General features: G+C 60.9%; 46 protein-coding genes and 10 pseudogenes. 36 read left to right on the forward strand and 20 right to left on the reverse strand.

Going from position 1 to position 48,889, the window contains the following annotated elements:
- Positions 1-697 precede the first annotated feature (697 nt).
- From AU465_RS04265 to panB, 10 genes are all read right to left on the reverse strand, one after another.
- Entirely contained in the window at positions 698-952 is a 255-nt protein-coding gene (locus AU465_RS04265; RefSeq protein ID WP_192244330.1) for a helix-turn-helix domain-containing protein, read from the reverse strand.
- Between the two features lie 376 nt (positions 953-1,328).
- Positions 1,329-1,625, reverse strand: a complete 297-nt coding sequence (locus AU465_RS04270) for a hypothetical protein (protein WP_210324987.1) — start codon at positions 1,623-1,625, stop codon at positions 1,329-1,331.
- A 278-nt stretch (positions 1,626-1,903) separates the two neighbouring features.
- Positions 1,904-3,727, reverse strand: a complete 1,824-nt coding sequence (glmS, locus tag AU465_RS04275; RefSeq protein WP_192244400.1) for a glutamine--fructose-6-phosphate transaminase (isomerizing) — start codon at positions 3,725-3,727, stop codon at positions 1,904-1,906.
- 632 nt (positions 3,728-4,359) lie between these two features.
- Complete coding sequence (locus AU465_RS04280; protein WP_192244332.1) at positions 4,360-5,334, reverse strand: hypothetical protein; 975 nt, start codon at positions 5,332-5,334, stop codon at positions 4,360-4,362.
- 198 nt (positions 5,335-5,532) lie between these two features.
- The gene (locus tag AU465_RS04285) at positions 5,533-6,099 is read right to left on the reverse strand and encodes a DUF2285 domain-containing protein (protein ID WP_246505853.1); all 567 of its coding nucleotides are present in this window, start codon (positions 6,097-6,099) and stop codon (positions 5,533-5,535) included.
- The gene (locus tag AU465_RS37660) at positions 6,002-6,376 is read right to left on the reverse strand and encodes a transcriptional regulator domain-containing protein (RefSeq protein WP_376774812.1); all 375 of its coding nucleotides are present in this window, start codon (positions 6,374-6,376) and stop codon (positions 6,002-6,004) included. The genes AU465_RS04285 and AU465_RS37660 overlap by 98 nt, the downstream gene beginning before the upstream one ends.
- Before the next feature lie 22 nt (positions 6,377-6,398).
- A complete protein-coding gene (locus tag AU465_RS04290; RefSeq protein WP_192244335.1) occupies positions 6,399-7,031 on the reverse strand; it encodes an acyl-homoserine-lactone synthase in 633 nt (210 codons plus the stop codon).
- 93 nt (positions 7,032-7,124) lie between these two features.
- Positions 7,125-7,850, reverse strand: coding sequence for a LuxR family transcriptional regulator (locus AU465_RS04295; protein WP_192244337.1), 726 nt, complete (start codon positions 7,848-7,850; stop codon positions 7,125-7,127).
- A 159-nt stretch (positions 7,851-8,009) separates the two neighbouring features.
- Entirely contained in the window at positions 8,010-8,873 is an 864-nt protein-coding gene (gene panC / locus AU465_RS04300) for a pantoate--beta-alanine ligase (protein ID WP_192244339.1), read from the reverse strand.
- A complete protein-coding gene (gene panB, locus AU465_RS04305) occupies positions 8,870-9,706 on the reverse strand; it encodes a 3-methyl-2-oxobutanoate hydroxymethyltransferase (RefSeq protein ID WP_192244341.1) in 837 nt (278 codons plus the stop codon). The genes panC and panB overlap by 4 nt, the downstream gene beginning before the upstream one ends.
- 173 nt (positions 9,707-9,879) lie before the next feature.
- Here panB and AU465_RS04310 point away from each other — a divergent pair, with 173 nt between their 5' ends.
- The 16 genes from AU465_RS04310 (at position 9,880) to AU465_RS04380 (ending at position 24,661) form a co-directional block, all read left to right on the forward strand.
- Positions 9,880-10,845, forward strand: a complete 966-nt coding sequence (locus tag AU465_RS04310) for an NUDIX hydrolase (protein ID WP_192244343.1) — start codon at positions 9,880-9,882, stop codon at positions 10,843-10,845.
- Positions 10,846-10,909: 64 nt separating this feature from the next.
- A complete protein-coding gene (nadA, locus tag AU465_RS04315) occupies positions 10,910-11,884 on the forward strand; it encodes a quinolinate synthase NadA (RefSeq protein ID WP_192244346.1) in 975 nt (324 codons plus the stop codon).
- Positions 11,881-13,422, forward strand: coding sequence for an L-aspartate oxidase (locus tag AU465_RS04320; RefSeq protein WP_192244348.1), 1,542 nt, complete (start codon positions 11,881-11,883; stop codon positions 13,420-13,422). Before nadA ends, AU465_RS04320 begins: the two co-directional genes overlap by 4 nt.
- Positions 13,422-14,276 carry a carboxylating nicotinate-nucleotide diphosphorylase gene (nadC, locus tag AU465_RS04325; RefSeq protein ID WP_192244350.1) on the forward strand — a complete coding sequence of 285 codons (855 nt, stop codon included), beginning with the start codon at positions 13,422-13,424 and terminating at the stop codon, positions 14,274-14,276. The genes AU465_RS04320 and nadC overlap by 1 nt, the downstream gene beginning before the upstream one ends.
- A 151-nt stretch (positions 14,277-14,427) precedes the next feature.
- The gene (bioB, locus tag AU465_RS04330; RefSeq protein WP_246505865.1) at positions 14,428-15,369 is read left to right on the forward strand and encodes a biotin synthase BioB; all 942 of its coding nucleotides are present in this window, start codon (positions 14,428-14,430) and stop codon (positions 15,367-15,369) included.
- The gene (locus tag AU465_RS04335; protein WP_192244354.1) at positions 15,366-16,502 is read left to right on the forward strand and encodes an 8-amino-7-oxononanoate synthase; all 1,137 of its coding nucleotides are present in this window, start codon (positions 15,366-15,368) and stop codon (positions 16,500-16,502) included. Before bioB ends, AU465_RS04335 begins: the two co-directional genes overlap by 4 nt.
- An 11-nt stretch (positions 16,503-16,513) precedes the next feature.
- Positions 16,514-17,146, forward strand: a complete 633-nt coding sequence (gene bioD, locus AU465_RS04340) for a dethiobiotin synthase (RefSeq protein WP_192244356.1) — start codon at positions 16,514-16,516, stop codon at positions 17,144-17,146.
- Positions 17,146-18,411, forward strand: a complete 1,266-nt coding sequence (locus AU465_RS04345) for an adenosylmethionine--8-amino-7-oxononanoate transaminase (RefSeq protein WP_192244358.1) — start codon at positions 17,146-17,148, stop codon at positions 18,409-18,411. Before bioD ends, AU465_RS04345 begins: the two co-directional genes overlap by 1 nt.
- Positions 18,408-19,391, forward strand: coding sequence for a 3-oxopimeloyl-[acyl-carrier-protein] synthase BioZ (gene bioZ / locus AU465_RS04350; RefSeq protein ID WP_192244360.1), 984 nt, complete (start codon positions 18,408-18,410; stop codon positions 19,389-19,391). The genes AU465_RS04345 and bioZ overlap by 4 nt, the downstream gene beginning before the upstream one ends.
- Positions 19,392-19,556: 165 nt before the next feature.
- Positions 19,557-20,312 (forward strand): carbonic anhydrase, encoded by a 756-nt coding sequence (locus tag AU465_RS04355; RefSeq protein ID WP_192244404.1) that lies wholly within the window; start codon positions 19,557-19,559, stop codon positions 20,310-20,312.
- A gap of 410 nt (positions 20,313-20,722) precedes the next feature.
- Positions 20,723-21,532 carry a site-specific integrase gene (locus AU465_RS04360; RefSeq protein WP_246505854.1) on the forward strand — a complete coding sequence of 270 codons (810 nt, stop codon included), beginning with the start codon at positions 20,723-20,725 and terminating at the stop codon, positions 21,530-21,532.
- Positions 21,499-21,681, forward strand: a complete 183-nt coding sequence (locus tag AU465_RS36165; RefSeq protein ID WP_246505855.1) for a hypothetical protein — start codon at positions 21,499-21,501, stop codon at positions 21,679-21,681. Before AU465_RS04360 ends, AU465_RS36165 begins: the two co-directional genes overlap by 34 nt.
- A gap of 466 nt (positions 21,682-22,147) precedes the next feature.
- Complete coding sequence (locus AU465_RS04365) at positions 22,148-22,537, forward strand: hypothetical protein (protein WP_192244362.1); 390 nt, start codon at positions 22,148-22,150, stop codon at positions 22,535-22,537.
- A 152-nt stretch (positions 22,538-22,689) separates the two neighbouring features.
- Positions 22,690-23,085 (forward strand): hypothetical protein, encoded by a 396-nt coding sequence (locus tag AU465_RS04370; RefSeq protein ID WP_192244364.1) that lies wholly within the window; start codon positions 22,690-22,692, stop codon positions 23,083-23,085.
- 1,046 nt (positions 23,086-24,131) lie between these two features.
- Positions 24,132-24,377 (forward strand): CopG family ribbon-helix-helix protein, encoded by a 246-nt coding sequence (locus AU465_RS04375; protein WP_192244366.1) that lies wholly within the window; start codon positions 24,132-24,134, stop codon positions 24,375-24,377.
- Entirely contained in the window at positions 24,374-24,661 is a 288-nt protein-coding gene (locus AU465_RS04380) for a type II toxin-antitoxin system RelE/ParE family toxin (RefSeq protein ID WP_192244368.1), read from the forward strand. Before AU465_RS04375 ends, AU465_RS04380 begins: the two co-directional genes overlap by 4 nt.
- Before the next feature lie 64 nt (positions 24,662-24,725).
- On the opposite strand, the gene AU465_RS04385 is transcribed toward AU465_RS04380, so the two are convergent.
- Entirely contained in the window at positions 24,726-24,971 is a 246-nt protein-coding gene (locus tag AU465_RS04385) for a DUF2188 domain-containing protein (RefSeq protein ID WP_192244370.1), read from the reverse strand.
- An 850-nt stretch (positions 24,972-25,821) separates the two neighbouring features.
- Here AU465_RS04385 and AU465_RS36175 point away from each other — a divergent pair.
- Both AU465_RS36175 and AU465_RS04395 read left to right on the forward strand, forming a co-directional pair.
- Positions 25,822-27,245: pseudogene (locus tag AU465_RS36175) on the forward strand (T3SS effector XopP-like protein); the annotation flags it as partial.
- A gap of 220 nt (positions 27,246-27,465) precedes the next feature.
- The gene (locus tag AU465_RS04395; protein ID WP_312891193.1) at positions 27,466-30,993 is read left to right on the forward strand and encodes an indolepyruvate ferredoxin oxidoreductase family protein; all 3,528 of its coding nucleotides are present in this window, start codon (positions 27,466-27,468) and stop codon (positions 30,991-30,993) included.
- Positions 30,994-31,024: 31 nt separating this feature from the next.
- On the opposite strand, the pseudogene AU465_RS36180 reads toward AU465_RS04395, so the two are convergent.
- A pseudogene (locus AU465_RS36180) lies at positions 31,025-31,430 on the reverse strand (IS66 family transposase); the annotation flags it as partial.
- 148 nt (positions 31,431-31,578) lie between these two features.
- Between AU465_RS36180 and AU465_RS04405 the strand changes: the two are divergent.
- The 4 genes and pseudogenes from AU465_RS04405 to AU465_RS04420 form a co-directional block, all read left to right on the forward strand.
- A pseudogene (locus AU465_RS04405) lies at positions 31,579-31,701 on the forward strand (integrase); the annotation flags it as partial.
- Positions 31,702-32,122: 421 nt separating this feature from the next.
- Positions 32,123-32,461, forward strand: a pseudogene (locus tag AU465_RS04410) (glutamine--fructose-6-phosphate transaminase (isomerizing)); the annotation flags it as partial.
- A gap of 151 nt (positions 32,462-32,612) precedes the next feature.
- Positions 32,613-32,723 (forward strand): annotated as a pseudogene (locus AU465_RS04415) (trans-aconitate 2-methyltransferase); the annotation flags it as partial.
- 5 nt (positions 32,724-32,728) lie between these two features.
- On the forward strand, positions 32,729-33,850 hold the full coding sequence (locus AU465_RS04420; RefSeq protein ID WP_192244372.1) for a beta-ketoacyl-ACP synthase III: 1,122 nt from the start codon (positions 32,729-32,731) through the stop codon (positions 33,848-33,850).
- Positions 33,851-33,923: 73 nt separating this feature from the next.
- On the opposite strand, the pseudogene AU465_RS04425 reads toward AU465_RS04420, so the two are convergent.
- Positions 33,924-34,063: pseudogene (locus AU465_RS04425) on the reverse strand (DDE-type integrase/transposase/recombinase); the annotation flags it as partial.
- 200 nt (positions 34,064-34,263) lie between these two features.
- Between AU465_RS04425 and AU465_RS04430 the strand changes: the two are divergent.
- The 12 genes and pseudogenes from AU465_RS04430 (at position 34,264) to msuE (ending at position 42,323) form a co-directional block, all read left to right on the forward strand.
- Entirely contained in the window at positions 34,264-34,767 is a 504-nt protein-coding gene (locus AU465_RS04430; RefSeq protein ID WP_376774813.1) for a transposase, read from the forward strand.
- A gap of 690 nt (positions 34,768-35,457) precedes the next feature.
- Positions 35,458-36,033, forward strand: a complete 576-nt coding sequence (locus AU465_RS04435; protein ID WP_246505858.1) for a tyrosine-type recombinase/integrase — start codon at positions 35,458-35,460, stop codon at positions 36,031-36,033.
- A gap of 188 nt (positions 36,034-36,221) precedes the next feature.
- Positions 36,222-36,941 (forward strand): annotated as a pseudogene (locus AU465_RS36185) (tyrosine-type recombinase/integrase).
- Positions 36,938-37,750 (forward strand): tyrosine-type recombinase/integrase, encoded by an 813-nt coding sequence (locus AU465_RS04445; RefSeq protein WP_246505859.1) that lies wholly within the window; start codon positions 36,938-36,940, stop codon positions 37,748-37,750. The pseudogene AU465_RS36185 and the gene AU465_RS04445 overlap by 4 nt, the downstream one beginning before the upstream one ends.
- Positions 37,751-37,841: 91 nt before the next feature.
- Positions 37,842-38,294, forward strand: a complete 453-nt coding sequence (locus tag AU465_RS36190) for a hypothetical protein (protein ID WP_246505860.1) — start codon at positions 37,842-37,844, stop codon at positions 38,292-38,294.
- Complete coding sequence (locus tag AU465_RS37065) at positions 38,203-38,862, forward strand: site-specific integrase (protein ID WP_281396677.1); 660 nt, start codon at positions 38,203-38,205, stop codon at positions 38,860-38,862. Before AU465_RS36190 ends, AU465_RS37065 begins: the two co-directional genes overlap by 92 nt.
- A gap of 11 nt (positions 38,863-38,873) precedes the next feature.
- Positions 38,874-39,068 carry a tyrosine-type recombinase/integrase gene (locus tag AU465_RS37070; protein ID WP_312891196.1) on the forward strand — a complete coding sequence of 65 codons (195 nt, stop codon included), beginning with the start codon at positions 38,874-38,876 and terminating at the stop codon, positions 39,066-39,068.
- A gap of 358 nt (positions 39,069-39,426) precedes the next feature.
- Positions 39,427-40,008 (forward strand): tyrosine-type recombinase/integrase, encoded by a 582-nt coding sequence (locus AU465_RS36200; protein WP_312891194.1) that lies wholly within the window; start codon positions 39,427-39,429, stop codon positions 40,006-40,008.
- Positions 39,980-40,999, forward strand: coding sequence for a site-specific integrase (locus AU465_RS04460; protein ID WP_281396679.1), 1,020 nt, complete (start codon positions 39,980-39,982; stop codon positions 40,997-40,999). Before AU465_RS36200 ends, AU465_RS04460 begins: the two co-directional genes overlap by 29 nt.
- Positions 41,000-41,021: 22 nt before the next feature.
- A pseudogene (locus AU465_RS36205) lies at positions 41,022-41,141 on the forward strand (IS6 family transposase); the annotation flags it as partial.
- Positions 41,114-41,676, forward strand: a pseudogene (locus AU465_RS04465) (acyl-CoA dehydrogenase family protein); the annotation flags it as partial. The pseudogenes AU465_RS36205 and AU465_RS04465, both read left to right, overlap by 28 nt.
- Before the next feature lie 98 nt (positions 41,677-41,774).
- The gene (gene msuE, locus AU465_RS04470) at positions 41,775-42,323 is read left to right on the forward strand and encodes an FMN reductase (protein ID WP_192244376.1); all 549 of its coding nucleotides are present in this window, start codon (positions 41,775-41,777) and stop codon (positions 42,321-42,323) included.
- 329 nt (positions 42,324-42,652) lie between these two features.
- On the opposite strand, the gene AU465_RS04475 is transcribed toward msuE, so the two are convergent.
- A complete protein-coding gene (locus AU465_RS04475; RefSeq protein ID WP_192244378.1) occupies positions 42,653-42,952 on the reverse strand; it encodes a type II toxin-antitoxin system RelE/ParE family toxin in 300 nt (99 codons plus the stop codon).
- A complete protein-coding gene (locus AU465_RS04480) occupies positions 42,949-43,212 on the reverse strand; it encodes a type II toxin-antitoxin system ParD family antitoxin (protein WP_192244380.1) in 264 nt (87 codons plus the stop codon). Before AU465_RS04480 ends, AU465_RS04475 begins: the two co-directional genes overlap by 4 nt.
- A 902-nt stretch (positions 43,213-44,114) precedes the next feature.
- On the opposite strand from AU465_RS04480, the gene AU465_RS04485 reads away from it, so the two are divergent.
- A complete protein-coding gene (locus AU465_RS04485; protein WP_192244382.1) occupies positions 44,115-44,321 on the forward strand; it encodes a hypothetical protein in 207 nt (68 codons plus the stop codon).
- A gap of 70 nt (positions 44,322-44,391) precedes the next feature.
- On the opposite strand, the gene AU465_RS04490 is transcribed toward AU465_RS04485, so the two are convergent.
- The 3 genes from AU465_RS04490 to AU465_RS04500 all read right to left on the reverse strand — a co-directional run bounded on the left by AU465_RS04490 (position 44,392) and on the right by AU465_RS04500 (position 45,558).
- Positions 44,392-44,589 (reverse strand): hypothetical protein, encoded by a 198-nt coding sequence (locus tag AU465_RS04490; protein ID WP_192244384.1) that lies wholly within the window; start codon positions 44,587-44,589, stop codon positions 44,392-44,394.
- 196 nt (positions 44,590-44,785) lie between these two features.
- On the reverse strand, positions 44,786-45,238 hold the full coding sequence (locus tag AU465_RS04495; RefSeq protein ID WP_246505861.1) for a site-specific integrase: 453 nt from the start codon (positions 45,236-45,238) through the stop codon (positions 44,786-44,788).
- Positions 45,226-45,558: a hypothetical protein gene (locus AU465_RS04500; protein ID WP_192244387.1), complete on the reverse strand. Its 333-nt coding sequence runs from the start codon at positions 45,556-45,558 to the stop codon at positions 45,226-45,228. Before AU465_RS04500 ends, AU465_RS04495 begins: the two co-directional genes overlap by 13 nt.
- On the opposite strand from AU465_RS04500, the pseudogene AU465_RS37665 reads away from it, so the two are divergent.
- Positions 45,469-45,999, forward strand: a pseudogene (locus tag AU465_RS37665) (DUF3800 domain-containing protein); the annotation flags it as partial. The gene AU465_RS04500 and the pseudogene AU465_RS37665 overlap by 90 nt on opposite strands.
- 89 nt (positions 46,000-46,088) lie before the next feature.
- Here AU465_RS37665 and AU465_RS04505 read toward each other — a convergent pair.
- Together AU465_RS04505 and AU465_RS04510 are read right to left on the reverse strand one after the other, a co-directional pair.
- Positions 46,089-47,048 carry an efflux RND transporter periplasmic adaptor subunit gene (locus tag AU465_RS04505; protein ID WP_312891195.1) on the reverse strand — a complete coding sequence of 320 codons (960 nt, stop codon included), beginning with the start codon at positions 47,046-47,048 and terminating at the stop codon, positions 46,089-46,091.
- Between the two features lie 696 nt (positions 47,049-47,744).
- On the reverse strand, positions 47,745-48,889 hold a 1,145-nt coding region (locus AU465_RS04510), incomplete at its 5' end, for a porin (RefSeq protein ID WP_192244389.1).

Consider the following 48,889-nt stretch of genomic DNA (forward strand, 5'->3'; position numbering starts at 1 on the left):
GCCCCCCTCATGCAAATGGAGCCCGCCGCGGCCGCTGTCGTCCGATCGTGCCGCCGAACTCGAGGGCGCCGATCGACCACGCTGGAGGAAGCGCAAGGCCTCGCGCTAAGGCAGAGGCGCAAGCGAAGGCCGAACACTGGCTGGCTGCTCGGGATCTGATCGATGCGTGTCGGACAAGGAGGCGTTGGATTGCAGCCCTACCTCGACGTTCCCAGAAGCGCGCCGGCAGCCTGGGCGGGGGGCTTGGGGTTAGACTGCCGGCGCACGCCACTCACGAAGAGCGGCCCCTTTTCGCGGTTCCGACACCCATAGTCAACCCAGTAGCGTCTGGGGCCCGTTGTGCTCTTGTCAGAGCGGCGCGCGATGCCGCCATGTCGGCCGATCCTGCTCAACGTAGGTGGGCCGCTCTCGTCGGCCAACTTGATGCTCCAGCCAGTATCGCCTTGCCGACCAGCATGAGTTCGCCGTTAGCAATCCTTCGTCGCGAGCCGATGCTATCGTGCACGTGTCGCAGTTCCAACTTCCTGTTCGGCGAGCCCGTGTGCAATTTCCTCACTCGGACAGTGGACGAGAATTCTATTGGCGGTACTGCGTCAGAAGGCATTCGCGTCCAACGGAATTAAGCGTCGACTATCAGTTGCAAACTACACATCACAAGGTAGCGGATCTTCCACTCATTTGCAGATTATCCGACGGATCACGCGGCGTCTGATATGTCCGACTCTGCCTCAAGAATTCCCACAGGTATGGACAGCGATCTCGCTATCCGATCCCGATAGCCCTTGTTGTACCTCAGACCCGACTCGATGTTTTGGATTTCCTCAGCGGCAAGCCCGCACGCCACCGCGAGGTCCTCGATCGAATATCCAAGGTGCTCACGATAAGCGCGGATGATGTGGGTTCCCTCTGACATAGCCATCAAGACTGGCTCGGGAATGCGCGAATCCTTCATAGATACCTCCAAGAAGAGAGGAGCGCCTGATAAATCGGGAGATTTCCTCCCCGACCTGGCGCACCCAGCAAATCAAAAAAATGGACGTCGATTCGGCCGGACCGGCCTCATCCAATCCCGGGAATGGGCCACCTGAAATTGGCAGCCGGGTCGGGATATGGTGGCTCACCTGGTTCTGATCAAGTTCCAACAAGCGGCCAGCCCTGAGATCGCCTGATCGACTATACGGCATTCGTCCTGCGATCCCGACTCGTTCTCGCCGATGACTTACTTGAGCAGCAACTCGCCCCCCTGCCGCCGCCTCCGTCCAGGAGTCCCCACACTTTTGGGCTCCGGAACCCCGCGTCTTTATGATCCAACCGCTTGCATACCGCGCTTAGGGCGAGTCGCCGGCTACCGGAACCGACCCCAGTAACGCAACGATTTGTTGCACCCGTTTTTGCGAAGCCACTGCCTCAGCAGAGGCGATTTGCAGCTCTTGCAGCAGGGCGGCACGATCGTTCGCCTCCAGCTCCAGTGGACCGGCGCCTATTCCCGACAATAGCCATGAGGGACTCACGGCCAAGATGCCCGCCATCATCGCAAGGCGATTGGATTGCGGCGCGGCGCGGTCGCATTCCCATGCTTTCCAGCATGCCGCCTGGACACCAAGCCGGCGTGCGGCCTGCGCCATTGTAAGTTTGGTGACCTCGCGAGCGAACGAAATACGTCCCCCCAGAGTATCGGATGGCGCGAAATCACTAGGGTCGGTTTGAGTAAGAATTAGCTCGGTCCTCCTATGGCTTGGTTCAATTCGTTTCGGGCATGACCTGCTGCGAACTCCGACCATGCCGGCCATCGTTCCGATTCGAAGCCGGCCAGTCTAGACAGGATTCGGCCCCATCATTAAAGGGCACGTTAAGGTGTTGGCGCTTTCGGATGGAGGAGCATCGCCACCTAAAAGCGTCACAATCATTCGACTGTGACCGATTTCGCGAGATTGCGCGGCTGGTCGACATCTGTGCCCATGAAGAGCGCCGTATGGTAGGCAAGAAGCTGTATCGGCAGCGAGAAGATCATTGGCGCGATAATGTCGTCGACGGCCGGCAGCACGATCGTATGCATGGTGTCGAGTTTCGATGCGGCGGCCCCTTTTTCATCGGTGATGAGGATAATCCGCCCTCCACGGGCAGCCACTTCCTGCATGTTGGAGACGGTCTTGTCGAAAAAGCGATCATGTGGCGCGATGACGATCACTGGCATGTTCTCGTCTATCAATGCGATCGGACCGTGCTTCAATTCACCTGCCGCATAGCCCTCGGCGTGGATGTAGGAAATCTCCTTGAGCTTCAGCGCACCTTCCATCGCCAGCGGGAAACTGGTGCCACGGCCGAGATACAGGACGTGACGACACTTCGACAATTCGCGCGACAGGAGCTCGATCTCGGGCTGGATGCTGTCGAGTACCCGGCCCATGACGCGCGGCACTTCGGCGAGGCTTCTGACAAGCGCCTGCGCCTCGTCTTCGGTTACGGTTCCGCGGGCCCTGGAGGCGCCGATGGCGAGTGCGGCAAGAACGGCAAGCTGGCAGGTGAAAGCCTTGGTGGAGGCGACGCCGATCTCCGGTCCGGCAAGGATCGGGAAGACCGCATCGGCCTCCCGAGCGATGGTCGATTCGCAGGCATTGACGATGGCGCCAATTTTCAGCCCAAGCTCCTTGCAGTACCTCAGCGATGCGAGCGTATCGGCGGTTTCGCCAGATTGCGAAATGAAAAGGGCCGCCGACTGCGGCGACAACGGGATCTCGCGGTAACGGAATTCGGACGCGACGTCGATTTCAACCGTCAGGCGCGCATAGCGCTCGAACCAGTATTTTCCGATCAGTCCGGCAAGATAGGCGGTTCCGCAGGCAGAGATCGCCAGGCTCGGGATCCTGGCGAAATCGACGCCAGAAACCATGTCGGCGCGATTCTCTATGATGTTGATATAGTGGCCGAGCGCATGGGCGATGACCTCGGGCTGCTCGTGAATTTCTTTTTCCATGAAGTGGCGATGGTTGCCCTTGTTGGCCAGAGCGGCTGCGGCGGTGGAGGTCTGGCGCGGACGCTCGACAGGATGGCCGTCGAAATCGAAGATATGGGCGCCCGTCTTGCCGATCACAGCCCAGTCGCCGTCGATGAGATAGGTAACTTCATTGGTGAAGGGAGCAAGCGCGATCGCGTCGGAGCCCAGGAACATCTCGCCGTCGCCGTGACCGATCGCCAGCGGTGGTCCGTTGCGCGCCGCCATGATGGTCGACGGATCATCCTCAAAGAGGATGGCGAGCGCGTAGGCACCCCTGACGCGTTTCAGCATGGCAGCCATTGCTTCTCGCCGCCTCATGCCCTCCCGGCGGTGTCTTGCCAAGAGATGCGCGACCACCTCAGTGTCGGTGTCGGTCTGGAACTCGGCTCCGGCCGCCGCCAATTCGTCCTTCAGCTCGGTGAAATTCTCGATGATGCCGTTATGGACGACGGCGACACCGTCGGTAAAGTGCGGGTGCGCATTGCGTTCGGTTGATGCTCCATGGGTTGCCCAACGCGTGTGGCCGATTCCGATGTTGCCGCTCAGCGGCTCTTCCTTGAGTCTCGTCTCCAGATTGACGAGCTTGCCTTCGGCGCGTCGGCGGTGCAAGGCGCCCTCGGTGATCGTCGCAACGCCGGCCGAATCATAACCGCGATATTCCAGACGCTTCAAGGCGTCGACCAACCGGTCCGACACCGGCTGTTGCCCAACGATGCCAACAATCCCGCACATGTTTGTCTCCGCATTCTTCCCGGGCAGCTTCAGCCCGCGCATAATCACGAGCACGGACACCCACCCGGCTCGCTTAGATTCAGGATCTTGTAGAAGCATTCCGTAATATTGGTACAATCGATTGTAAGGATGAGTACCATCCACCCAATGGATAGACCAAGACGCGCCTAGATCATGATCCTCGTCGCCGCCGATCAAGATCCCGATTGCCCACCGCCCTTTGACACGCTGGCTTGCGCCGGCAGAGCTTAGCCCGCGGAGGCATCTCCCAGTGCGCTGTTCGTCGGCGTGGCCGAAACCGAGGTCAACGGGGTTCGTTGGCGCAGGCAACAGAGCGCGTCTAGTGACGGTTACCGCTTAATTTTCCCAATAGGGCGCAGCGCATAAACCTACTAAGCCTGCAACACAAATCTAAGGACCGGTCGATTCATTCAAGTTTGGCAGCTCAATCGGTGCCATCCCGCCTTGATTCGAACAGGTACTTATGCGCTGGCTGGCGCCATGGCGAGACCCACAGCGCCAGCAAATCCAACTGTGCAGACAACCGCTCGGGGCCGAAGAGACTGGAATGGCGGCATAGCCTCATCTTGCCTTACTCACGGTCGGGGAAGGCTATTTCGGGACTTTCGCAATCAGCGGATCACAGGCTCTCCATGGAAGCGGCGGCGCGATGGAGGAGAAACCCCGAAGCCGACTTCCATCATCAGCCTTGGCCTGTGCGCCGGCACGGTACCCATATGGAAGCCGAACGGATCCTCGATGAAACCAAGACCGGCCTCTCCGGTCAGCGTGACCGGGCTCTGCTCGCCGTAGACCTCCAGAACCTCTTGCGCGGGATGGCCGACGAGAAGGGTAAGCTGGTGCTTGAGGGCGCGGCGGTTATGGCTGCCGCGGACATAGACATGTGGGCCGGTGCCCTCGTCGACCGGCACAAGGTAGAAGAAGAACTTCAGCATCCGCCAGTCATCGAGGTCGAAGTGGTATTTGCCAAGCGAAGCCATGTTCTTGTCGGCCTCGGAGGCTTGGCCGGTCGGGAAACTCCACCAGACACGCGTGGTGATCAGCTTCGCCTGGCCGCCGAGATAGTGCGCGGCGATATCCACGAGCAGCGGATCGTTTTGGATGGCGAGTGCCGCATTGCAGCCGAGAATGCGCTCGAAATAGTGGCCGCTGAGCAAGGGACGGCCGAACCGGGCCTCAGCCTCCGCATGCTCCGTCGGCATGAATTCGAGGCGGCGGTCGAAATTGCCGAAGCAAGGTGTGCACGTGGCGAACGCGGCAACATCTTCAGAGACCGTTGTTGGCAGGACGAGGCCGGAAAACAGCCCATCCGAGCGTAGCGCGTCGACAATGTCTTTGCGATTGACGCCAGCGAACATCGTGTCCTGGGCTCTTTGCGACCTTCGGACCGGCTTTGCCCCACGCCAGTGCATTCTCCGTGCCGGCATGGTGCGCGCCAACATGAACATCGGCAGCCATGCCGGATTCTCGCGAATATCCGAGAGATAGGTCGGGATGCGTACAGCGATGCGATGAAGCATGCTGCCGTTTCGCGCGATCGCCTCAAGGCTTGCAGCGCCGGCTTTGTCGGAGTTCATATCGGTCATCAGAGTCCTCGGGGTATGTAATGCACTATCGACGAAGCATAGGCTCAGTGCTTCGTCCGTTTACCCAAACCTCGATTCCCGCCGCGAATGGACTAACCGCGCGTCACGTTTTGTGCAATGCACAATGACCCGATCATGGCCAACCTAGTCAGATCCCGGCGCCTTTTCGAATAGGCCATTTACTAGCTCTCACCACAATCACATCAGGAACTGTCTGTAGCCGCCGCCCATCAGGTAGCGGCCACGTTGGATGGCGCGACGCACCTGGTCGCGTAGATGGTTGCCTGGATGAGACCAATCTTCTTCGACACGCCGTCTCCCGAACAGGGCAATGGCGATCTCCTGATGGGATGCGCCAGCAAGCGAGCCATCCAAAGCCTGGAGCACGATACGAAGACGCCCTCCGCGAGGTTCTGGCGGAAGGCAAGCAGCTGCCAGGCGGCCGCAACCATTGATGTCATTCAGGAACTGAAGGGCGGCGACATGGAACTTCAGGTGCCGCGGCGGCACGATTGCGTCGACATATAACCGCAACGGGCAGAGAACGGAGGCACCGGAAACGGCGATCTGCAGAGTCCGACAGTCCTCCCTAAGCAGCACGTGCTGCATGCCGGCAGGTGTCAGCAGGACGTCCTTGCCGCATGAGAGCGAAGAAAGATCAAGCGGTTCAAAATTGTGGTCGAGCCCAACCGGCTCCGCGGCCGCTCGCAGGACGCGGGCGCAATCGCGAGGATCCCAAAAGACCTTTGCCGACGTGGCGTCCAATTGTGGCGCATCCGCGAAAAAGGAGGCTCCATTCCCTGAGGCAAGATGATCTTGTCGTCAGCTCGATTATCTTCGTATCGGCGTGTCCTGGGACGATGCACGCTGCCGGCGCCATTTCGGCGTGGTCGCGCTGGAATTGGGGATTGCGCCGAAGAAATTCCCAGGCCCAGGCAGTGCGCGGCAATCGTCTGGCGTAGTGGTAAGCTTCGTGGCGACGCCAGTCCGGCCAGCATACAAGACCGACCGTCGCATCCTTGGGCAGACCAGCATCCGTCACGGCTCAGTTGTCCACAAAAGCGCTATGCCGAAGGGCCTAAAACCGGTTGCCACAGTACCGGTCCGCTCAGCCGCCCCCTGCTGCGGACGCGCAAAAGGCTCACGTGGGAAATCTCGAGGAACCCGGCCACCGCCTCCGTTTTGCCGACGGGCATCGCCTGTCCGATGCGCGACAATGGCCACGTTGCGAGGCGAAGGATCCGTTCCATGCGCGTATCGGTCACCGTTACTATCCGGGTGAGATCATTGGCCAAGCCGAACTCGATCATACCGGCGAACAGCTCGTAGGTAGCCTGCGCCAGCCCGCCCGCCGCCTTGGGCGCTGACGGAGGGAGATCGAGCGCGAAACGACTGCTCTCCCATATGTCGGCGGTCGAGGGCACAACGTCAGCACCCAGCAGCACCGGGAACGTGTCGCGCAACATTGTGGGCCCGGTGCTGGGCAAAAGACGCACGCAACCGCGAATTCGCCAATCGGATCCCTTGAGAAGCAGATAGACAGGCTTGAAGCCATCAAATGTGTCGGTTTCCATTTCGTCTTTGGTCTGAACTTCCCAATCGAGCCTTGCCTTGAACACCCGATATCTGAGCCCGTGCATCTCTTTGAGCTCGCTTGCGAACTCGCCGTAAAGGTCCGGTGTTATCAGCTGCATCATGGTCGCCTCCGTGCGGGATGTGTTCCCGCCATCGAAGGGCAAAGCTGACGGTGATGCAGCCTGTAGACGTTTACAGCTATCTTGGCGGAAGGATCACGATCTCGCCTGACCGGACGCAGCCAGGCGCGCGACGGCCTGGTTGACCGTCCGCACGCCAAGCTTTGCCTTGGCGTTTTCCAGATGGAAGGTCACCGTGCGCTTCGAGACGCCGAGGATCTGGCTGACGTCCCAGGCCGACTTGCCGCGCGCCGTCCATTTCAGGCATTCGAACTCTCGCGGAGTGAGCGTTACACCATCCACCACGCGATCGTCGGCGAGCCTGCGCCGGACATGGATGTGAAAGTTGATCGCCACCAGCTGCAACGCTTTTTCATAACGTGTCAGTGACCGCAAAAGGCGCGGATGGGATTCGTCGGAAGCAAAGGTCAGCGCAGCAAACCGGCCGCGATGATCATGCATGGACATCGTCAATCCGCCGCGGATGCCATACTCAGCTGCATTATCCAGAATTTGTTGCTGTGCCGTCGGCAGGCACTGCCGAGCGCGATCCACGCCCCAATCAAAAGTATCCCAGCCTTGCAACCCGCGCAGGATCACCGGATCAAGGCTGTGGTACCGCTGTTGCAGATAACGTGATGTCCAGGATGAAGGATAGTTGGAGATCAGGCGCGGCGCATCGCCGGGGACCGACGGGTAAGTAAAATAGGCGAAGAGCGGAAAGTCGAAGCCGGCGGCGGCGAACGCTATTGCCTCACTGAGATCGGCAGCATCAACGCTTGCATAGAGTTGCTCGACGAAATTTTCAAACACGCGATGCATCTGCGCTTTGCATAACCTCCGTGAATGTCGCTCGATGCCAGGCAGAGCACGGGTTTAAACGATCACGCACCGATACAGCGCGTACGATCTCGTCCCTTCATCGCCGCCATTGCTTTCCTGCTTCTGCTTGCGGAGCGTGACCCACAGCCGAGAACCTCGTTAATTTGTTAAGCCAAACGGTGATGTTCTGACGTTGTCGATGAGCCGTGTGTCGCCGAGCCAAGCCGCGACAAGCAAGCGTGCCGGTCGGTGAACGCTTGTCATCGGTTGCAGATCCACCTCGCCGCGAAGCTCCAGGTATTCGACCTCGCGGTAGCCCGCAGACAAAATTGCTGCGCGCGCCTCAGCAAGTGTTTCCAGGAGGGGACCGCCGCGTGCAAGCCGATCAGCCGTCTCGAACAGGACCGATGGTAGCTTCGGGGCAATGGTGCGCTCGGCTGGCGAGAGCCGGGCATTGCGCGAGGATAGAGCGAGACCATCGCCTTCGCGGACTGTCGGACAGTGAACGATGGTGATTGGAATATCCAGATCCTGGACCAGCCGCTTGACAAGCCGAAGCTGCTGAAAGTCTTTTTCGCCGAAAAAGGCGAAATCAGCGCCGGTTTGCAAGAAGAGTTTGGCAACGACGGTCGCCACGCCATCGAAATGGCCCGGCCGAAACGCGCCGCACAGGCCTTCACTGACGCCGGAGACTGAAACGGTCGTGGCGAAGCCCGGCGGATACATCTCCTCTGCATCCGGCACATAGAGCAGATGCGCGCCCAGCGACGCGAGCTTTGCCGCATCTTGGCTTTCCGTCTGGGGATAGGCGGCAAGGTCGGCGGCACTGTTGAACTGCTTGGGGTTGACGAACAACGTCACGATGACCCGCTCGGCCTTCTGAAGGGCTGCACGCACGAGGCTCAGATGTCCTTCATGCAAGGCCCCCATGGTCGGCACCACTGCGACACTTGCGCCCGAGCGGCGCCATCCCGCCACAACAGTGCGAAGCTCGGCAACGGTTCGAACGATCGGCACGCTCATGCGAAGTCTCCGGGCCTCGACGCGGCGGCGTAGACATGTTCGGCCGCCGGAAAGCGCCGGTCCCTCACATCGGCGGCGTAAGTGCCGATTGCCGCCTCGGCCTCTGAGCCTAGTTCGGCATAGCGCTTGACGAATTTCGGCCGAAAGTCGGTGAACATGCCCAGAATGTCGTCAACCACCAGAATCTGGCCGTCGCAGGCTGGCGAGGCGCCGATCCCGATCGTTGGGATGGCGATCTGCGCAGTGATGGCCTTTGCAAGCGGCTCGGGCACTTTCTCCAGCACCACTGAAAAAGCGCCGGCCTCCGTGACCGCACCGGCGTCGCGCCTGATCCGCTCAGCATCGTCTCCCAGCCCCTGCACGCAATAGCCGCCGAATGTGTTGACCGCCTGCGGCGTTAGTCCGACATGGGCCATCACCGGGACGCCGCGGGCCGTCAGGAAGCGGATGGTTGCTGCCATGCTCTCGCCGCCCTCGAGCTTCACCGCTGCACAGCCGGCCTCTGCCATCAGGCGCGCAGCGTTGCGGAATGCCTGCTCTGGCCCCTCTTCGTACGAACCGAACGGCAGGTCGACGACCAGGAGGGCCCGCTCGAGCCCGCGCCGCACTGCCTTGCCGTGCATGATCATCATGTCGAGGGTGACTCCCAGCGTCGAGGACAGGCCGTGCAGCACCATGCCTACGCTGTCGCCGACGAGGACGATGTCGCAGTGTCGATCAACCAGCTTCGCGATCGGCGTGGTATATGCCGTCAGGCATACGAGTGGAGTCTGGCCCTTCCGCAAGCGAATTTCCGGCGGTGTAATAGCGTTTGTATCTCCAGCTGCGCTCACCCCGTGCCTCCTTCCCTTGCGTTACCCCCGACGGGCGTCGCGTTTGGCACATTTTTGTGCAAGTGCGAAGAGCTAAAAAAGGCCGTGCAGCACTGCGGTGTTGACGTGCGGGCAGCCACGCTTACATTAAATCGATTAAGGCGCCCGAGACTGGGCTAACCACTTTCGCGAACATGGACCATCAGGCAACAGGAACCGGGAAAGACAGAGGCGCCATCAAGGCTGACGAAGTCAAAGTGGACCTGATCGCCGTTGTCGTCTCCGTAAACGACAGTGAACCCTGTGTCCTCACCATCGGGCAGGCGGACACCCTGCCCTCCGGACCATTTGCGCTTGAGCACCGATCGCCGCAATCCGGTTTGAGGGGGTGGGTGGAGCAGCAAACCGGCCATCCGCTGGGGTACATTGAGCAACTCTACACCTTCGCCGACCGGGACCGCATCGGCGCGGCGCGCCAGCAGCGGGTCATCGCCATCAGCTATCTCGCATTGACCCGCAAGGAACAGGCCGCGGGTTCGCCCAAATGTGGCTGGCAAAGTTGGTATGAATATTTTCCATGGGAGGATCACCGCTCCGGCACGCCGCCGGTGCTGGATGTTCTGCGACCGCACCTGATTGAATGGGCAGACGGCGCCAGCGACACCGCCACGCGACGCGAACGCCGGCAGCGGGCGGCGATCGCCTTCGGCTTCGACGACCGCCATTGGAACGAGGAACTCACGCTTCAACGCTATGAGTTGGTCTACGAAGCAGGCCTGGTCCAAGAGGCCGCAAGCCGACGGGACGCGACGCCGCCTCCGCTGGTGGCCGGCAAGTTCATGGTCGCCGATCACCGCCGCATCGTGGCGACCGCTATCGCGCGGCTGCGCTCCAAGATCAAATACCGGCCCGTCGTCTTCGAGCTGATGCCGCCGGTTTTCACACTTTTGCAGCTGCAGCGAACCGTGGAGGCGCTCTCCGGCAGGCTCATCAACAAGCCGAACTTTCGACGGCTTATCGAGCAGCAAGAGCTGGTTGAGAAGACTGGGGAGACTACCGCCGAAACCGGTGGCCGGCCGGCGCAGCTCTACCGCTTCCGCCACGCCATCCTCGACGAGAGGCCTGTGGCCGGGACAAAATTGCCGCTCACCCGGGGTTGACACGGCTTATAGTCACAACGAATATATAGGTCTTATAATCATGTAGACTATAACTGGAGGCTCGATGAGCGCCGTCTTGCCTTCGGGCGCGTCCCTGTACGACCGCGTTCGGCGCGTCATCCCCCCGATCGAATGGCCGATCTTTCTGGACGATATCGAGGCAATTCTGGCGCTGAAGCGGGAGCGCAACGCCGTTATCCTGGCGCACAACTACCAGACGCCGGAGATCTTCCACTGTGTCGCAGATATCGTCGGCGACAGCCTGGCGCTTGCCCGCAAGGCGATGTCGACCGAAGCGGACGTGATCGTGCTTGCCGGCGTGCATTTCATGGCCGAGACGGCAAAGCTGCTCAATCCGCAAAAGACGGTGCTCATTCCTGATTTGCACGCAGGCTGTTCCCTGGCCGACTCGATTACCGCCGAGGACGTGCGCCTAATGCGTCAGCGCATTCCGAATGTGCCGATTGTCACCTATGTCAACACGTCGGCGGAAGTGAAAGCCGAGTCCGACATCTGCTGCACATCGGGCAATGCGCGGGCTGTGGTGGAGTCCCTGGGTGTTCCTCGGGTGATCATGCTGCCGGATGAATATCTGGCCAAGAACGTCGCTGCCGAGACGGATGTCGAGATCCTTGCCTGGAAGGGCCATTGTGAGGTGCACGAGCGCTTCACTGCCTGCGACGTTCGTGAATTGCGTCAGGCACATCCTGGCGTCGTGGTGCTAGCTCACCCCGAGTGCCCGCCCGAAGTGGTGGCCGAGGCCGACTTTTCCGGCTCGACCGCAGCCATGTCCGACTATGTCGGGCTGCAAAAGCCGCCACGCGTCGTGCTGCTGACGGAATGTTCGATGAGCGACAATGTCGCGCTCCAGCATCCGGAGCTCGAGTTCATCCGGCCCTGCAATTTGTGCCCGCACATGAAGCGGATAACACTCGCCAACATCCGTGCGGCGCTGGAGCAGAACCGCCATATCGTGACAATCGAGCCGGAAATCGCCCAGCGCGCGCGGCTTGCGGTCGAACGGATGCTGGCACTTTGAGCGCCGATGTCCGCAGCTTCTTCGGGCGGCCCATTATCATTGGCGGCGGCATCGCCGGGCTCATGACCGCGCTTCATCTGGCGCCGGAGCCAGTGCTTCTTCTGTCCAGGACCCTGCTGGGGGCCGACACGTCGAGCACCTGGGCACAGGGCGGTCTGGCCGCGAGCCTCGGTAATGACGATGATACGGCGCTGCACCTTGCCGACACGCTCACCGCAGGGGACGGGCTCTGCGACAGAGACATGGCGGACCGCGTCCTAAAGGCAGCGCCTGCTGCGATCGAGGGGCTTGCGGGCCTCGGGGTCCCCTTCGACCGGACGCTGAAAGGGTGTCTGCGCCTCGGATTGGAGGCCGCGCATAGCCGGCGTCGCATCGTTCATGCGCATGGCGACGGAAGCGGGCGTGAGATCATGCGTGCCCTGATCGCGGCCGTGCGTTCCACTCCATCGATTGTTGTCCTGGAGGGCGTGGAAGCGCGCCGGCTGGCGGTGAGCGACAATGCGATCCGCGGCGTCTGGGCGAGCTGTTCACTAGGATCCGTTTTCTTCGGCTCACGGCGCGTCGTCCTCGCCAGCGGTGGGATCGGCGGGCTATTTCTAGACACCACCAATCCATCCGGCAGTTGCGGACAGGGCCTGGCGCTTGCGGCCCGCGCGGGAGCTGTCCTTGCCGACCTCGAGTTCATCCAGTTCCACCCGACCGCGCTTGACGGGCCCGAACGCCCGATGACGCTGATCAGCGAGGCTGTTCGCGGCGAAGGTGCCGCCCTCATCGACGAAACCGGCCGACCCTTTCTCCGGGGCGTGCCAGGGGCGGAACTTGCGTCTCGCGATGTCCTGGCGCGCGCCGTATGGAACCATCTGGCCAACGGCCACCGCGTTTTCCTCGACGCGCGGCGACGGCCGGGTTCGGAATTCGCGCGACAGTTCCCCACAATCGCATCTGCCTGCCGTGGAGCCGGCATCAATCCGGCGCGGGACCTTATTCCCGTTCGCCCCGCCCAACACTACCACATGGGTGGAGTGGCGGTTGACGGATCCGGCCGCACCTCCGTCAAGGGGCTCTGGGCCTGCGGCGAAGTCGCCTCGACCGGACTGCATGGCGCCAACAGGCTCGCCAGCAATTCCCTGACTGAGGCGGTCGTGTGCGCGCGCTGGGTCGCGGAAAGCGTGGCCGGAACCCCTGCCCGCAGGACAAAGCCTGCGTTTGGAGGCGATTACCTATCGCCTGATCCCATACCCGTGCGTCCTTCCGTGTCGCCCGCACTCGGCATCGTCCGGAATGGTGCAGGTTTGAAAGCAGCTATACGGGCCTTGCTGCCGATAGCCGAAAGCAAGCACGCAGCAGCGGATCCGGCGGCCGTTGGGCTGATGATCGCGATTGCAGCGTTGCGGCGCGAGGAAAGCCGAGGCGCCCACTACCGGACGGATTTTCCCCATCAGGCACCCGTTGCCAGACGCTCCGAAATCACACTCGAAGCGGCCTTAGGGGCAGCGCGGGAACTCGCAAATTCTCCAGCGCTGGCAGGCCTCACGTAATGAACCTCAGCCCCCTTCCCGTCATTATGCTCGAACCACTGGTGCGGGCAGCCCTTCTCGAAGACCTCGGCAGAGCCGGTGACTTAACTACGGACGCCATTGTAACACCCTACCACTATGCAAGAACCGTGCTGGCGGCGCGCCAGCGCGGGGTTGTTGTGGGGCTCGATCTGGCCATTCTGGCCTTCCGCCTGATCAGTCCCGATGTTGAAATCTCGGTGGAGCGGCCAGACGGCAGTAGTGTCGTGGAAGGGGAGGTCATCGCATCGGTAAGTGGCCCGGCCAGGACCATTCTCACCGCAGAACGCACCGCGCTCAATTTTTTATGCCATCTGAGCGGCATTGCCACCGCAACCGCGTCGATTGTCGCAGCCGTTCGCGAACACCCTGCGAAGATCACCTGCACCCGCAAGACGACACCCGGCTTGCGCGCTATCGAAAAATACGCCGTGCGCGCCGGTGGTGGCGCCAATCACCGCTTCGGCCTCGATGACGCCATCCTGATCAAGGACAACCACATCGCCATCGCCGGCGGGATCCGTGCGGCCATCAAGCGCGCGCGAGCAAGTGCAGGTCATCTCGTCAAGATCGAAGTCGAGGTCGATACACTGACCCAGTTGGAAGAGGCCCTGACGCTCGCCCCCGACGCCATCCTGCTTGACAACATGTCGGTTGACCAATTGCGAGAGGCGGTGCTGATGGTCGCCGGTCGAGCCATCACCGAAGCATCGGGCAGGATCACCGCCGCGTCAGCGCCAGCCATCGCCGCCACCGGCATCGATCTTATTTCCATCGGCTGGCTGACCCATAGTGCGCCGATCCTCGATATCGGACTTGATTTTCGAGCGCCCTGACGGCCCACGAGCAATGGTCAGGATCGACACACATTCAACCGGCCTGAATCGGACGACGAAGATACGGCAAGCCAAGAACTGAGAACAGGACGACATGCACGACACCAATCCGACTAAGACGATGCCACGGGCGCAATGCGCTGATGGCGGGATGTGGACCTTGGAGAAGGCTCGCGCACTTCACGATGCACCTTTCAACAATCTGCTTTTCCTTGCGCAAACCGTTCACCGCCAGAATTTCGATCCCAACAAGGTCCAGCTCAGCCGGCTCCTCAGCATCAAGACAGGCGGCTGCCCGGAGGATTGCGGCTATTGCAGCCAGTCGGCGCATCACGAAAGCGGTTTGAAGGCTTCGAAGCTGATGGAGGTCAAGCGCGTCATCGCCGAAGCGACCAAGGCGCGTGATGCCGGCGCCACCCGCTATTGCATGGGCGCCGCCTGGCGAAACCCCAAGCCGCGCGACATGGATGCGGTGGTGGCGATGGTCGAAGGCGTCAAGGCGCTCGGCATGGAGACCTGCATGACACTCGGCATGCTCGATCTTGAGCAGGCCGCTCGGCTGAAACAGGCGGGCCTCGACTACTACAACCACAACATCGATACGTCGGAGCGCTACTACAGCGAGGTCATCAGCACGCGCAGCTTTGCGGACCGGCTCGACACGCTCGAGCAGGTTCGCCAATCCGGCATCAAGGTGTGCTGTGGCGGCATTGTCGGCATGGGTGAAGAGCCGGTGGACCGGATCGACATGCTGGTGACACTGGCCAACCTGCCGGAGCATCCCGAAAGCGTTCCGATCAACATGCTGATCCCGATCGCCGGCACCCCGCTAGCCGAGGCTCGACCCATCGAGCCGATCGAATTCGTGCGCGTGATCGCGCTGGCACGCATCATGATGCCGAAATCACATATCCGCCTTTCCGCCGGCCGCACTGCCATGACCGACGAGATGCAGGCACTTTGCTTCTTTGCCGGCGCCAACTCGATCTTCGTCGGCGAGACGCTGCTGACCGCGGACAATCCCGGCGAAGACAAAGATATTCTGCTGTTCCGGCGCCTCGGTATCGAGCCAATGGAACGCGAGGCGCAATGAACGTGGAACTGCTTGCCCGCTATGACGCGACCTTGCTGGGGCTGGCGCGCAAGGACCGGCTGCGGACGCTTTCGCCGCGCGCCGGCCTCGACTTCTCGTCGAACGACTATCTCGGGCTCGCCGCCTCGAGGAGGCTTGGCGAAGCGGTTGCGGCGGCGATTGCGCGGGGAACGCCGGTCGGCGCCACGGGATCGCGGCTGCTGCGCGGCAATGCACCGGAACATGAGCAACTGGAGGCGGATGCGGCGGCGTTTTTCGGCGCCGACCGCGCGCTGTTCTTCGGCAGCGGCTACATCGCCAACTTCGCCCTCCTGACTGCCCTGCCGCAGAAGGGAGATCTGCTGGTCCTCGACGAACTCGCCCATACCAGCATGCATGAAGGGGCGCAGGCCGGACGCGCCCAATTCGTGCTGGCCGCGCACAACGACGTCGACGCTGTCGAGGATGCGATCACCAGCTGGCGCTCTGAAGGCGGCACGGGGCGCGTCTGGATCGCGGTCGAAAGCCTCTACAGCATGGATGGCGACCGCGCGCCGATGGAGAGCATCGTCGCGCTTGCCGATCGGCATGAAGCATTCATCGTCGTCGACGAGGCGCACGCCACCGGTGTCTGGGGGCCGGACGGCCGCGGCCTTGCCACCGCATTCGAGGGCCGCGACAACATCATCGCGCTCCACACGTGCGGCAAGGCGCTTGGCGCCTCCGGAGCGCTTGTCACTGCCCCACGAACGCTGTGCGACTATCTCGTCAACCGCTGCCGGCCATTCATCTACGCCACCGCACCATCGCCGCTGATGGCAGTCGCGGTGCGCGAAGCGCTCGCCATGCTGTCCGATGAGCCCATGCGCCGCATTCAACTGCAGGAACGCGTCGCCTTTGCGGGCCGCCAATTAGCCGAGCGCGGCCTGATGCCGAGCGGCTCGCAGATCCAGCCCTTTGTCATCGGCGAGAACAGGCGCACCATGGCGGTGGCGGCGTCATTGCAGGCTCGCGGTTTCGACATACGCGGCATACGTCCGCCGACGGTGCCCGAGGGCACGTCGCGGCTGCGCATTTCGCTGACGCTCAACGTCGACGAAGCCGACATTTCCGCCATGGTCGAGGCGCTCGTTGAGGTGTTGGCCCAAACATGACCGGAGGCGGCATGACCCAACGCATCGTCATCACCGGAACCGACACCGGAATTGGCAAGACCGTGTTTGCGGCTGGGCTCGCCGGGCTGCTCGACGGTTTCTACTGGAAGCCGGTGCAATCGGGCCTCGACGGCGAGACCGACAGCGAGGTGGTCGCGCGGCTTGCCGGCTTGCCTTCGGAGCGCGTGCTGCCGGAAGCCTACCGCTTAAAAAGCCCCCTTTCGCCGCATCGTTCGGCCGAGATCGACGGCGTCGCGATCAAGGCTGATCTTACTTTTCCCGTCCTGGCGACGCCGCTGGTCATCGAGGGCGCGGGCGGGCTTATGGTGCCGCTCAACCGGCGCACAAGGTTCATCGACATCTTCGCTGAGTGGCGGCTGCCGGTCATTCTGTGCGCCCGCACCACGCTCGGCACCATCAACCACACATTGCTGTCGATCGAGGCCCTGCGCGCCCGCTCCATCCCGCTGGCCGGTATCGCTTTCATCGGCGATGAGATGGCCGACACGCAACGGACAATCGTGGAGATGGGCGGTGTGCCGCAGCTCGGCAGGCTGCCGTATCTCGACCCGCTGACGGACAAAACGCTGAGAGACGCAATGATTGCCGGCTTCGATCTCGCCCTGATTGCCGGGGGCGAATGATGTCGCGGTCCCAAGTTTGGCATCCCTTCACCCAGCACGCGCTCGAGCCTTCGATCCCCGAAATCGTCCTGACGGAGGGAGCCTATCTCCACAAGGCCGACGGCGCGCGCATCCTGGACGCCATCTCTTCCTGGTGGGTCGTCACGCATGGCCACCGCCATCCCCGCATCATGAAGGCTATCGAGACGACCGCATCGACCCTCGACCAGATCATCTTCGCAGGTTTCACTCACGAGCCGGCCGAACGCCTGGCCAAAGCGCTTGTCGGTCTCGCTCCCCCCGGACTCGACTGGGTGTTCTATTCCGACAGTGGCTCGACCGCCGTCGAAGTCGCGCTGAAGATGGCGCTCGGCTATTTCCGCAACATCGGCGCGCCGCGCTCGCGCATTGTCGTCATGGAGCACAGCTATCATGGCGACACGATCGGTACGATGAGCGTCGGCGCCCGCGGTGTGTTCAATGCCGCCTACGAGCCTTTGCTGTTCGAAGTCGACACCATCCCCTTCCCGGCTGCCGGGCGCGAGCAGGAAACGCTGGATCGGTTCGAAGCAGTCTCTCGCGACCGGCGCGCTGCCGGCCTGATCGTCGAGCCGCTCGTGCTTGGCGCCGGCGGCATGCTGATGTATCCGGCTTCGGTTCTGACCGAACTGAAGAGGATCGCCGAAGCCTCCGGCACGCTCTTGATCGCAGACGAAGTGATGACCGGCTGGGGGCGGACTGGGACCATGTTCGCCTGCGAGCAGGCGTTCATCTCTCCGGACATCCTGTGCACCTCGAAAGGCCTGACCGGTGGCGCCATCCCGCTGGCCGCTACGCTTGCCACCGACGCCGTCTTCCAGGCCCACTATTCGACGGACCGCAAGAAGACGTTCTTTCATTCGAGTTCCTACACCGCCAATGCGATTGCTTGCGCGGCCGCACTCGCCAATGTCGAGATCTGGCAGGACGAGCCGGTGGCCGAGCGGATCGCGGCCTTGAGCGCGATGCAGGGCGCCGGGCTTCGGCGCTTTCGCGACAATGCCAACTTCACCGACTGCCGGGCGACCGGCACGATCGTGGCTCTCGACCTGCGCGCCGGCTCAGCCGGCTATCTGGCCCAGATCGGACCAAAGCTGCGCACGTTCTTCCTCGATCAGGGGCTGCTTGTGCGCCCGCTTGGCAATGTCCTCTATCTGCTCCCGCCCTATTCCATCACCGCCGACGAGCTGGACGGACTCTATGACGCCATCGAGGACGCCGGCGAACGCTTCGGTTCGAGGCAATGAGCAGATCATCGCGCATTCTCGGGTTTGGTCATCATGCGCCGTCGCGAAAGGTCGAGAACACGGAAATCGAAAATCGGCTCGGGCTCGAACCCGGCTGGATCGAGCGGCGGACCGGGATACGGTCACGTTTCTGGGCAACGGACGAAGACACGCTGTCGGGCCTTGCCGCCTCTGCCGGCGACATGGCGCTGGCGAACGCAGGTATTGACCGCAGCGACATCGGTCTGCTGTTGCTTGCCACCTCAACGCCCGATCACCTCCTGCCGCCCAGTGCGCCGCTGGTCGCACATCGGCTGGGGCTCGGCCGGGCCGGCGCGATCGATCTCACCGGCGCCTGCGCCGGCTTCATCTATGCGCTGATGTTCGCTGACGGATTCACCCGGCTGCATGGCAAGGTGAGCCTCGTCATCGCCGCCAACATCCTCAGCCGTCGCATCAATCCGGCCGAGCGCGCCAGCGCCGTGCTGTTTGCCGATGCCGCCGGCGCCCTGGTAATTGGTCCGTGCGAGGACCCGGATCGGGGCATTCTCGGGGCGTCGGTGGATTCAGACGGCTCTCGCTACGGGCTGATCCAGATACCCGCGGGCGGAAGCAACACGCCGTTCCATGGCGAGCTCGACCTCGGGCAGACCCGCATGACGATCACCGACGGCCGTGAAGTGTTCGCCAAGGCCGTGGACATGATGACTGCCTGCTCACAGGCCGCATTGGCCGCAGCCCAGATGCGGCCGCAGGACATCGATCGGTTCGTGCCGCATCAGGCCAATGCCCGCATTTTCGACGCGGTTGGGAGGAACCTCGGCATTGCGGATCATGCGATCGTCAAGACGATCGCCGAATACGGCAACTCTTCCGCAGCGACGATCCCGCTTTCCCTGTCGCTGGCCCATCAGACGGAGCCGTTTCGATCGGGCGAAAAGATCCTCCTGGCGGCGGCGGGCGCCGGTCTCTGCGGCGGCGCCCTCGTCCTTGGAATTTAGCCTGAGCGACCGGCGAAGGACTGGTCACGATGACAGACAGGACAACAGAACCAATGCGAAAAATAGTCGCTGGCAAGCTGCACGGCATCCACGCCACCGTGCAACCTCATTCTCTGCGGGCGCAGAGACATTTGATCCCATAGCAGAAAAGGAGTGAACGAACACATGCAACGGCGCAATTTGATTAGGGGATTCATAACATTGGGCGCATGCGCGATCTGCGCGCGGGCAGGTTTTGCCGACGAGGGCGTCCACTGGAGTTATCAAGGAAAAGGCGGTCCAGAGCATTGGGGCGCGCTCGATGGCGCGAACGCCGCGTGCTCGGCCGGCGCGCAGCAGTCACCTCTGAACCTGACGGGTGCCATCAAAGCGGATATCCCGCAGATTGGCATCGACTGGAAGGCAGGCGGCGGCACGATCGTCAACAACGGCCACACGATCCAGATCAATGTGCCGGAAGGCAGCACGCTCACCCGGGGCGACAGGACCTACGACCTGCTGCAATTTCACTTCCACGCGCCGAGCGAACATCTGGTGGAAGGCAAGACCTTCCCCATGGAGGTGCATTTCGTCCATAAGAATCGCGAAAGCGGAGGGCTCGGCGTGCTTGGCGTCTTCCTGACACCGGGTGCGAAAAACGAGGCACTTGCAAGCCTCGCGGCAGCTTTCCCGGCTAAGGCGGTGGCCGAGGCCTTGGTTGAGGATGTGGATCCGAACGGTCTCCTACCGGCCTCGCTGGACTATTGGAGCTACGAGGGCTCGCTGACGACGCCGCCATGCTCGGAGATCGTCGACTGGATGGTGGCACGTGAGCCGCTGCAGGTTGGCGCCGCCGACATCGACAAGTTCACCGCGCTTTACCCGATGAATGCGCGGCCGGTGCTGGCGCCGAACCGCCGTTTCATCCTGACCACGAGCTGACAGACGAGTCCGCAGCGTTAAGGGGCTGGAGGACAAATCAGTACACTGGGGTGCGGATCGCTTGTAGCAACAGCTGTTTCCATGGCATCGCGATCCGCATCCTTGAATTGGTGGACGACTGAGTTCCTGCCTTGAAATTGCCGCCATATTCGGCGCGGCGTTGGTGCAAATTTTTCCGGCCCTGCAGCGGCCGGCAGCAGTTTCCGAAGGAACATGTTTCGTGCGCTGATATCGAATGGTGCTAGGAGATCAGTGCGTATCGGCTCTTGGGTAACATCCCGCAACACTCTAAGAGAACTAGGATGGGATCGAGGCGAGATTTGAAGCCTCGACCTCAGGCCGGACGATGTTCATCGCTTGGACGCTCACAGATCCAGACGCTCTCGGCAGGATATCAGGCTCATTTCGCCATGTTCCTGGCAGCATGGCATCAGAAATCACCGAAAAAGGCCACCCGTCGCGGTCACAACATCCGCAAACCCTACATGGATTTCGGTTCGATGTTCGCCGACCGGCCGTTCTCCTCCATCAAGCCCTTAGACATCGAGCGGTTTCAGCGACAATTTTCCTCGCCATGCAGTCACAACGACGGCCTGCGGCACCTCGCGGCGCTCTTCAATTGGGCCATCCGCATGCAGTTCGTGGACACGCGCAACCCGTGCAGCCCGATCCGCGCGCGGAAAGTGGTGCCCCGCCGACGCGACTATTCCACCGAGCAGATCAGGCAGATTGCGGCCCATATCTTTTGTCCGGTGTTCGAAGTGCCGCCCGACACGGCGAGCCTGGAAGGCCTCGCCAGGCGGGACATGGCACTGACCAAGGGGCGTGTGACCGCCGCTAACGACCAGATGCAGGAACTCTGCAACTACATGGGTATCCTGTTCCTGACGATGGCCCGCCCCAGTGACCTCAACAAGGCCGAGTTCAGCCACTTCGACCTGGAGAAGCTCGTCTGGCACAAGCACAACACCAAGGGTGTCCAGCTCTCACGCTCACTCTACGAGTACGCCTACCGTTCGGTACCGATCCATTCCCGGGTCGCGGGATGGGTCAAGCCCAACGCCTCCGCTGGCCTGACAGCAAGCTGCTGTTCCCGTCACCTACGGACAGCACCCCGCCCCGCGACAACTTTCGCAAGGGGCTGGATAGGTTCAAAGCCCTGCCGGGCGTGCCCGAGTATTTCCAGTTGTACGACCTCAAGCGGATCGCAATCTCGCTGATGCTGGCGGGCCAAGGCGTGTTGCATGAGGCGATTTCGCACTACGTCGACCACAAAGGGAACCTTGAAACGACCATGATTTACGATCTCGGCCTGGTTGATCCCATGCGGCCGGTCACCGAAAAGCTCGGTGCCCTTCTTGGCATCTAGGACCGAAGCATCGAAATAGGGAAAATCCTGTCGATCAGCCCCATTTCGGCACGATCGCCGTTACCGCCATCCAGCCGCATGGACCTATTCCATCTGTGTAAGCGGCGGAGCCGTAGATGTCGAACGACGCACCATGGGTTGATCACATCCACGTGATTGAACTTCTTTATTCCAGTCGCACATATGAGCCCTATTGCTAGGCACTGTGGTCTATGCTTGTGTCCTTTTGCGGACAATACCTTTTCAACACGGGGCAATGCTATGCTTACTTTTACCAGAAGGGACGACCAGACTTTTTCGATTGAAGGTAAATCCGTTCTGCGGGTGCGAGAGGCAGTCTACTCCGACAAAAACCCTCTATCAGCGCCAGATTTACCCGGAACGACTCGATTGGATGCCGATCACGACTATTACGCGATGGAGTCACTGGTAGATGTGGTCACAGCTGTAAACAGAACTTACTACGTTGGTGCAGATGCACTCGCGGAGCGGAGTTCCAATTTGGATCAATGCCAAGGCGGCGGCCGGTCCATTCCCAGTAAGCCAATCTGAGATTAAGGACGGCATACATTCTCGCCTTACTATTGGAGGACGAATTTCGCTATTGGTTGGAAATACACACCAAGAGGTTTACGATGCCATCAAAGCTGCGGGAGGCGATTTTCAGCCGATGCCAACGGATGGAGCGGCAATATTCCAGAATGCCTCGGCGACAGTGGGAGATTTGAAATCTGCCATGGCGACAACATTTGGACTTCCGAAGCGAGCTATAAAAATTCTTAATGCGGAGGGAAAACATGCCATTGAAAATGGCATCCTAGCGCAGCTCCTGAAGGGCTGGGGGAACAAAGAGTAGGCCGAGATATCAGGCTACTTCACGACGCAAATTCTTGGCCGCCCAACAATGGTATTGAGGAGCGGACCTTCTAGTGCTTGACGTTTTTGGCTGTGACGCAATGAACCAGCGGCGTCTTCGCCGCAAGAATTCCATCAAGGAAAGTATGGTTCATGGAAGCCTTGCAGGCGTTGGTGCTAACGAGCGCCCAACTGCGCGACATGCTGACCGAAGCTGCGAGACAAGGGGCGGCGCTCGCTGTCGAAGAACTCCGCGCGGACCTTCACCAGGCACCGGATGATACAAATTTACAAAAGCTCCGCAACTACCTTGCCGATCCGGCATCCCTCTCCAACCCGAATGACCACTGGGCGCATAGCGAGCTCATCCGTCGGATCCAGACGGCGGCCCACGGCAAGCCAAAATCCACGGCATGGTTCATGAAGTTTCAGCGGGAAACCTGGCTAAACAAGTGCTTTACCCGTCCGAGCCCCGCCTACGGCCGACGACGGGAATGGACATTCGCCGACATCAGACTGGCTTGGGATACCTACTATTCCAAACGGTAGCCCGCGCAGAGGCAAAGCCTTTTCATCTTTATTGCCAAGGATTGTTCGCCCCCTATCTCGCCGTGCTCGACGCGCTGGGTGAGGATGTCAGGAACCTGGAGGAGCTGCCAAGCCATAAAAAAGGCGCTCAACCGTTTCCGGGAGCGCCTTTCGCATGAATGAGGTGAGTTACTGTATCACCACTGTGGTCGTAGCGATTGCCAGCACAGCTTCAGTCAGGCCGGACGCGAAACGTTTGAGTGTTGAATATGCTTGGACTTTACGTGCCGTTGGTTTTTTCATCTGGTTATTCCTTTCCGTTGGCAATAGCGAAAATCGCTACAATCAGAGAAAGGCAACCACAACGAGCCAAGTGGTGGGAGTCGCACCCACACCCATCCCCGAAACCGGATGATGACCCGATAAATGGTGACCCCACAGCCAGATTCAAGGGCTATTTCGGGTGTACCCACATAGCTACGGGTGCCGTGAACGGCGCCTGGCAATGATTATTTGTTCTGCTTTAGGTACTGGCTTAGAGAGCCGACGCCGGCGCGCTGCAACACTGTCGATAGCTTCGCGTCGCTGCGAATCCCAGCTGCGAAATTGTCGCCGTAGGTCTGACGAAGGGTATCCACCTTCGTATTTCCGTGCTTTTCGCTAATCCTACCGTCTTGGTCGCGGTGGCGACCATCCAAACCTGGCTCACGCATGCGATACGCTCCATCTAGTTATATCGTACGCCGGATCCACAACTAATGGTATCAAAAAATGCTGAAAAATCAACTGCCCACTCCACGGCAAAGCCGTCTGGTCAAGCGGTCTCGGCAGCACGCGTTGACCGTCGAGGCTTAGGGCGAGCCGGTCTGACCGAAGCAGCCTGTCTGTTGGAAACTTCCTTGAGCGCCCGGTGACGATCGCGAAGATGTCGGGCTGCCTCTATTTGCCGTATGAACGCGCTTTGGGGCGCGGACACCGACTCCAGATTAGCTACTCGTGCTAGTCGCAGACTTGACGAACCAGCTTGGTTCACCAATAATCATAGTGAACCAATGAAAGTTATACCCATGACCGCCTTCACCGTCCGTGTGCCGGACGCAACCGCTGACAGGCTGGACCAACTCGCCGAAAAGCTTGACCGCTCACGCTCCTATGTGGCGGCACAGGCCATAGAGGATTTCGTGGCCCGGGAAGAGTGGCAACTGGCTGAAATAGAGGCCGGATTGGCCGAGGCCCAGCGCGGCGAATTTGCAAGTGACCGTGATGTCGCAGCTGTGGTCGGAAAATACGTCAAGTCCGCCCGCCAATCATGAGCCGCAAAAGAATCCGCTGGACCCAGCGGGCGTTGCGGCGGCTTGACGAAATCGGCGCCCACATCGAAAAAGATAGTCCCGATGCTGCCGCCCGTGTTGTTGCGCGCATTGTGTCAGCGGCGGAGCACCTGGCCGAGCAACCGGCCATGGGTCGCATCGGACGCATCAAAACGACGCGGGAGCTGATTTTGGCTGATATACCCATTCCCTATCACGTCAACGGCGAGACAGTCGAAATCCTGACTGTCATGCACGCCGCTCAACAGTGGCCGCAGGCCCTGTAAAAGTCGCGGCCTCTCCAAAGCCACCGTCGACATCGAAACGCCCGGTGGCAATAGGCGGCGCTTTTTAGCCTGGAGTCTCGTTGGGGTCAGCACTTCGTGGGAACGTTCGTTCCTCTTGAATTGTGCCGTCAAGCTTCTTGATACGGACGGAGCCGCCGCCCTTCCCAATTGCCGATTCGAGCACACCACCCTTGGTGGCCGCTTCCTTGGTGTCAAACCTGCGAGTTGCTCTGTCTGCGCCTTCCTGGCGCAAGACCCAATCGTCTTTCTTCTTGTCGTGGACGAGCTCGAACTTCGGAAGTTTTGCCATAGCCAACTCCTGTTGCCATTCAACTATTCGACAATTAGATTCAACTATCTAGACTAAGCATCTTGGGAATCGGGCGCATGTTTGAATCTCTTAGACATCAGCATATCATCAACAGCCACCCCGGAAAGGATCTCGACGGCAAAAACGTCGTTGTCGTTTTCACGGACTTGCCGACCAGTCCCGATCACGTTTGCTGAGCCCGCGCCGTTTGCGGTCGACCGCCGCACGGCGACCAAACTCGATCAGGCGGGTTTTGTCCGGATGGAGCGACAGCGCAAACTCCTAAAGCCTCGCGCGCATCGCATCGAGGAAACGACGAGCATCGTCCCCGCGCTCGAAGCCAACGATTACATCATCGGCAGTCAGGGCCCTTGGTCTATCCATAGGGTGGATGGTAGCTATCCTTATAATCAATTGTACCAATATTACCGAATACGTTACAAGATCCTGAATGGGCCGGGTGGGTGTCCCTCCTCGATACTGCGTGGACTGAAGCTGCCGGGATGAATGCGGAGACGAACATGTGCGGGATTGTTGGCATCGTTGGGCAACAACCGGTGTCGGACCGGTTGGTCGACGCGTTGAAGCGTCTGGAATATCGAGGCTATGATTCGTACTGCGCCTGCACACCGGCTGGGCAGCGAATTTGAAGGTCATGACGCTGCAATCGCGGGTCGCTCTCGCGCAGCTCAAGATTGAGCCACTGGCGAGGACATCGGAAGCAGCCGTGAGGGAAATCCTCATAGGTGAGGACCGGAAGGTGCGTCTGCTGAGGACCTTCATCAGCGACGTTTTTCCGGCATTCCACTCGACGGGCGACGCTGTGATGTCCAGCGAAGGGCGCCCACTCGACGCAGATTATTGCGCCGTGCTGGAAGGAGTCATTGAGCGGCTTTCGGAATTTGGATTGGCGTTGCAGGATGACCGAACAGGTGCCGGCCTCCCATTGGAACTGTTGGGCCAGATCGTGAACGACGCATGGATCACTGCGCACGAGGTCATGCACTTCCTGGAACTGCAGCCGAAGTCGACAGCTATCATTGCATCGTCGGCAGCCGCTGGTGCTGCAACACCGGCCGGCACTGCCGGCGCGGCCACAATCGCCGAAACCTTGGCACAACAACTGCAGACCAAAGCCATCATTGCACCGCCGGCCGACGCTGGCGCTGCGATATCGACCGACACTGCCGGCGAGGCTGCAGGGGCCCAAGGCACTGCAGCAGGCAAGACAGGGAAAGGCAAGAACAAGCCGGCCGCTGGCGTCGGGAGTTCGGCGGCCGGGCGGCCGGAGCCGCAAGTCGCCGCAAACGACGGCGACACGGCGCCAGCAGCCAAGGTTCTCGTGCGCTCGGATCTGGGTACAAAGACGTTCGTGAGCGCTGAGAAGGCGCATGCGAGAGCGTCGTCGGCGGGCGCACCCTTGGCAATTTGGCAGGCCCGCCGTCGGAGAAGATGCTGACGCCACGACTGGCTAGGTTGGCCGAACTCCTGCAGTTCGATCTGGCTGGTCAGCAAGAGTCTGTCTCGCAAGCGCGCCAGATGAAACCCGAGAACGCCGTACACGTCGTGGACACCGTGGTCGAGCGACTGCAGACCCAGGCCGCCGAGATGCAGGCCTGTCTGGCCGCGTTGGCGGAGCCTCTTCGACGCGGCCTACTCACGCCTGCGCAAATGCCCGAAGTGCACGACAAAACAGTCCGGCTTAAGGTGATGTTGTCGGAGGCGCAGGGACTGGCGAAGTCTTTGAAAGAGCAAAAGGCCAAGATTACGATGGAGTGCATGAAGACCTACGCATTTCCGTCGCAGAAGTACCTTGAACACTTGCGGCAGGCCAAGGAGTTGACGCCTGCGGATCCACCGCATCCGTTGAACGGGGAGCCAGGGACGCTGTTCGAGATCCGGCTGCAGCCCAAGGCGCTACGCAATGGTGCAATGCCGCAACCGATGTGGGTGCACATCCATACGAAGGAGTCGGTACATGCGGGGCAGTTGGCGACGCTGAATGACGCCGACTTCGCCGCTTGCCACGTCAAATCCAATGAACAGCGCGGCCACAATCGGCAGTGGCAAGACGCCCGCGCTGCGATCGGTCACGAGAACGTCGTAATCCACCGCGGCAAGCTCACCCCTGCGTTCTGCAAGTCCCTGTTGACCGGAGGGCTTAGCGGCCACCCACCTCCGCTTGCCGCGGTGGAGGACCGGTCGACACGGGCTGCTCGACACGCGATATTGTCGGGGGCTCGCAGTAAAGTGCCGCTTGTGGTGACACCATGAGTCATACCTCCCAAATCTGGAGGCCAGCGGGTCGTTGGTCCGGATGCTGGCAGTTGAGCCTCTCTGGTCTTGAGCCAAACAGCGAATGCCGCGAACTGCACGAGTTGCCGGCCCCGCACCTCAAGTATCGCAAAGAGGGCGAGCGGCGCAGGTGCGCGCAACACTCCGGCCAAAACTTGCCTGAAGCGGACGCCCGATTTGAGCTGTCGCGTCGAAGGAATTGCAGATGACGCTTCATGACGTTGCGCTCGACGACAAATTCGACCTTTCCAAGGAGCGCATCTTCCTGTCGGGCGCGCAGGCGGTCGTGCGTATGCTCCTCATGCAGCGCGAGCGCGATCGCCGCGCTGGCCTCAACACGGCCGGCTTCGTTTCGGGCTATCGCGGCTCGCCGCTCGGCGGTCTCGACATGCAGCTGTGGAAGGCGAAAAAGCAGCTCGCCCAGGCGGACATCGTCTTCCAGCCCGGCCTCAACGAGGAGCTTGCAGCCACCGCTTGCTGGGGCACGCAGCAGACGGAACTGCTCGGCGAAGGCAAATATGACGGCGTTTTTTCGATCTGGTACGGCAAGGGTCCGGGCGTCGACCGCTCCGGCGACGTTTTTCGCCACGCCAATCTCGCCGGATCGTCCAGGTATGGCGGTGTGCTCGCCCTGATGGGCGACGACCACATGGCGGAATCATCCAGCAACGCGCACGCCACCGAGTTCCTGTTCGTCGATACCATGGTGCCGATCCTCAATCCGGCCGGCGTCCAGGAGATCATCGATTACGGTCTGTACGGCTTTGCCATGTCACGTTTCGCCGGCACCTGGGCGGCGATCAAATGCGTCAAGGACAACATCGAATCGACGGCCTCGGTCGATGCCTCGCTCGAGCGATTGAACTTCGTCGTGCCGGAGTTCGAGATGCCGCCCGGCGGCCTCAACATCCGCCACGAGATCGACATGCTGGGCCAGGAAGAGCGGCTGCATGAGTATAAACGCGCCGCCGCGTCCGCCTTCATCCACGCCAACGGGCTGAACCGGATCGTCTATTCGGGCGGCCGCAGGCCGAAGCTCGGCGTCATCACCATCGGCAAGAGCTATCTCGACGTGCGCCAGGCGCTGGAGGATATCGGCATCGACGAGGCTGCCGCCAACCGCATCGGCATCAGGCTGTTCAAGGTCGGCTGCCCATGGCCGATCGACCTCCAGCATATCGCCGAGTTCGCCCGCGGCCTCGACACCATCGTCGTGGTCGAGGAGAAGCGTTCGCTGATCGAGGTGCAGCTGCGCGAAAACCTCTACGGCACCGCCACGCAGCCGGTCATCGTCGGCAAGAAGGACGAACGCGGCGACTGGCTGTTCCCGGCCAAGGGTGCGCTCGACCCGAACGAGATCGCGATTGCGCTCGGCGAGCGGATCCTGCGCACCATCGGTCCGTCGGAGGAGATCGCCGCACGGGTGGCGAAATTACGCCAGTTCCAGGCGGTGCTCGCCGACACGTCGGACATCGCCTCGCGCACGCCGTTCTTCTGCTCCGGCTGCCCGCACAATTCCTCGACCAAGGTGCCGGACGGCTCGCTGGCCGCTGCCGGCATCGGCTGCCACTTCATGGCGCTATGGATGGACCGCAACACCGTCGGCTTCACCGCCATGGGTGGCGAGGGCGCGCAATGGATCGGCCAGGCGCCGTTCTCCAAACGCGACCACATCTTCCAGAATCTCGGCGACGGCACCTACAACCACTCCGGTGCGCTGGCGATCCGCTTCGCGCTGTCGACCGACGCCAACATCACCTACAAGATCCTCTACAACGACGCCGTCGCCATGACCGGCGGCCAGCCGCATGAGGGCGGCCTGACCGTCGACATGATCGCCAGGCAGGTGCGCGCCGAGGGCGTCGAGCGCATCGCTGTCGTTACCGATGAGCCGGGCAAATATGCCGGAAAAGCGGAGTTCCCGGCCGGCGTCACCATCCATCACCGCGACGACCTCGACCTCGTCCAGCGCGAATTGCGCGCTGTCAAAGGCATCTCCGTGCTGCTCTACGACCAGACCTGTGCCGCAGAAAAGCGCCGCCGCCGCAAGCGCGGCACCTTCCCCGATCCCGACAAGCGCGTCTTCATCAACGAGCTGGTCTGCGAGGGCTGCGGCGATTGCGGTGTGCAGTCGAATTGCGTCTCGATCCAGCCGGTCGAGACCGAATTCGGCCGCAAGCGCCGGATCGACCAGTCGAGCTGCAACAAGGATTTCTCCTGCGTCAACGGCTTCTGTCCGTCCTTCGTCACCGTGCATGGTGCCAGGATCAGGAAGGCCGAGGGCACCGCCGGCAAGTCCGATCCGCTCGACGGCGTGCCGGCGCCGGCCGAATTCCCGCTCGGCGATCAAGGCTGGGCGGCGATCATCGACGGTGTCGGCGGCACCGGAGTCGTCACCATCGGCGCGGTGCTCGGCATGGCGGCCCATCTCGAGGACAAGGGCTGCGGCATGATCGACATGGCCGGGCTGGCCCAGAAGGGCGGCTCGGTGTTCACCCATGTCCGCATCGCGCGCACACCGGACGATATCCACGCCATCCGGGTTTCGGCCGGAAAGGCCGATCTGGTGCTCGGCTGCGACCTCGTCGTCTCCGGCGCCCAGAAGGTGCTGGCGGCGGTGCGCGAGGGTCACACCATCTTCCTCGCCAACACCGCCGAGATCATGCCGGGCGAATTCGCACGCTCGGCCGACTTCTCGCTGCCCATCGAACGGCTGAAAAAGGCCATTCGCTCCGCCGCCGGTGACGACAGGGCGCATTTCTTCGATGCCACCCGCACCGCAACCGCCTTGTTCGGCAACTCGCTTGGCGCCAACATGTTCATGCTTGGCTTTGCCTTCCAGCATGGCGGGCTGCCGCTGTCGGCCGAGGCGGTCGAGAAGGCGATCGAACTCAACGGCCAAGCGGTGGCGATGAACATCGCCGCCTTCCGCTGGGGCCGCCGCGCCGCCCATCAGCCAGATTTCGTGCGCGGTCTCATCGCCCAGCCGGGCAAGGCGGCAAACGCGATCGCCGAGACGCTGGACGACATCATTGCCCGCCGCGTCGCCTTCCTGAGCGCCTATCAGAACGCCGCCTATGGCAAGCGCTTTGCCGACAGGATCGCCGAACTGCGCGCTGCCGAAGCCAGGGCCGTGCCCGGTTCGACCGCGGTGACCGAGGCCGCCGCAAGGAACCTGTTCAAGCTGATGGCGATCAAGGACGAGTATGAGGTGGCGCGGCTTTACACCGACGGCTCCTTCGCCGCAGAACTCTCAAAACAGTTCCAAAGCTACGAAAAACTCGAATTCCACCTGGCGCCGCCGATCATGGGCCGGCGCGGCAAGGACGGCAAGCCGAGGAAATCGAACTTCGGCCCGTGGATGATGAACGGGTTCCGCCTGCTTTCGGCGATGAAAGGCCTGCGCGGTACCGCTTTCGACCCGTTCGGCTACAGCGCGGAAAGGCGCATGGAGCGGCAGTTTCTTGCCCAATACGAGGCCGATCTCGAGCTTGTCGCTGCTGCCCTCGCGCCTGGCAGGATCGAGGCCGCCGCCGCGCTGGCCTCGGTGCCGGCGCTCATTCGCGGCTACGGCCATGTCAGGCAGGCGAGCACCGAAAAGGCCGCCGGAGAGCGGGCCCGGCTTCTGGCGCGCCTTGAAAGCGCAGAGGCGAAACCGGAGCCGGAACGGCGGAACAAGCCGCTTTCTGTGGCAAGTATATCCCTCTACAATCCGACCTTAACGTAAGATTGCCCCGGTACACGCATGATCCTCTTTTAGGCGATTGTGGCAAAGCTTGGCTCCCGGCGATCTCGAACAATTTGCGGCGCGCATGCGCAACCTGCTTCGAGTACCGGCCCCATCGATCGTAGCGTTCGCCATAGCCGCCATAGGCGTCGGCCTGCAGGATCCCGGACCAGGTGCCAAGATGCGCCCGTGGATGTTCGCCACGCCGGTCGCGCGAATAATGAAACAGCCCGGCGGGCGGATCGACACCGACGAACGCGGACATAGACCCGCAGCCTGCCCGTATCGGTCTCGCCCTTGGCGAGGACCGGCAAGTTTATATCGCCGTGCCATCGGTCGGCGAGGAGGACATGAGGCTCGATCCGACGATGGATGGGTACGAGCGCGAATGTGGCCGCGCCAACCTGGTCGGCGAGCGTCGACAGGCTCAGCGGCATCCTTCACGCGCGAAACACGCGGTCCTGGCGGTCTAATGGCTAAGGTCTCTCAAGTCACCGCGATCGAGGTCGATCCAGTGATACGCCCTTCCCGCATCCGTCTGCCCGGTGGCACTACGCATGAGGGATATCGGACGAGCTACCAATCATGAGTGCGCCGAACGATCTTGCCGTGCTGATCGAGCGGTGGTTCACCGATCGGCTCATGCGACATCGAGGCGTAAGCTCCAACACCATCGCTTCCTATCGCGACACCTTCCGGCTCCTGTTTCCAGCCTGGACCTTGCAATGGCGCCCAACTATCGATGTGCTCGACGGAGCCTGCAAAGAAGGGGGTGTCATGCCGATTTCGTCGAAATGCTGAGCAATCCGGCGTCTTCAATCCCTCCGATCTTGCGCTTCTGGGGCAGCGTCTTCGATGATTAAACATTGAGGGCCAATCTGCGCAATCAGTGTGAGGGGTCGCGTCGCGGATCGTTCAGGAGGCCCGTATCGCCGAGATGAGCTGTCTTGTCGCCGGATGATCGCGGACGTAGCCCAAACGCGTCCTAGCCCCATCCACTGGGTGGATGACAGTTATGCCAATAATCGATTTTACCAGTCATACCGAACTCCCCTAGTAGGCTCTGAACGGAAACCCGGGCGGGTGTCCTTCCGGTCGGCCTAAGCTGCCGGGAGATTCGGAGACGAGCATGTGCGGGATTGTTGGCATCGTTGGGCAACAGCCTGTGTCGGAGCGGTTGGTCGATGCGTTGACGCGTCTCGAATATCGCGGCTATGATTCAGCCGGCGTTGCGACGATCACCGAGGGCGCCTTGCACTGCGGGCGCGCCGAGGGCAAGCTCGTCAATCTCGAGGCGAGGCTGAAGGAGCCGCTGAGCGGCACCATCGGCATCGCCCACACGTGCTGGGCGACCCATGGGGCACCGACTGAACGCAACGCGCACCCGCACTTTAGCGATGGTGTCGTCCATAACGGCATTATCGAGAATTTCGCCGAGTTGAAGGACGAATTGGCGGCTGCGGGGGCTGCCGGCAGTCGACGAGATAGTCGCGCCGATAATTTTCTCGCTGCCGATACAGCTTCTTGCCTACCACACGGCGCTCGTTCATGGGCACAGATGTCGACCAGCCGCGCAATCTCGCAAAATCGGTCACCGTCGAATGATTGTGGGAGCTGACATGGCTGACTGGTCCGCCGCCCTCTATGTCAAATTCGAGGATGAGCGAACGCGGCCGGCGCGCGAATTCGGCGCCCGCGTGAGAGCCGCAGCGCCTGCGTGTGCGACGGATTGAAAATGCATCGCGTCATCATCAGCGGCATCGGCGTTGAAATCCCTGAAGCCAAGATCACCAATGAAGAACTGGTCGCCAGCTTCAATGCCTGGGTCGACATGGAGAATGCGCGTCGCCAGGAGACCGGCGAGCCGCCGTTGCCGAAATCGGACAGTGACTTCATCGTCCACGCCTCGGGCGTGAAATCCCGTCATGTCATCAAGCGCGAAGGCATTCTCGACCCGACCCGCATGACGCCGCGCATTCCCGCGCGACCCGACGATGCGCTGTCGCTGGAGGCCGAGTTCGGCATCGCCTCGGCCAGGAAGGCGCTCGACCATGCCGGACTTGAACCGTCCCAGATCGACCTGATCATCTGCTCGGCCTCTCACCACCAGCGGCCCTATCCGGCGATCGCCATCGAAATGCAGGAAGCGCTGGGCACCAAGGGCGCCGGCTTCGACATGGGACTTGGCTGTTCGTCCGCGGCGGCCGCGCTTCACATGGCGGTCAATCTGGTGCGCTCGGGCGCACACATGCGCATTCTGGTGACCACGCCGGAAATCATCACCGGCCATCTCAATTTTCGCGACCGGCAGACGCATTTCATCTTCGGCGACGCCTCGGTGTCGATGGTTGTGGAGGGGCTTGCCCAGGGCGACAAACGGCCGGGGCGCTTCGAGGTGCTGGACACGCGGCTGTGGACGCAGATGTCGAACAACATCCGTACCAATCTCGGCTACCAAACCCGCACCGCCCAGGATGATCCCTACATGATCAATCTGGAAGGCAATCTGATCAAGCAGGTCGGCAACAAGGTGTTCAAGGAAGTCACCGTCGCCGGCCAGAAATTCATCGTCGAATTCCTGGCCGAGCACGGGCTGACGCCGCAGGCGATCAGGCGCTTCTGGCTGCATCAGGCCAATGCGCGCATGAACGCCATGATCCTGAAACTGTCGTTCGGCCACGAGGTCGACCACGACCGCGCACCGATGGTCCTGGAGCGGCTGGGCAATACGGCGGGCGCCGGTGCCATCGTCGCGCTGTCGGAGAACCACGCCGACATGAAGCCCGGCGATTTCGGCTTGATCTGCGCCTTTGGCGCGGGATATTCGATAGGTGGCGCGCTGCTGAGGATGCTCTGAGCCGGCGGTTTCAGGCTGGTGCGAACGGCACCCACCGCTCCTCCAACCTTCCCTTCATGCAGCTTGCGGATCGTCAGATCCTCGCCTGTCGTCTTTGCATCATTTGGATCATCTCGAACCCGTCCAGCGTGCCGATCGCGCTGGCGCGTGATTAAAACCGAGCATGGGCCGTACACGACACTTGATGCGCCGATGGTCCTGCTCGATCGATTGTTGAGGTGTAAGCGCTGTCGCGGCGGCACCTTTCGCTTGTGGATGTAAGGGACGATGTTCGATGCCTTTGAGGGCTTCCACATATGACGATTTCAGAGTTTACGCTTAAGTCCAGGGACGAGGAGCCGGTCCGTCGGCTGGAGATCTTCACTGGTTCGGGTCGGCGACGTGAGTGGCCGCGGGAGGAGAAGGCCCGGATAGTGGCGGAGAGCTACGAGGCGGGCGAGACGGTTTGTGCTGTGGCACGCCGGTATGGACTTTCCCCGCAGCAATTGTTCACCTGGCGTCGGGCCGCTCGCCGGCCGATGGGTCACTTGCCGAATGAGACCGGCATCGTACAGCTTTGGATCACGACCGAGAGCGGGAAGCAGCCGCATGACCATACGGCCATGGCGGCAGATGGTGCGTTCGGAAATCCCCCGGTGCCGTCTCAGCCAGGTTTGGAATGCAAGGACCTGGTCGTCATGGGCGCGCGACGTATCCTCCCTCAACGGCGCCACCACCCCGCATTCCACCAGAAAGCCCACGAACCGCCGCGCTCGGTTCACGTATTTGGCGGAAAGATAATCGGCTCGGCGGATGCCGGGACAGCGGCATCGATGCCGCGCAAAGCGGCGAACGACATCGTCATCAACTTCAGCGACGCCGATCTTCGTGCTGCGCAACCACTGACCGAAATGACGCGCCGAGTCCTGGTAGCCTGACACCGTCAGGCGGGCATATCCCAGGATCGACAATCGTCTCGTGAATGCTTCCACAAACGGACGCATGGCGCCCGAGTCCATCAGTTGTGAACATTCCGGCAGAACTTCGTTCGACTTTGGCACGTCTGGTCTCCCTCTTGAGGTCAAAGAACGCCGAGAGACGAGAACAATTATGTCGAGTGAAGAAGCCTCCTGGTAGGCTAAAATATTGTAACAGAAGGAAGAAGTCGCTCGAGCCGCTGCGGACTCAGCATAATCCTGCGCTCCACATAATTGCGGAAGTCGACCGGCTTCGTCGCCACCATGACCTTGACCGCTCCCGCTGGCCCGATCACGACGTTGCCCTCAGCGCACGGATCACCGCTGCAACCGTCTTCGAATCCGCCCCACGACCCACCCGCATTGCGATGCCGTCGATCTCGAGCTCGATCACACCAGTGTCTCGAGCCGGCTCCCGCTTCCTTGGCTGTGGCGGATGCTTCGCCGCAGGCTTCGGAGGCGCCGCCGTCACCACCGCCGGCACGAACATGGATTCCGATATCGCTGGACGAGGCCCAACGAAGCTCGCGGGCCTACCTCAAGACGATGACGATGGCGCTGAGGGGCTACCTTAAATATCTCTCTGCCCGAGGCTTATGCCAACCAGGCCTTGATCAGGCCATCCCGGCGGTCCCGCAATGGCGACTATCATTGCCGCGCTACATCTCTACCGCGGAAGTAGATCGGGTGATCGCATCGTGCGATGTCACGACGCCGCGGGGCATCCGCGACCGTGCGATCCTACTGCTGCTCGCGCGTCTAGGCCTACGTGCGGGTGACGTTCGGGACATGCGCCTCGACGACATCAACTGGCGGGAGGGAACCTTACGTGTCCGCGGCAAAGGACGCCGCGAGATCCGGCTTCCGCTGCCCCAGGCCGCCGGCGACGCGATCATCGACTACCTGCAAGAAGCGCGTCCAGATGCCGCCTGCGAGCAGATTTTCCTGCGGACCGCTGCACCGCATCAGCCACTGGCGAGCTCAAGCGTCTCAAGCATCGTCAGACTCGCGCTTGAGAGGGCGGGCATCAACGACGCTCCTTCCCGAGGCACCAATCTGCTCCGGCATCCCGCAGCGACTGGCATGCTGCGGGCCGGCGCCACGCTAGACACGATCGGAACCGTGCTTCGCCATCGATCGGTCGACACGACCGCCCATTACGCGAAGGTCGACATCAATATGCTGCTTCATATCGCCCAGCCTTGGCCGGGGAGCGCGTCATGCTGAGCCAGGACCTCGCACGACATGCGGAACTGCAGCGGATAATGGGCTTCAAGTTCCGCGTCCAGCACACACTGCTGAAGAGCTTCACCGCTTTCGCCGAGGCTCATGGCGATGAGTACGTTCAAGTTGCTCGCGTGCTCGAATGGGCGACGCTCGCACCCTCCCCACAGCAACGGCGTAATCGGCTGCTGATGGTTCGCCGTTTTGCGCAGGCAGTCGCTGCCGAGGATCGGCGCCATGAGATCCCGGCCGCCGACGCCTTGGGCCGCAGCCTGTTCGAGCGGCGGATTCCTCACATCTACACGGCGGACGAGATCGCCGCGCTGATGCGTGCGGCGACCTGCCTCAAGCCATCTACCTCGATCAGACCGCTCATGTACGAGACCCTCTTCGGCTTGCTTGCCGTCACCGGAATGCGCATTTCCGAAGCCCTCGCTCTTCAACTCGATGACGTAGCCGCCGACGGCCTGATCATCCGGCAAACTAAGTTCCAAAAGAGCCGCATGCTGCCACTCCACCTCACGACATGGGACGCCTTGGACCGGTAATTGTCGGCGCGCCGACGGGTCGGAACCTTGGACAGCGCATTGTTCGTCTCCAATACAGGCACGCCGCCATCCTATAATACCGTAATCGCCGTCTTCCTCCGCCTTGCACGATCGGCCGGCCTGAGAGGGGAACCCGGTCAACCGGGACCCCGCATTCACGATCTGCGGCACACCTTCGCCGTGCGCTCTCTTGAGCAATGCCGGCATGATCACGATGCTGTCGGTCGCCATGTCGTCGCGCTCAGCACCTACCTCGGCCACGCCCACGTCACCGACACGTACTGGTATCTGCATGCAACGCCGATCCTGATGGGGCAGATCGCGGCGGCCGGCGAGGCCTTGCATCAAGGAGCCGGCACATGACCGCGCTGGCTCCTCATCTCGCCACCTTCCTACGAGAGCATCTGCCGCGCGAGCGGCGGGCGAGCCGGCACACTTGCGAGGCCTACGCCTACAGCTTTCAACTGCTGCTGTGCTTCGCGGCTGCCCGACTGGGGACCACCCCGTCCGGCATCGAGATCGAACAGCTCGATCCACCGCTCCTCCTGACCTTCCTGGAGCACATCGAGGACGAACGCGGCAACTCGGCGCGCACCCGGAACGCCCGTCTGGCCGCCATCAAAGCCTTCTTCCGCTTCCTCGAGTACCGGCTCCCGTCCTGTCTGGATCAGGCGCGCCGGGTCAGGGCGATCCCAATGAAGAAGGTCGATGAGGCGCTCGTCAGCCATCTCAGCCGCGTCGAGATGCAGGCTCTGCTCGATGCGCCGGACCCCCGTCGGGTGCCCGGCATCCGCGATCGAGCGATGCTGCATCTAGCCTTCGCCGCGGGGTTGCGCGTCTCCGAACTCGTCAGTCTCCGCATCGACCAAATCGACCGCCAGACGGTTGCCAGCATCCACGTGATGGGCAAAGGACGCCGCGAGCGTGTGCTGCCCTTGTGGAAGGAGACCACGACGGCGCTGAAGGCCTGGCTAGCGGTCCGCCCGGCGAGTGGCGATGCCGAGCTCTTCCTCAATGCCGCAGGACGCGCGATGACCCGCTCCGGATTCGAATATGTCCTCGCCAAGCACGTGGCCACCGCGGCGCTGAAGCAACCGTCCATCGCCGACAAGCACGTCACTCCGCATGTCTTGCGCCACTATCTACCCCGCCCGACTATGTCGGGTAGCTAGAGTTCTGCCCACGATTCCAAGGGTTTATGCGATAACATGTAGAGATAGTTTGTAGCCCTTCCGGCAATCCAGCTTGGAATGGGAGCAAACAATGAAGTGTTTCATCAATGATGATTTGGCGTTGTCGCGGCCACCAGAGGGCCCGGTGGCGAGTTATATCGTTCCGTTTGCCGAATGGCTCGGTGATCGAGGCTACGGTCTTGTTTTCATGAGGAACCAGGTGCTGCTGGCCGCAGGCTTCAGCAAGTGGCTCGGGCAAAAGGGGATTGAGCTAAGCGACATAAGTGGAGACCATCCTGGGCGTTATTTGCTGGACCGAGCGCAGCGGCCAAAGCTTGGAGATACCGCCGCTCTTCGACATCTACTGGCTTTTCTGCGAAGCCAGAACGCAATCGCCGAAGCGATTGAGGCCGACCACAACCCATCGCCGGTAGAACAACATGTGCAGGCATATGAGCGGTATTTGCATCACGCGCGGTTCTGGTCAAACGATCATAAATTACCGGCCAGTTGTCCGGGATTTTCTCAACTTCCGCTTCACTGATGGTGAAGTCTCGCTCGCACAATTGCGTGCCGTCGACGTGACCGATTTCGTGCAAAAAGCGATTTCGCGTCTCAACATGCGACGCGCCAAGATCATAACCACCGCACTGCGGTCGTTTCTCTCCTATGTGCGGTTTCGTGGGGACATCACGTCAGACCTGGCGGCAGCGGTCCCGATCGTAGCCAACTGGTCGCTTTCATCTATTCCTCATGCGATCGGCCGCGACGAGGTAACTCGCTTACTCGCCAGCATTGACCGCGATACGCCCGTCGGGTGCCGCGACTACGCGATGATCCTCGCATTGGCGAGGTTGGGATTGCGATCGAGTGAGGTAGTGTCGCTCGAACTCGACGACATCGATTGGGTCGCCGGGCAGATCCGTGTGCGTGGCAAGAACGGTCAACGCAACGACCTTCCGTTGCCAGCGGACGTTGGCGAGGCGATTTCCGACTACCTGCGGAAGGCGCGCCCACGCAATGCCGACCGTCGCGTCTTCTTGCGCGACAAGGCCCCGATCCGCGGGTTCAAGGGCCGAGTGGACTCGGATCGATCATCCGACGCTCACTGAAGAGGGCCGGCATCGAATCTCCCACAAAGGGAACGCACCAGTTCCGACACGGCCTTGCCTCAGAGATGCTCCGTGGCGGTGCCTCGCTGGGTGAGATCGGTGAAGTTCTGGGACACCGTCATCTGCAGACAACAGCGATCTACGCCAAGGTCGATCTCGACGCGTTGCGAACGCTGGCTTTGCCATGGCCGGGAGAAGCCCAATGAGCACACTCCGACAGGCTGTTCAGGAGTACATCGAGATGCGGCGAGGGCTGGGGTTCAAGCTGCGAGAGACAGAACGGGGATTGATCGATTTAGCCGCGTTCCTGGAGGCCCATGATACGCCATATGTCACGACGGAACTGGCCCTTGCCTGGGCTCAGCGACCGTCGCACGCGCAGCCTTCGCATTGGGCGAGACGGCTGGGGTATGTCCGCGTATTCGCCCGTCATCGAGTTGCCGCTGATCCGCGAACCCAGATTCCCCCGGACGGTTTGCTACCCTTTCGCCCGAAGCGAGCTCGGCCTTATCTCTATTCAAAGGAAGACATCCAGCGCCTCTTGTCCGCAGCGCTTGAGATGCCGTGCCGATATACTCGCTGCAAGCTCAGGCCATGGACATATTATTGCTGTTCGGATTACTGAGCGTTTCCGGCCTGCGCCTCGGCGAAGCCCGTAACCTCAAACTTTCGGACATCGATTTCGATGCCGCTGTGCTGACGATCCGCGGTACGAAGTTCGGAAAGTCCCGTCTTGTGCCGATGCACGCATCAACGTGCGCAGTGCTCCAGGATTATACAAAACGCCGCCGACAGCATTGCGCGGCCCAGGCGGCGTCTCCTTATTTGTTCACTTCCCGGTTGGGCAACCGCCTTGATGTGGGAGACATTCATCGAACATTCTATACTCTGTCTCGCCAGATCGGCCTGCGCGGTGCAACCGACAGCCATGGCCCGCGTCTGCATGACATGCGCCATGTGTTTGCGACGAACACACTGGTGCGTTGGTACGAAGCCGAGCAAGATCCCGAGCGGCTCCTGCCCATTTTGTCCACCTATCTCGGTCATGTCCACGTGGCCGATACCCAATGGTACCTCACCGGTTCACCCGAGTTGATGAAAGAAGCAATGCGCCGTCTTGAGCGCCGCTGGGAGGATCGGACATGAGCATGCCAGCCTGGCGCCACTTTTGGAGCGCTTTTTCACCCAACGCCTGATGCAACAGCGGCAGGCAACCCCCCATACGATCAGTTCCTATCGCGATACATTTCGGCAGTTGCTGAAGTTCGCGGAACGAACATTGCATAAGCCGCCGTCTCGATTGAGCTTCGCGGAAGTCGATGCGCCGTTGATCGTTGCCTTCCTTGATGACCTGGAGAACCATCAGGGTATCAGCGTACGCAGCCGCAACCTGCGCCTCACGGCGATTCATTCCTTCTTTCGCTACGCGGCCTTCGAGGCACCCGAGCATTCCGCCCAAATCCAACGCGTGCTTGCAATCCCCAGTAAGCGCTTCACTCGAACCCTCGTTAATTTCCTGACCCGCCCTGAGGTCGATGCCTTGCTGGCCGCACCGGATCGATCGACCTGGTCCGGGCGACGCGATCACGCGTTCCTGCTGGTCGCCGTGCAGACCGGATTGCGGCTATCGGAGATCACTGGTCTCAAGCGCGACGATCTGTTCTTCGGCACGGGCGCCCACCTGCGCGTCATTGGCAAAGGGCGCAAGGAACGCTGCACCCCGTTCGCCAAGTCTACGACCGCAGTCTTGAGAAGCTGGCTGAAAGAGCCTCAGCGCGGAGAAGAGAGTATCCTGTTTCCCAGCGCCAGAGGTGAGCGGCTGAGCGTTCATGGCGTTCAGTATATGCTGAACAAACACCGCCAGACCGCTTCTGCCATTTGCCCGTCGCTGAATGGAAAGCGCGTCACTGTTCATCGTTTGAGGCACACGATGGCCATGGACCTCCTGCAGGCGGGCGTCGATCGCGCCGTCATCGCTCTGTGGCTCGGCCATGAATCCGTCGAGACCACACAGATCTATCTCGAGGCGACGTTGGCGATGAAGGAGGCGGCGTTGGCAAAGACGTCCCCCTATTCCGGTAAGTCATCCCGATTCCGGCCCGACGACAATCTGCTGGAGTTCTTGAACAGCCTGTAGATCGCGCTGACTATGTCGGGTGGAAATGCTGCTGGAGCGCGGCATCGTCGTCTCATATGAAACGATCCGCCGCTGGGGGAAGAAGTTCGGGCCCGAGTACCTTCGCCGACTGCGCACGTCAAGGTGCCGAAGACGCATCTGGCGCCCGGCTACAAGGGCTACGACAAGCCGACCGCCGACGGCGCGATCGTCCAGATCATCCAGGTGGCGGTCGACACCGGCATCGCGCAGGCGGTGATCGACGAGACGGTCAATTTCATCAGGACCAAGAGCCGTTCCTGGATCGACAGCGGCGTATCGACAATGCCTGGGACGATCCCTACACGATCCATGCCATCGGCGACCTGACGCTGCGTCTCCACGCCGCGCAGGCGCTGCTGGAAAAGGCCGGCCTCGCAATCGATAAGGCGGTCGCCGAGCCATCGGCGGAAACCGTCGCATATGCGCAGATCGTGACGGCGGAATCGAAGATCCTGTCGACCGAGATCGCCATTGCCGCGACCAACAGACTGTTCGAATTGGCCGGCACGCGTTCGACGCTTGCCGAGCACAATCTCGACCGGCATTGGCGCAATGCGCGGACCCATACGCTGCACGATCCGGTGCGCTGGAAATACGCGATCCTCGGCAAGTACTTCCTCAACGGCGAAAAGCCGCCGCTGCACGCCTGGAGCTGATCGCAGTTCGCCGAGGGCCGTCGGCCTCGTTTCACCATGCGGTGGCCCGGCAGGGCCGCCTGTCTCTCAATCCTGGAGCCACCCCCGGAGTCTGTCCCATGTCAAATCCTTCTGTCGTCGGCTTTTCCGGTAACATCACCCGCCCATCGAAGACACGCGCCTTCGTCGACCTCGTCGTCCAGGACATCGCCAACCTGCATGGTCTGTCGGGACGCACCTATGACATCGACGATGTCGGACCGTCGCTCGGCAGCGCCAGATGGGCGCGCGACCTTGACGCAAAGGCGCAGGCGATCCTGGCGCAGGTCATCGCCGCGGACGTACTCGTCGTCGGCTCGCCGACCTACAAGGGCAGCTATACCGGACTGTTCAAGCATTTCTTCGACCTCATCGATCCGACTGCGCTGAAGGGCGAGCCGGTTCTCCTGACGGCGACCGGAGGCGGCGAGCGCCATGCGCTTATCGTCGAGCATCAGCTCAGGCCACTGTTCGGGTTCTTCGAGGCCTTTGCGCTTCCCACGGCCGTCTACGCCACAGACAAGGATTTCACCGATGGCCCCCGGAAGGCCGAACCGCGGGTGAAGACCGGACCTGGAACGCGTAATATAATTGGATTGCTGGCATGCTCCTCCCGGTATTATCAATGAGGGCTCCTGTGCGTATTGGAATGCTATGATTGGGAAATATCCGGCGCCGCCTATGCCACCAGGAGTATCCGGACTGATGAGCGAGAAAATGGACCGTTCTGGAAATTTCGTGGCCGAGAAAATCGCGGCCGGAGAAGGAGCCTTTCTCTCTCCAGCATTGGAACAGGGCTCAAAGCCGGAGTGGGGGAGGCAGACGACGATGCACGCCGTAGCGTTTCTGCGGACGAGGTGTTTGACCGGCTAGAGGCAAAACACGCCGAGAGAGCAAGATCTAAGATCGCCCGGCGGCTAGCTGACGGTTTCCCTACCTATCGCTTCCCCTCCATGCGCTATTCGGAAGGAAACAGGATAGCCTCATAATCCTGCGCCCCGTTCAGGATGTGCAGGATATCAATACGATCGGTGCCGATATGGTAGAAAATAAGATAATTTCCGTGCGGCAAACGGCGCACACCGGTGTGCTCATACCGTGGCACGAGCGGGAATGCGCGGGGCATGTCGGCCAGCTTGAAACAGTGATCCACCAGTTCGGCGACGAAACTGTCAGCGCGGCTGGGATTATCCTTGGCGATGAAGTCGCCGATGTGTTCGAGGTCGGTTAGGGCCTCATCCGTTATGACGATGTTCACGCACCAGATTCTTTCGCCATTTGCTGGTACTTATGGCGCAAACGCTTCGCTACCGTTTCCAGCGGCGTCACTCGGCCAGCGTCGGCGTCGGCAAGCCCCCTGGCAATTGCCGCATCCAAGGCGGCAAGTCGCTTTTCGCGTTCCTCAACCAGCCGTACTCCTTCGCGCAGAACCTCGCTGCGGGATTGGTAGCGGCCGGTTTTCAACAAATCGGACACGTACTGCTCCAGGTGGTGTCCGAGATTCGCACTGCTGGGCATAATGCACCTCCTTGGTTCCTTATATAGCACGACGTGATAACTGTTATCAACAAATCCTGGCTCTGGGCGACGCACCGCGCTACACCGGGTGAGGTAGGGAACGTCCTGTTCAACACCAAGCTGCTGAACCCCAAGTCCTTAGGTGCGCTGATGTCCTTGGATAACAACCACAGCCCTCCAGCTTCAAGGCGACGCCCCCTAAAGAGGAAAGATCGATCGCTAGACTGAGATGCGCAACATCTATGCCCACATGAAGAGCAAAGAGTGCAATAAGACTCCGGACGAGATTCGCAATATGGTCCGCCTTTGGGAAAACGACCCCGAGGCGCACGCGGATACGGTCCCCACTCTGAACGATCGTTATCTTAGCTGTCCACTGGAAGCCGGGCGTTCCACACCTCCCCCGCCCGATACGCGGCTGCCGCCACGATGGAACGCCCCTCACTCCGGCTGATGTTTTTCACGTTCAGGTGAAAGATGGCCACAAGCCTCTCCACGGCACGGACGGGGGACGGGGGGTGTCCCCCAGCGCACCTGCCGGTTTTCTCCGGTTTCGATCTCGCAACCGGTTAGAAAACCGAGCATGCATCCCCCCTTTACCCAATGCGTACACGTTGGGGCGATGCGTAGGTGCGCTGTACGCATTGGTACAAAATCCCGCCGGTCATGCAAGGCGGGTCCGCTCAGGCCAGTGTCTCAGTTTGACATTTGCGGGCTGAAAACCGCCCCTTGACGCAACCGCAGACATCAGCAAGTAGCGATCTATCGAGGGTGCCCCAGGTTGCTGCCGTTTGTCTGCGAGTCAAACCCCGCCGGCGGGCCCTTAAGGTGCCGATGCAAGCTCCGGTCTCATTAAAGTTTCATGAGAATTTTCTAATATTTCTGCTTTGGGGGAACATTGAGTGGACGAAAACAGCTCGTATCAGGAAGCCTACCGCCTGGAGCGCTTAGAGAACGGCGCAGCGACCGCGTTGGCGACTTTCTATTCGGCAAAGGAGGCGTTGACCCTCATTCCAAGCCTGGATCAGAACTACCGGCTAATGCTCGGCGACAAGCAGATATGGCCGCACAAGACTTCATCTACCCGTCATACTGATACGGCAGATTAGCCAAGGGCCGACCCTCCCAAGTGGCCTTGTTCCCTGACCTCTCTTGCCCGGATTGCGACCGGGCATTCTTTTATGTCGGGTTTAGTTTCGCCTTGATGGAGCTGACGGCCTTCAAGATGGCGTCGGCTGCGTACTCATCAAGCGCGATATCCAACAAGCCTTCCGTGGTCTGGATCGAGAGGATACCTACCGTTCCCTTGTCATCCTCGACCGTGCTGACATGGATTTCTGTCGGCACGAAAGGCGCGGCTTTGTCCTTGCGCTTCATCGTTCACCCGTGGCACTTGCGGGCGACAATCGCGCAACCCAGTGTCACGTTCAAGCGGACTTAGGGCCGGGTTCTCTTAGGGACCGCGCTTGCCCGGCTTCGGCGCAAAGGCATCCACCGCCTCGCAAAAGTTTCTTTCATCGGCCAAGCTCCTTTTGAAATGAAATCTCCAATTCTTTCCCCACCCCGCTCGCTCTCAATTCTCAAACAGGTCGAGGGTCTCAGCCTTTGGCTGCTTAGGCCTGGCCTTGCGAACGTTGATGGCGGCCGCATCGAGACGGTTCTTGAGGTGCACGGCATAGTGCTTCTCGATCATTTCGACGCTCGTGCGGCAGTTTTTGGCGACCTGGTAGATATCGGCGCCTTCAAGCAGCCGGAAGCTGATGTAGCTGTGGCGCAGCGAGTAGAGCGTGCGCCGGTTGCCCTCGCGGTCGAGCTTCAGCCCGATCTTGTCGAGAATGCCGTTGAACTGCTTCTTGTGGTCAACCGGGAACAGTTTGTCGGTCGGCTTCGGCTTGTTGCGGGTCACCATCCGCTCAAAGGGGAACACGGCGCCTGAGGTGCTTTTGCAGTACCCTACCCCGCGCTTGCCGCGCACCTGGATTTCAAGGATCTTCTGACCGCTTGCCTTGTCCTTCACGATCTCCACGTCCCGGTACTCAAGCCAGTTGGCTTCGTCTGGCCGAAGACCCGTGTTGGCCAGGAACAGGATCTTGTCGTGGAGCTGCTCAGCCAGCCATACGCGATGGGCTTTTTCACCCTCCTTCGCCTTCTTGCTGGCTTCCCGTGCCTGTGACAGACCGCGAGATCCACCTCTACATAGACGACAGCGGCAGCAGGGAACCAGACTGAGAGCCGAAAGAGAAGCGCCGTGACGAGATGGACTATTTCGCCCTTGGCGGGATCCTCATCAATGAGGAGCACGTCGACGAGCTCTACCGCCTTCACAAGTCCTTTTGCCAGCAGCATGGCATAGACTATCCGTTGCACTCCTGGGCCATCAGGGGTGGGCGTGGCGACTTCGGCCGGCTGAAGAAGCCGGAGGCCGCCTATGAGTTTTTGAGCGACCTGGAACGGATGCTGCTATCGTTGCCGGTCATCGGCATTGCAGCCGTAATCGACCGACCGGGGTATGTGGCCCGCTACCGGGACCGCTATCAGGATCAGCTCTGGTTCATGTGCAAGACCGCCTACTGCATTCTGATCGAACGCGCCGCCAAATACGCCTGCAGCCAGGACCGCAAGCTGCGCGTGTTCTTTGAGCGGGCCGGCAAAGCCGAAGACCGCGACCTGGTGGCCTATACGCGTATTCTGAAGACGCAGGGCACGCCTTTCGACGGCGCCAATTCAGCCAGCTATGACTCGTTGACCGCACAAGAGTTTAGGGACATCGTCCGCGGTGAGCCCCGTGGCAGGACCAAGGCCACGCCTATGATGCAAATAGCCGATCTCTACCTCTATCCGATGGCCAAGGGCGGCTATGACCCATCCTACCGCCCCTACAGGGCCTTGATGAAGTTCAATTCGTCTTCCGGGTCCTCGTCTTCTTCTGACGAAGGCTCTATCGACAGCATGATCATCGCGAACCCGTCCCGCTGCGTGAGGACCTGCTCGTATAGCTGGGGTGCAGTTCGTCCACGCTGCACGCTCAACCAGACACCGGCGTCCGTTTCGTCGATCTCGCTGGGTACGCCTTCCTCGTGTCTACGCCGGCGCAGCAGCGAGTAAGCTGAGACCGGCGCCCCCTTCCCGGCTGACAGATACGGAAACTTCGAAGGCTCCCGGTACGCCCGGAGGATCTTTCCATTATGCACGATCACGAGTGCATTGCTGCTGTGCGTTGAGCAGGCTTCAGGGCCTTTCACAATCGTCGGCACGGCCTGTGTTGAGTTCAACGTCTGACCGACTTTGGTCACCACTGCAACAACGACGCCGTCCATGGGCGCGCTGACCTTCGTGTAGTCGAGCTTTGCGCGAGCATTCTCAACGCCGACCGTCTTCTCAGCGATCTGCGTTTCAAATGACTCGACTTTGGCCTCCAGCGCCAAAAACTTCGCTTGCGCGTCCGCCAGTTCGGCGGCCGATGCTGCCTTCTGCCCACTCAGCGTCTTCTGTCTCCGGAAGACCAATTCGGCCTGTTCCAGCTCTATTCCGCTTTCCTTGCGCTGTGCCTTGACATTGGCGAGGTTGGCATCGGCAATGCGCAGTTCGTTTTGCTGTTGCGTAGCATCGATTTCGGCGATCAAGTCGCCAGCCTTGATCGTTTGACCGAGCACGACATGCAGCGCCTTCAATCGGCCCGATACTTGGGCGCCAACGCTGACCATACGGGCAGGTTCCAAAACGCCGTTCGCAAGAACGGTCTCCTCGACCGACCCGAGCACCACAGGTTCCGTGAGGACGGGATCGCGCGTTTTGCGTTCGAAAGAGCCGGTCGCGGACGCGATGGCGAACACCACCGGGGGGATCCCCAGGACCCAGACGAGCGCCCTTGTCTTACCCTTCAGCAAAACTCACACCCGCTTTGAGAACACATTGTTTTAGCCGGACGCTGTGGTGCGACGGAAACGCCGAGAATCTCATCGACCGAGCTGAAACGAGATTGGCTCCGGCATGCGCTTGTTCCGCTGAGAGGTTTCAACCAGCGCGGAAAACTTGATCGCGAACGCGAACACACGAAGACGTAGATGATGGTGAAGTGACGGGCGAGCATCATTGTCCCTTTCGGAGGGCGGTAGCAGCAGCAACAAGCTCAGGGCGAGTGCCATCGGGCCGAAGAGAAGGCTGGCACGAACAAGGCTCCTGTGTCGGTGCATTGCGAATTTCAGACGTTTGCTTTGGCCGCACTCAGAAGCTCCCCAGGACACCGCCGATATGAAGCGCGACCAGAGCCAGCATGAGATTGGCAAGCGCCTCATGCTCCGACCCATTCGATGGCCCAAAAGGCGTCAGTCGTTTGTAGCGAGCCGGTACGGCCAAGTGTCGTCGAGGTCAGTAAGGCAACCACCATCAATGCTCCCAACGGATTGTGGCCGAGATATCGCGCTTCACGATTGAAGATCATGTCCTCAGCATGAGAGTGTCTTTCGGACCGCGGATGAATTGCGTAAAGCGGGCATCTCAATCGGACCACCGAGATGCAGCTTTTCATTCCGTTAGAATGAGTGTTGGAAACGGAGGATGCCGCCGACGCTGTTCTTCTTGTCGGCGTCAGTCCAGTTCAACTTGGAAGGGTCGACCATGTCGACGCCGAAGTTGCCGTAGTCGTCATAGTCGACTTCGGCTGTGAGCGTGAAACCTGGAACGACCGTATAGGCGACGTTTGCAGCCACACCATAGTTCTTGAGCTGATCACCCGAGATCTGAAGATTAAACGAAGTTTTCTCGTTGAACTTGTAAGTAGCGCCGGCCCAGAAAGCCCAATTGCCGCCCCAGGTTTTGTAGAAGCCGCGACCATGAGCGTCGATTGCGTCAGTGGCGTCATCGTTGAGCTTGCCATTGGAGCCGTGGCCGAACATTCCGAACAGCGACAGTTCGTTGGTGACGTTGATATCGACGCGGACCTTGCCGGCCACCGATTCGTAGTTGCTGTCATAAGCGACAACGCCAGTGATCGCGCCCCAGCCTTGTGTGTATTTCACGCCGCCGACTACGTGCGGTACATAGCTGTCGATAGTGCCGACTACGCCCGAGCCTTCTTCGAGTGAAACCACAGCCGAAAAGCCGTTACTGGCGTCAAAGTAGTATTGAACCACGTTTGTATCGAAGTTGCCGTACGGAACAAGAATTTGATTGAGGACGTTCCCGGCGTAGCCAATATATGTGTCGAATGCCGACCAGTCCTTACCAACTCGGAGGCCACCAACCTGAATCCAAGCGGAAGTCAACGTGAGGCCTCTGTTGAAGGAATAGTTCTGAGGACTGCCGGGACCCGAAGTGTTGCGGTTACCGAAGTTCATGCTGGTTTCGGTATAGGTCTTCAACATACCGAGTTCGGTCTCTTGGCGGGTCCAAGTTTTGAAGGTAAAGCGTGTGTTGTTTCGCCATGTACCTTGATCCATGCCATTCCTCGCATCCGAGGTTCTGGCGCGGTCATACGATCCCGTGTCGCCAGCGCCGATGTCATAACGGACATAGCCGCCGATGCGCAGGCAGGTCTCGGTGCCGGGGATGTAGAAGTAGCCGGCGCCGTAGACGTCGCAGATCTTGACGTATTCAGCGGGTTCCGGGTCGGCGACCGTCACCGCGTCGGCGGCGCGAGCACCGGAAACTGCGATCAGGGCCGCAACTGAGCCGAGAA

It is taken from the genome of Mesorhizobium silamurunense, from assembly GCF_014843905.1.
Classification (GTDB): domain Bacteria; phylum Pseudomonadota; class Alphaproteobacteria; order Rhizobiales; family Rhizobiaceae; genus Mesorhizobium; species Mesorhizobium silamurunense.

Bases quoted from the DNA above. Each gene is read 5' to 3' on its own strand.
- AU465_RS04265 (WP_192244330.1), bottom strand. From the start codon at position 952: ATGAAGGATTCGCGCATTCCCGAGCCAGTCTTGATGGCTATGTCAGAG.
- AU465_RS04270 (WP_210324987.1), bottom strand. From the start codon at position 1,625: ATGGCGCAGGCCGCACGCCGGCTTGGTGTCCAGGCGGCATGCTGGAAA.
- glmS (WP_192244400.1), bottom strand. From the start codon at position 3,727: ATGTGCGGGATTGTTGGCATCGTTGGGCAACAGCCGGTGTCGGACCGG.
- AU465_RS04280 (WP_192244332.1), bottom strand. From the start codon at position 5,334: ATGACCGATATGAACTCCGACAAAGCCGGCGCTGCAAGCCTTGAGGCG.
- AU465_RS04290 (WP_192244335.1), bottom strand. From the start codon at position 7,031: ATGATGCAGCTGATAACACCGGACCTTTACGGCGAGTTCGCAAGCGAG.
- AU465_RS04295 (WP_192244337.1), bottom strand. From the start codon at position 7,850: ATGCATCGCGTGTTTGAAAATTTCGTCGAGCAACTCTATGCAAGCGTT.
- panC (WP_192244339.1), bottom strand. From the start codon at position 8,873: ATGAGCGTGCCGATCGTTCGAACCGTTGCCGAGCTTCGCACTGTTGTG.
- AU465_RS04310 (WP_192244343.1), top strand. From the start codon at position 9,880: ATGGACCATCAGGCAACAGGAACCGGGAAAGACAGAGGCGCCATCAAG.
- nadA (WP_192244346.1), top strand. From the start codon at position 10,910: ATGAGCGCCGTCTTGCCTTCGGGCGCGTCCCTGTACGACCGCGTTCGG.
- nadC (WP_192244350.1), top strand. From the start codon at position 13,422: ATGAACCTCAGCCCCCTTCCCGTCATTATGCTCGAACCACTGGTGCGG.
- bioB (WP_246505865.1), top strand. From the start codon at position 14,428: ATGTGGACCTTGGAGAAGGCTCGCGCACTTCACGATGCACCTTTCAAC.
- AU465_RS04335 (WP_192244354.1), top strand. From the start codon at position 15,366: ATGAACGTGGAACTGCTTGCCCGCTATGACGCGACCTTGCTGGGGCTG.
- bioD (WP_192244356.1), top strand. From the start codon at position 16,514: ATGACCCAACGCATCGTCATCACCGGAACCGACACCGGAATTGGCAAG.
- AU465_RS04345 (WP_192244358.1), top strand. From the start codon at position 17,146: ATGTCGCGGTCCCAAGTTTGGCATCCCTTCACCCAGCACGCGCTCGAG.
- bioZ (WP_192244360.1), top strand. From the start codon at position 18,408: ATGAGCAGATCATCGCGCATTCTCGGGTTTGGTCATCATGCGCCGTCG.
- AU465_RS04355 (WP_192244404.1), top strand. From the start codon at position 19,557: ATGCAACGGCGCAATTTGATTAGGGGATTCATAACATTGGGCGCATGC.
- AU465_RS04360 (WP_246505854.1), top strand. From the start codon at position 20,723: ATGTTCCTGGCAGCATGGCATCAGAAATCACCGAAAAAGGCCACCCGT.
- AU465_RS04370 (WP_192244364.1), top strand. From the start codon at position 22,690: ATGGAAGCCTTGCAGGCGTTGGTGCTAACGAGCGCCCAACTGCGCGAC.
- AU465_RS04375 (WP_192244366.1), top strand. From the start codon at position 24,132: ATGACCGCCTTCACCGTCCGTGTGCCGGACGCAACCGCTGACAGGCTG.
- AU465_RS04380 (WP_192244368.1), top strand. From the start codon at position 24,374: ATGAGCCGCAAAAGAATCCGCTGGACCCAGCGGGCGTTGCGGCGGCTT.
- AU465_RS04385 (WP_192244370.1), bottom strand. From the start codon at position 24,971: ATGGCAAAACTTCCGAAGTTCGAGCTCGTCCACGACAAGAAGAAAGAC.
- AU465_RS04420 (WP_192244372.1), top strand. From the start codon at position 32,729: ATGCATCGCGTCATCATCAGCGGCATCGGCGTTGAAATCCCTGAAGCC.
- AU465_RS04445 (WP_246505859.1), top strand. From the start codon at position 36,938: ATGACCGCGCTGGCTCCTCATCTCGCCACCTTCCTACGAGAGCATCTG.
- AU465_RS36190 (WP_246505860.1), top strand. From the start codon at position 37,842: ATGAAGTGTTTCATCAATGATGATTTGGCGTTGTCGCGGCCACCAGAG.
- AU465_RS37065 (WP_281396677.1), top strand. From the start codon at position 38,203: ATGAGCGGTATTTGCATCACGCGCGGTTCTGGTCAAACGATCATAAAT.
- msuE (WP_192244376.1), top strand. From the start codon at position 41,775: ATGTCAAATCCTTCTGTCGTCGGCTTTTCCGGTAACATCACCCGCCCA.
- AU465_RS04480 (WP_192244380.1), bottom strand. From the start codon at position 43,212: ATGCCCAGCAGTGCGAATCTCGGACACCACCTGGAGCAGTACGTGTCC.
- AU465_RS04490 (WP_192244384.1), bottom strand. From the start codon at position 44,589: ATGAAGCGCAAGGACAAAGCCGCGCCTTTCGTGCCGACAGAAATCCAT.
- AU465_RS04500 (WP_192244387.1), bottom strand. From the start codon at position 45,558: ATGCTGCTGGCAAAAGGACTTGTGAAGGCGGTAGAGCTCGTCGACGTG.